The sequence below is a fragment of the Sphingobacterium sp. 1.A.5 genome, assembly GCF_002734235.1.
GTDB classification, from domain to species: Bacteria; Bacteroidota; Bacteroidia; order Sphingobacteriales; family Sphingobacteriaceae; genus Sphingobacterium; species Sphingobacterium daejeonense.
This window is the reverse complement of sequence record NZ_PEBA01000003.1, coordinates 115344-161465: the sequence shown is the minus strand read 5'-3', so window position 1 is coordinate 161465 and position 46122 is coordinate 115344. Positions and strand designations below refer to the sequence as shown.

The following is a 46122-nucleotide window of genomic DNA, read 5'->3' as shown; positions in this document are numbered from 1 at the left end:
GGTCAGATGAAAAGCAACAACAGGTTTACCCGGTTCACAATGAAAGGTCTGGAGAAGGTCGCTGTGGAATTCGGTTTGATGGCCATTGCCCATAACCTCAGAAAATGGGCAAAAAAGTGGAAAGACAAAGCTTTTATCGGTAAACCAGGTGGCAAAAACTCCCTGTTTGCGATAAATCAAGCCATCAACATGCTGAAAAGTACAAAACATCGACTTGCAGCCTAATATTGCTCATGAAATTATAATGGAGCTCCAGAAAGCTATAAAACAGAAGAAGGTGCCTTTTTAGACACCTTCTTTTGTTTTTCTAAACGTCTTATTTCGTAACCGACATAATCATGTCCGTTGAAACTTTTTGTCCTTCTACTTCCATATCCATTTTAATGGTTGCAGACTTTGTAAAGAATGTTACCGGATCGACGATGTAATTAGCGTTGAAATTTCCGATTTTGGCATCACCTTCGCCTTTCATTTCACCGATAGATTCAATTTGGTATCCTTCGTCTGTTTTTCCCACGAATTTGTTGTTCGCAACGGTTTTAATACCTTTTGCTTCAACTTCAGATGGCCATGTATCTCCAGGTTTCACTGCTTTTTCTGGGTACGATGCAGTCATTCCCATGTTGTCCAAAGCATTATCCATACCCTCAATACCTTCGCTGCTGATCAGTTTCCCTTTATCAGAAGTAACCATAATCATCTTCTTGCCCAGCATTTTTTCAAACTGTGCTCCTAACATTGCGCTAGTAGGATCATCAGAAGGAGTCTCCGAGTCATAGCTCATGGTCATCATCCCTGCATCCATATCAACTTTTACGGCATCCATTATACTTTCGAATGTATAATTTGTCCCTTCAAGTTTAGTCGGAGTGACAGTTGACTTAATAGCCATGTCCATGATCATACTTTGTTGGCCTTCAATGTCCATTTTCATGGTTACTGAAGATTTATAAGCTTCATTTAGGGGTAATTTCATTTTAAAGTCTACCTCCTGTGCCTTTATAGAAAGTGCTGCGGAAGACAGAAGGAATAGTACTAATAATTTTTTCATATTCTATGATTTATGTTAACTAAAAATACAAATTATTTGCACAAAAAAAACCTCAGTACATTTTTACTGAGGTTTTTATTAAAATATTTTAATTCTTACTTTTTCAAATAAGAAACTTCTTTCACGGCTTTAACCACTTTCGCAATGCTTGGTAAAGAAGCTTCTACCAAAGTAGGAGCATAACCAAGAGGAACGTCAGCAGATGTAACACGCACAATAGGTGCATCTAAATAATCAAATGCATTCTTTTGAACGTTGAAAGTAATCTCAGAAGATATTGAAGCCAAAGGCCAAGCTTCTTCAACGATTACTAAGCGGTTAGTTTTCTTAACAGACTCGATGATAGTAGGGAAATCGATAGGGCGTACCGAACGTAAATCGATCAACTCAACGCTTACACCTTCTTTTTCTAATTCTTCGATTGCAGGAAGTACCACACGAGGGATCATTTTACCAAATGAAACAACTGTTACCGCAGTACCTTCTTTAACGACATTAGCTTTTCCGATAGGAAGGTAGTATTCTTCTTCAGGAACTTCACCTTTGTCACCATACATTACCTCAGACTCCATGAAAATAACTGGATCTGGATCGATGATAGCAGATTTCAACAATCCTTTGGCATCGTAAGGGTTTGAAGGAACAACAACTTTCAATCCTGGCGTATTAGCGAACCAGTTTTCAAAGTTCTGAGAGTGTTGAGCACCTAATTGACCAGCATTACCTGTAGGACCTCTGAATACAATCGGACAAGAAAATTGACCACCACTCATTTGGCGGATTTTCGCTGCCGCATTGATAATTTGGTCAATCGCAACTAAAGAGAAGTTGAATGTCATGAATTCAATGATTGGTTTCAATCCGTTCATTGCTGCACCAACACCGATACCTGCAAATCCAAGCTCTGCGATTGGGGTGTCAATAACACGTTTTGCACCAAATTCATCAAGCATACCTTGACTTACTTTGTACGCACCATTATATTCAGCGACTTCCTCGCCCATTAAAAAGATTGTTTCGTCTTTGCGCATCTCTTCGTTCATTGCTTCGCGAAGCGCTTCTCTGAATTGTATTTCTCTCATCAGTATTACAGATAGTGAATTTTGTTTAGATAGGCAAAAATACTATTATTTATTGAATTTCCGCAGGAGGTTTGTACTATTTTCGATGTAAAAGGGTCTACACAATCGATTTACAAAGCAGGTTAGGAGCTCTGTAGCACAGTAACAAAGCTCTGTAACCATGTATTGATCTCTTTTAATGCCAATGGAATGTTCCAGTTCTCCGTGTTTCTACGCTCTACTAAGTTGGAAATAGTCCTCACTTGGATACAGGGAATCCTCAATTTGTTGGCCACATAAAAAAATGCCGCTCCTTCCATGCTCTCCAATAAGCCTAATCCATATTCATTTTTGATCTTTTTGATGCTATCTTCAGACCCATGAGCCTTATTTACCGTAATGCCATCGATGTATGGGATATCATAAAATTCTGCCGGAAGGGATAGCTGGGGTAATATTTCCACAAAAACCGAATTTCCAAAACCTAAGCTATCAATTGGGATAAAATCTTGATCATTCTCTGCTCCAAATTCATGTATACGGTCGGTTTTAATTCTATGAATTGATCCTAGATGATGATATGGATTAAAGGTACCTGCGATGCCAACGTTTATTAATAAATCATAAGAATTATTGGAGAGGTGTTGACCCATGGAAAAGGCGGTTGCCACCATGCCAACACCGGTGACCAAATAGTCTGTATTTGTTTCGATTAACGTGGGAATGGAAGCGGATATTTCAAGTTCTGTAGCAGCAACAACGAGAGTTTTCATATATGTACCTCAAAATACTAAATTACGTTAATTTACTTTATCTTTGTCATTATGATTTATATTACACGCCGCGAACGCTTTAATGCCGCCCACAAGCTCTATCGTGAAGATTGGTCAGCTGAGGAAAATGAGCGAATCTTTGGTAATTGCTCCAATCCAAATTGGCACGGTCATAACTATGACTTGTTTGTGACTGTTAAAGGTCATATCAATCCAGAAACGGGTTTCCTTATCGACTTGAAAGTAATGAAAGACATTATCATTAGAGAAGTAATCGATAAGCTAGACCATAAAAATGTGAACCTTGATGTGGATTTTATGAAAGATAAAATGGCCTCAACGGAAGTGATCGCCGTTGAAATCTTCAACATTTTGAAACCTTTGTTCGAAAAGGAAAATGTAATCCTACATGTGGTTAGACTTCATGAAACCGAAAACAATTATGTCGAATATTTCGGCGAATAATTCACCAATAACAAATTAGAATGAGCAAATTTCAACAATTTGAAGAAGAAGAACAGGACGGTTATTTGAAGATCGACCAATACAACGAGAAGAATGTTGAACGAATTGCAGAACATTATAAAGATATTCTACAAGCATTGGGAGAAGATCCAAACCGTGAGGGTTTGATTAAAACTCCTGAACGTGTTGCCAAAGCTTTACAATTCTTAACTCATGGATATGACGTTGACCCAGCGGCAGTTCTTCGTGGAGCAATGTTTGAAGAGGAATACAGCCAAATGGTAGTTGTCAAGGACATTGAAGTATATTCAATGTGTGAACACCACATGCTACCTTTCTTCGGTAAGGCACATATTGCTTATATCCCTAATGGGCATATAGTCGGTCTTAGCAAGATCCCTCGTGTTGTAGATATTTTCGCAAGAAGACTTCAGGTTCAAGAGCGCTTGACCAATGAAATTCGCGACTGTATTCAGGATACTCTAAAACCAGCGGGTGTTGCGGTTGTTATCGAATGTAAACACATGTGTATGGCAATGCGCGGAGTACAAAAACAAAACTCCGTAACAACGACTTCAGCATTTACAGGCGCCTTCCAAAACGACGTTACCCGTTCTGAATTTTTAAGATTAATAACAGCCTCTTTAGACTAGAGGTTTTGTATAATTTTTGAGGCCCATATTTTTCGAAAATATGGGCCATTTTTGTGGCATAAATTTCAAGATAGACTCTGATTACCAAAGTTTAAATTGGTCAGTTTTATGACGTAATTTAAATTAAAAGAAAAAATATTGGCTTTTTGCAGGACGCTTGAATCACCTTTAAACGCTGTTTTACCTTCTTCCTGTTACTTATTAAGATATTGATTTGCAACAGTTTATAAAAAATTCTTTGGTAAGTTTGATGGCTAATATTTATCTTTGCGCAGTATGTTTGAAGAGTCTAATCCACTAAACAGCTATCTGGAAGATACTACGGACCAAGAAAATCCGTTACTAAAAAAGGTCAATAGAGAGACCTATCTGAAGGAGACCATGCCGCACATGTTATCGGGGCATTACCAAGGAAGAGTACTGGCTATGTTGAGCAAGATGGTACATCCGAGGTTGGCTTTAGAGATTGGTACTTTTACAGGATATGCGACCCTGTGTTTAGCAGAAGGTTTGGAGGACAATGGAGCCTTGCATACCATTGATATCAACGAGGAACAGCAAGAACGAGTTCAGTCATATTTTGATGAATCTCCTTATGCTAGTCAAATCAAATATCATATTGGAGATGCGGCGGAAGTTATTCCAACCATAGAAGGGGAATTCGATTTGGTGTTTATAGATGCCGATAAGAAACGAAACCTTTACTACTTCAACACATTGATCGATCGAGTAAGACCAGGTGGTCTGATTTTAATTGACAATGTCTTGTGGAAAGGGAAGGTTTTCAATGAAAATCCTGACAAACAAACACAGCAAGTAATAGAATTAAATCAAACCTTGGCAGAGGATAAAAGAGTTGAAAAACTTATTCTGCCGATTAGAGATGGGCTTTTTGTGCTACGCAAAAAGTAGTGTTAAACTAAAACAAGTTTTATGCTAAATTATTGTAGAAAGATTTTAGTAGTATGTATACTTACTACTCTTTCAACTTTAGGGCTTCAAGCTCAAGATTATACGACCAGATCGTACATTGAGAAACATAGCCCAGCAGCTCAAACGCTAATGCGTGAAACAGGAGTTCCGGCTTCTGTAATCCTAGCAGTAGCAATTCATGAAAGTGCCTACGGCAACAGCAGAATTGCACGCTATTTGAATAATCACTTTGGAATCAAAGGGAAGAACAACAGCAAAAAAATCCGCTCCGCATACAAAGGATACGGTTCAGTTTTGGATTCTTACCGCGATTTTGTTGGTCTTTTGCAAAGAAGAAAAGCTACAAAGCCATTATTCAACAAACACGATTCTGAAGATTACAAAGGATGGGTTAAAGGAATAGCTAATTCTGGTTATTCTGAAACTGGAGATTGGTCGAGAAAGGTAATCTCTACAATCGACAGATATGACCTAGAAAAGTACGACGAAAAAACGAATCTTAACTAAGCTCATTTGTCAAGTAGATGAAGAAGTTTTTACTGGCCAGTTTAATATTGGCCTTATTTTTTGTTTCCTGTGGTTCAAAAAGATCTACAGTTCTCAAACACCCTAATGGTAGCCGAGGAGGCACCGTTAACAGCCCTAATTCATCTAGCAACAAAGGAACATCCACTAGTGGGCTGGCTTACATCGATCGATACAAGGGAATTGCCATTGAGGAAATGAACAAATATGGTATTCCTGCGAGTATTAAGTTAGCACAGGCCATTTTGGAATCGGGCAACGGAAACAGCTACCTAGCTACCCAAGCCAACAACCATTTTGGGATTAAATGTGGAGGATCGTGGAACGGCAAATCTGTCAATCGCCCTGATGACACAGCAAATGATTGTTTCCGAGTTTATTCCGATCCGGAGCAATCTTTCCGAGATCACTCTCAATTTCTTCTCCGCAAGCGTTACGAAGGCTTGTTTACCCTCAAAAAAGACGACTACAAAGGTTGGGCAAGAGGCTTAAAAGCTGCAGGCTATGCAACTAACCCTCGGTACCCAGACCTTCTTATCGACCTAATAGAGCGTTATAACCTCCAACAATATGACCAAGCAGAAGCTCCAGTGGAGGCAATCGCTAGGGTTGAAAAAGTAGAAGAGGTGATCGAAGAAAAAGAAGTTGTAGAGCCACCTGCTCCAGTTGAAGAAATCAAAAAGCCGGTAGCCATGCAAATCTATGAGGTGAAAGCAACTGATACCATGTACTCAATTGCTCGACAATATAATGTTACAGTAAATGACATCAAGTCTTGGAACGGCTTGTCAACGGATGCTGTAACGGTCGGACAGCTTCTTGTCGTATCAAAATAGTTACAAGAGACGTTAAAATTGTTAAATATTAGCAAGATATCCTTCTAAGACGTAGTTTTATAAGAGTGAAAATCCTTGTTTGTATTTTATTAATCTTTTGTTCGTTATCGCCGGTTCTGTTGTATGCACAACAAAGCTTGGAAGGTATCGTATATGATAAAGACACAAAGCGTAGGCTGGGGGAAGTCCAGGTTAGAAATCTAAATACTCAGAAATATATTTATAACGATGCTCGCGGAGAGTTTAAGACTGCAGTAAAAGCAGGTGATATCCTTGTTTTTAAAAAGACAGGTTATTTTTCTGATACCATAACCTATAACAATCAATCTGCCATCATCGTGAATCTGAAGGAAAATGTTTCGGCGATAGAAACCGTGACTGTAATAGGTCGAAAGAACCCTGACGATGTTTTAAATGAGATAAAACGAGATTATGGCAAGGCTTTTGAGTTATCACAACCCGGTGATATTTTCTCCGTGGGAATGACAGGGGCTGGATTAAATATCAATTCGCTATACAATATGGTCAGTAAGGAGGGTAAGAACGCCAGAAGGTTTACCCAATTTATTGGAAAGCTGCATGAAGAAAACATCATTGATTTTTACTTTACGCCGGAATTAGTGCGCAGTTTGGTGGGTTTGGAAGGTGAAGAACTAAAGGTATTTATGCAGTTATTTAGGCCTACATATGAGTTTGTCACGACATCTAACTATTACGAAATGGTAAAATATATAAAAAGTAAATATGAAGTATTTAAACTACACCCAAATTTACGACCTTTGCGAGAATTGCCAGACATAAAGTTGGATGTTAAAAAAGAAAATTAATATGAATATAAAACTTTACCTATTACCTGTTTTCATTTTTATTTTCGGAATCGTATCGGTTCAGGGTCAAGATTTACGTGAATTGCGCGTAAAACCAGATAGTACTATTTCTGAACAGAACGAAGGCGAAGCCCTTTCCATCAAAAACATTAACGTGCCTATTCCAAAGTTAGACCTTCAGGTCAACTATTGGAAGCATTGGACCAAAGTAGGGATCAATTTCAACCAAGCAGCATTCAGCGATAACTGGAAACTGGGTGGTTTGAACTCCTACGCTATAGGCGGTATAATCTGGCATAAATCAGAATTCAATAGAAACAACTTTAACTTCACAACAGAACTAGACCTGAAATACGGTAAAGTGAAAAATGAAGGGCAGTTGGCAAAACCTAATAATGACCGTATTTTCTGGGATAACAAGTTAGCTTATAAGTTGACGAAATCATGGGCGGTCTACTTGTCGTTGACATACGAAACGCAGTTTGACAATGCCTATAACTATGGCAAAGACACCGAGGGCAATGAAATCATCACCGGTTTGAAATCTTCTTTTATGGCTCCTGGATATTTCACAGAGTCATTCGGTTTGGAGTACAAGCCTGATGAAACGTTTTCACTAAGGTTTGGTACGGGTACTGCCAGACAGACCTTGATCTTGGACAACCGTTTGAAGCCACGTAATGCCGCAGATTATTTTGCTGAATTCGGTGAATTCCCTGATGAAAAGGATTATACAAAAGGAACAGGACCGATATTTGGTATTGAAGAAGGTAAAACATTTAAAAATGAGCTGGCTTTTCAGTTGACAGCAAACTTGGACAGAAATCTTTCGAAGAACTTGAATTTGAAGTCACGTTATAACTTATTCGCAGACTACGAAGATCTTTCAGATCCAAAACATCGTTTGGATGCTACATTGACTGCAAAAGTAACTTCATTGATCAATGTGCAATTAGGCGGTGTAATCCTTTACGATTCTGCCCTTGATGGCGCCGTTCAGTGGAACCAAATGCTTTCAATGGGTCTGCTACTTAATTTACCAAAATAGATTAGATGAGAAAAATTTCAGAGCGACTGATTGTTGCAGTGTGTGGGGTGTTGTTTTTGGTTGGTTGTTCAACCGCCAAGAAGTCGAAGGTATTACAATCAAATACATCTGTTATTACTCCTTCAGTAATTGTTGAAAATTCCGCACCAAAACTAGATACACTAAATAAAACTCCTGCTGTTGTTGAGCAAGCAAAAGTTGCTCCTCCATTAGCGGGTGCAAACCAAACTCCAGAGCAAATTGCATGGAATATGTTCTTGCAGGGCACCAGTAAGCAATATGATTATGCCAGTGCCATGCATTACGATGTGAGAAAACCCTCATTCGTCATGATTCATCATACGTCTCAGGCTAATTTAGCACAGACAATCCGTACATTCCAGCTACCGCACACCAAGGTCAGCAGCCATTATGTTATTGGTCGCGACGGTAGGGTGGTGCAGATGCTGAACGATTATTTGAGAGGATGGCATGCCGGAAGAGGTAAATGGGGGTCCATTACAGACATGAACTCGGTTTCGATTGGAATTGAGCTTGACAATAATGGCAAAGAACCATTTCCTGACGCTCAAATAAACTCCTTATTAGTTCTTTTGGACACCTTGAAGACCAAATACAGCATCCCTCAGAAAAACTTCATTGGGCACGCTGATTTCGCGCCAGGAAGAAAGGATGACCCTAATGTGTTCTTCCCTTGGCAACTGTTGGCAGAAAGAGGATTCGGAATATGGTACAATCCCAATTATTTAGTCGCACCTCCAATGAATTTTAATCCTATTGATGCATTGAAGCTAATGGGATATGATATGACCAATCAGGAAGCAGCCATAAAATCATTCAAACGGAAGTATATTAAATCAGACCTTACGGGGATACTGACAGAAAAAGATAAAGCTGTTTTGTATGACCTCTATCGAAAATATTATTAAAAAAATAAGGGAGCCGTTTAGAAAGAAAATCTAAACGGTTTTTATTTGAGTGTTATTTTTGCCCAAAAAGTATTGCAGGATAAAACCAATCAGGATCAATAAAGCACAGCCTATTAGATTCAGCCATAAAAAAGCAACTATGTCCATTCGCCAGATACCGATCACGATTACCTCAGTGATTACCGCAGACCAGAATACCGCCTTTCCGCCAATACTTTTGACGTAAAATGCAACCAGGAAGATTCCAAGTATAGTGCCATAGAACAAAGAACCCAATATATTCACAGCTTCGAGTAAGTTACCAAGTTGACTTGAATAGAGTGCTATTCCGATGGTGAAGATACCCCAGCAGAAAGTTGATATGCGAGAGACTTTCAAATAATGGGAGTCGGCGGCTCCTTTTTTGACAAACCTCTTATAGATATCGATAACCGTTGTCGATGAAAGTGAATTTATAGCGCTTGCAGTCGCTCCCATGGACGCCAAGAATATAATTGCAATCAATAGGCCAATTAAGCCTTTTGGGAACGTATCGGTTACGAAACGTAGAAAGATATAGTTGTTGTCGTTTGTGTCGGCATTCGGGTCGTTCTTCTCAATTAATTCGACCAGTTCTGTGCGAAGTTTTTGATCGTTCTCATTGAACTTTAAGAGCTCTGCTCTTGCTTGATCAATTTTATCTTCTTCTTTGGTCTTAAGGGCATCGGTCAGTTGGTTGATATAAACCGTCTTTTGTTGACTGATTTCTTCGTGACGCTGCTTGATGTTTTCGTATTCCTGTTTGTGGTTACTGTTTTCAAGCTGTTCAATCACCTGTTCATTAAAGAATAGGGGCGGGGTATGGTATTGATAGTACGCAAAGACCAATATACCTATCAATAAAATACAGAACTGCATAGGCACTTTCAAAAGGCCATTCATCAACAGGCCTAATCTACTTTCTTTAACAGAAGAACCGGTCAGATATCTTCCGACCTGACTTTGGTCTGTTCCAAAATAGGATAGTTGCAGGAAGAAACCACCGATGAGCCCAGTCCAGACTGTATATTGATTGTTAAGGTCTAGTTTAAAGTCGATGGCATTGGCTTTTCCGGATTTTCCGGCAATGTGCAACGCTTCTTTAAACCCAATATCTTGGGGCAATAAATGCACAACCAAAACTCCCGCCAATAACAGTCCGCCGAAAATAATTGACATCTGCAACAGCTGAGTGTATGATACCGCTTTGGTGCCACCATAGACAGTATAGATCACCACTAAAGAACCTATTCCTATGGTCGTCAGGGTTAGGTCTATTTTCAATATGGTGGAGAGGATGATTGCTGGAGCAAAAATGGTAATCCCCGTTGATATCCCCCTTTGAAGTAAAAACAAGGCTGCAGTCAATACGCGCGTCTTGACATCAAACCTCTTTTCGAGGAACTCATAAGCAGTATAGACCTTGAGTTTATGAAAAATGGGGACAAAGGTGATACAGAGGACAATCATGGCCAATGGCAATCCAAAGTAAAATTGAGCGAAGCTCATTCCGGAAGTATAGGCTAAACCAGGTGCTGAAAGAAAGGTAATGGCGCTGGCTTGAGTTGCCATTACAGAAAGTCCTACTGTGTACCAAGGTAAAGATCGGTCACTAAGGATATAGCCGTCAATTGTTTTGACGTTCTTGCTTTTGTAAAGTCCATACGCCACTATGGAAAGCAAGGTAAGGATGAGTACTATCCAATCGATACTACTCATCCAAAATATTTAGTAAAAATATACATTAGAACTATGCAAACGACTAACCAGAGAACAACTATCCAATAGAATTGTCTCCAGCTTCGTACGAATGGCGGTAGTCCTTTATCTGTCATGCGTTTTGTTTGGTAATAAAATTGAGATGAAGATGATTGCGAAAATTAATCCACCAACCAGTCCACCTGCAAATCCTAAAAATGTTTCTTTGGCAACCCATCCAGTCAGAGCACCTAGAATAGTACCTACTAATAAGATAATGCCTTTTACGTTGATTTCTTTTGAGTTTTCGATTTGATTTTCCATTATATTTCTTAGTTTTTTTCGTTCTTAGCGAGCAAATTTACAAATAATCTAGTAGCTCCGGGTACACCTGCTGGCAATTGTCTGAAAAATGCCAATGGCGCATAAACGAATTTCCCTTTTCCATAGTTTGCAACCAACAAAGAACCTTTGTTTTGTTCTTCATCCTTGTCCGCAAAGCTCAATGGCGTGCGGTATTCTGGAGCTATATTGGTCGCAAAATATAAACCTCTTTCTTGAACCCAACCCTCGAAATCCTTCTCTGTTATCTTGTTCGGATAATTCAGGACCGGATCTGACGGATCGGTGAAAGTAACTTCGGCATCCTCCTCGGTTACTCTATCTCTATTGATTTCAAATGGGTAAGGACCTAGTTTGTCCGTACTCATTCTAGAATTTACATTGTACTGCGCTAAGACTGTACCCCCTTGTTCCACATAATTGAACAAAATAGGTAACCATTGATTCGCATTTGGGCTAACGTTATAAGCCCTTATTCCGATAATGATTGCGTCGTATTGATTTAAGTTAGTGCTAGCAAGCAAATTGCTGTTCAACAGGTCCACTTGCACGCCAATGTTTTCCAAAGCCGTAGGTATTAAATCTCCGGCACCATGAATATAACCAATTTTTTTCAAAGGATTGTTAATTTCCAAAGCTTTAACTTTTAAATTAACCGGAGGGAACCATGTTATATCCGGAATATGTTGGTAACCTATCTTTTTAAAACCATGGACAGGGTTGCCATTGATCAAAGGTTCAACATCACTGCTTTCTGTATTTTTGGGATTTGATATTTCAAAGCTCTTTAAAATAGATTGGCCTGCGGGTATCTCAAATTCTATTTTATTCGGTGAAATCTGTAAACCATCACTTTGGTTGAAGGTCAGTTCTCCGGTTTGGATGTTATCACTGTTATTTTTTATCGTTAGACTGATTGTTTTCTTATCTCCCGTTTTCAGTAAAGCCTGACTTGAACTGATCGATGCGGTAAGTGCCGGTGAAACAGAGATGGGTTGATAAACTTCACCATCTACTGGGTCAACAAATCTGTATTCAACCGGCTTTTCTATTTCCAGTTGTAACCCATCAACCGTTAAAACAAACTTTGTACTCGGGTTGTCCGTGTTTTCTGGATAACCAAAATTCTTTTCTTCGATATCAAATTTACCTAATGAATTAGGTTTTTCAAGCCAATATGGTTGGGTCCAATGATCAGCAGATTTTTGTCTTTGATATTTTTTAGTTTCATTGCCCGGTATCGACTCATTGATTGATTTGCCATCGATTGAAATCAATTTGACATCAGATTCTGAAGCTCTTTTAATCATTTCATTCGTAACATTAAAAGACTGTCCTATTACATAATTTGGCTGTGAAGCTATAGATTCAACAACAATACCAGCGCAAGAAATAATAATGTCTTCTAGATCTTTGAGCTTTTGGTCTCTATAAACACTTGGTTTTAGAGCTTTGATCAATTCATGGAGTTCGACCAGTTCTTTTATGGAGTTTTCAGGATGGTTGATATTGTATTTCTTTTGGATATCCTGAATTTTCTGTTCTATATTTTTTGTCGGCTCACCCAACCTCTCCCATGTGGTGTTTACCCCTTCGAAAAGGTCTTGGGTAGCCTTTTCACCTGCCACATGATCAAAGAATTCGGTTGTCTGGCCGCGATTTGCTGCAGCACCAAAACCTTGACTTTTATGCTGTGATCTGCTCATGGCTGATACTTCACCATAGGAATAGCCCATTAACGGGTTATAATCGCTTAATACAACCTTTAATTGATCATCTGAGGTGTTGTTCATCCCTCCAAAGTTTGCGGTGTTCCATACAATCCTTTTGGCTTTCCAAGGCTTCAATTCTTTTAGCTGTTCTGGATATTTGTTAGGATCAGCAGCAGCTTCATAAGCTTCTTTTGCTAGAATTGCGGATGCTTGGTGATGTCCGTGGCCACCACGACGATCCGGCGGAAAGCGATTGATAATCACATCCGGTTGCAATTTCCTGATCAGGTAAACGGCTTCGCGAAGGATATCATCCTTTTTCCAGAACGTAAAGGTTTCATCGTGGGTTTTTGAAAAACCAAAGTCATACGCAGCACTGAAGAATTGTTCGCCTTTGTCGATTGCTCGTGCCGCCAACAGTTCTTGTGTTCTGATCAACCCCAATTCAATTCCCTGCTCTGTACCCAAAAGGTTTTGACCACCATCACCTCTGGTTAAGGAGAGATATGCTGTCCTATATTTTCTGTCATTTGCCAAGTAGGCAATCAGTCTGGTGTTTTCATCATCTGGATGAGCGGCAAAATAAAGTGCCGTACCCAAGGTGCCCAGTTTATCAATTTTGAGCTTTATGTTGGACGATGAATTACTTTGCTGTGCAGTTGCAGCAGAAAGAAAAGTTAGGAGTAGGATTAGGAGGCCTAAGAATCTTTGAATCATACTTAAATGTAATAAGATTAGCTTAAAAAAATAAAAGGAATCAAAATAATTTGATTCCTTTTACCAACAATTAAAAATCTTTGACTTGAATCTAAGGATATTATCCTTTGGTTCTTTTTAGCAGGATGATGCGCTTTTTTTGGTCTAACCTTTAATGAATATAAAAGTAATATAAATAAGGCTCTTTGGACGAGCCAATTAAAAAAAACTTTTCCACAAAAACAGAGTTATACACAGGTTTTTGTGGAAAAGAATATCAGTCAATTGAATGACTATATGAGTTGTTTATGTGAATTACTTGTCAATAGAACCCAAAACACGCTTCATAAAGGTGTTTAGGGCTTCTTTTTGTGGCATTCCCTCTTGAACTAATTTGTTTACTTCAATTGCGCCATACATATTGGAGATTAATTCACCAATAACATCCAACTCTTCGTCTTTAAGTTGAGATACTTCAGTCAACGACTCCAATGTTTCGATTGTTTCCAAAACAAAGTCAGCATCGTTTTCTGCGATAAACTCTGTAAGATGTTTAATTATTGGTAACTTCATTTAATAGATCTGTTAATCCCTCGATTTTATTTGTTTGTACTTGATTCACCAGTTTTCCGCCTTTGAAAGCAGCGAAAGTAGGCAAGTTGTTTACATTAGCTAATTTTCTTGACTCAGGGAATTTCTCTGCATCAACGATCACGAATTTTACATTTTCGTTCTCACCAGCTAATTTTTTGAATTTAGGCTTCATAATGCGGCAGTTACCACACCAAGAAGCAGCATATTGAACCATCACAGTATCATTGCTGTTGATGACCTCTTGTAAGTTGTCTGAGCTTAATTCTTCTAACATGATTTCCTTGTTTTTTAGGGTAGAATAAAAAAGAGGAGGATTATCCTCCTCTTCTGTTAGGGGGAATATTAATTTTGTGATAAGTATGAAGCAACGCCATCACGTGTAGCGTTCATCGCTTCTTTACCTTCTTCCCAGTTTGCTGGGCATACTTCTCCGTGTTTTTGAACGTGCGTATAAGCATCGATCAAACGGATAAATTCTTTTACGTTACGGCCTAATGGCATATCATTTACTGATTCGTGGAATACTTTACCAGTTTCGTCGATCAAGTAAGTAGCACGGTAAGAAACAGCTGAACCTTCAACTAAAGTTCCGTATTCTGGGTGCTCAATTTCTTTCAATTCTAAGATTCCTAATACGCTAGATAAGTTTCTGTTCGTATCAGCAATGATAGGGTATTCAACACCTTCGATACCACCGTTGTCTTTTGCAGTGTTCAACCATGCAAAGTGAACCTCCGCTGAATCACATGATGCACCAATAACGATTGTGTTTCTTTTCTCAAACTCAGCAACAGCCTCTTGAAAAGCATGTAACTCCGTAGGACATACAAAAGTGAAGTCTTTAGGGTACCAGAATAACAAGATCTTCTTGTTCTCTTGTTGTGCTTTTTCAAACAAATTCAATGTGAAGTTGTCGCCTAAATAGTCAATAGCATCTACTGTAATGTTCGGGAAATTTTTACCTGTAAAACTCATATTATTTTTCTTTTCTTTTTTGTGACACAAAGATACGACTTTTAACGCCCTTTTATTATCGAAATTACTTATTAACTATCGGTTTTATCTATTTAAAATCACTATCATTTATAAATATGATTTATATCACAAAATTGCTTTTGTTTGAAAATCAATTAGTTCTAATATTAACCTGATTTTTACCATTAATAATGCTCAATCCAATGCCATTCTGCTCACCAATTAATTATGCGAAGCTCTAGATTGCAAAATATTTTCGGCCACAGTGAAAATAAATTTGTTCAAACTGCATAAAATAATAATTTTGCAGCTCGGCCCTGTAGTTCAACGGATAGAATAGATGTTTCCTAAACATTTGATAGCAGTTCGATTCTGCTCGGGGCTACAAAAGGAGACATCTTATAGATTGTCTCCTTTTCTGTTAAAAACCTTGTCAATTTTTTTAACTATCAAGCCTAAATCAATTCTACAGAAGATAATTGGCAACTGATGGATGGAGCCTTGCAACTTCTCCATCTTATTTTATGTTCTTAATTCAATTATCAAATAAATCGACCATAAAAAAACCGCGCCTGATCTAGCGCGGTTTCTTATGATTACTTTGTGACTTTCATTACGCCATTCATAATTCTCCAATGCCCGGGGAATGTACAGGCAAATGGATAATCGCCTGCTTCATCTGGCACTTTGATGTTTAGTTCTACTGTTTCTCCAGGATCCACCAAAGGTGTACTGAACAGTACATCCGATGTTGTTGGTATATATTGCAGATCGATAGCATTCGGTTGTTGTGCTAATTCGTCTGCTGCTTTACCAACACGATCTAAACTTCCTTGTTTTAGAATCAACAAGTTGTGCTGCATATGGTCATTGTTTTCAAAAACAATCTTTAATGTAGATCCAGCTTTGGCGGTAAAATTAGTAATGTCATATTCCATTTTTCCCACCAAGGTCTTAATTCTGATTTCTTTGTCAGCAATAGGCGATTCCGTTGTTGAGATATTGGCTTTATTCATGGCTACTAGGCGTCCATCCTCCAATGTTCCGGTGAAATTAAAATTATTCGTAAAATCTCCGGGGCTGTCAGAATTGACTTCATCTGATTTATCCGATGGACTAGATTTTCCGAAAAGAATAGGTCCGTTTGGTTTTGCATTGAAAAGGCCGCTGGTGACTCCCTCAGCTTCGGGTTTACCATTTACATATAAGATCATTTTACCATCAGAGAGGAGGGAAGTCCTAACATTAAAGTCCGAACCAAAATCTTTATCCGACGAGATAACGGTTTTTCGCCCCATTTGATTAACTCTAAAATGAAGTTTCCCATCTTTTATGTATACGATATATCCATTTGATTTATCGCCGTAGGACACCAATACGCCTTCCAGGGCTTTATTATCTTTTTTCTTAACTTTTGCTGAGAAGTGCAGCTCTTGGCCTGCTAAGTCTGAAATCTGATTTGGTGCAATTATCCCCGCATTCGCATTCGCATTAGAAAAAACAGACATGTTATTCCCCAACAAAATTCGTTCTGCCAATGACCCGTTTACATTCGTTAGGTCGAGATCACCGAGCTTCTTTTTGAATTCCTCAGCAAATGCTTTTTGATGAATTGCTCCTGCGATCTGCAAACTATGGAACAGCCATTTATCTTTTTCGTTTTCAGGTTGTTGGACAGCTTCAAAAATTGCTTTTCCAACTTGTGGGCTAGGACTAGCGTCTGCCAATGCCAATATGGTTGCCAATCGGACACGCAAATCTTTGTCCTTGATCACTCCTGATGAAAGTATCTTTTGAATATTTTCTGGAGTTTTCGGCAATGCTTGTATTGCCGCTTTTCTAACACCAGGTGCAGGATGTTTCAAGGCATCCAATACAACGGGTGTGCTAGTTTTATCTTCACCAGACAACAAACCTAAACCGTGTAAGGTCCAAATGGCGTGAATAGCACCTCCATTTACATTTACTTGGTCAACTGATTCATCATTGATTAAACTGTGCAGGTTCTTTGCTACGGATTTGTCTTTAGACTCGACCAATAATCGCTGTGCAGTTAAGCGCCAAAACATATTGTCACTTTCCAAAGCCTCAACGAGATTACTTGGTTTCTTTCCATCCAATTTATAGTGTTTTTGTTTATCGGCATCTTCATAAACAAGGCGGTAAATTCTACCTTTCTTATTGTCTCTTAAAGGATCTATGTAGGCATTACCCTCTCCATTTTCGAATCCATCAGGAGTTGGGTTGTGCTGGATGATGAAATTATACCAATCCAAAAACCAAAGTGCTCCGTCGGGACCCACTTTCGCCTCCACAGGACCAAACCAATTGTCTGAACTGGCAACGACATTCCAACCGTCTCCTTTTTCCTTAAAGCCAGATCCAGATTGCTCCAAAATATGGCGATGGATCAATCTGCCCGTAGGCTCGGCGATAAATGCAACACGGTTCCAATATTCTTTAGGAAATGCCCTAGCGGTATATAGATTGTGTCCTGTTGCTGCGGTGAACCCACCGAAAACATCTACTTGACGCAATTCCTTTGTTAACTCATGTATTTTATAATGACCATCAATTTTTTCAATCCCTCTTTCATTCAGGTTAGCTTTTTGATAGTAGCGTTGAGGTATCGCCAAGAAATTACTGTGTTCATTGTTGGCTGTGGAGATAAAAACATCAGCGTCTTCCGAGAAGCCCAATCCCCAGGTATTATTGGTTGTATTTCCCAGGAATTCAAAGTTTTTGACTGATGGATCAAAATTAAAAGCTCCAGAGCCAAATTTGAAATTTTTACCAGCTATGGAGCCTTCAAATCCCGAATAGCCTACAGTACCCCAAATTTTATTGTCAATACCATATTTTAAGTTAGAAGGACCAGCATGAGTATCAAAAGTTCCCCATCCATCCATAATAACCTTGCGGACATCCGCTTTATCATCTCCATCAGTATCTTTTAGAAATAAGAAATGCGGTGCCTGTGCGACGATAACACCACCATCTGAAAACACCAATGAAGTAGGAAGATTCAGCCCCTCAGCAAAGACGGTGAATTTATCAGCCTTTCCATCATTATTAGTGTCCTCACATATGGTAATCCGGTCACCACCTTTTCCTTTATCGCTTTTTACGGTATTAGGGTAGTCAATGGTCTCGATGATCCAGAGTCTTCCTTTTTCATCCCAATCCATGGAAATGGGCTTCTTAATATCGGGTTCACTAGCAAAAAGTTCCAATCGAAAACCAACCGGAATCTGAACCAATGTTTGTGACTCTTCAGGACTTAAAGGATGCTGGTAACGCGGAGGAGGGTCGCGACGCTCGTAATTTGGCATCCTTGCTTCCTCATATTTAGGTTTTGCGATTACATATTTCTTCATTCTGTCCACAGCCTTTTCACCAACAGCCCACAGAATCCCATTCTTTACCAGTTTGATAAATCCAGGATTGCGGAATGTTCTTTCATCATGTCCAAATGCGGTGTAGAAAACCCTTCCTTTTCCGTAATCCTTCACCCAAGTATAAGGTTCTCTATGCGAGTTTTCCACCCGTTCCATCAGGACATCTATGTCATCCGCAAAAAGATCGTGGACATAGGTTTCATCCCATTCTGTTACAAAGGGGGTAAGACCTTGCATAGAAGGATGTTCGGGCTTGATGATTTCAGCACCAAATGAACCCCCTTCATGGCTTTTGAATTGTCCTCCAATTAGTTTTACGACCTCATCAGAATTTCGAAAACAGAAAGATGCCGAATGAATAGGGATAAATCCTTTGCCAGAAGCAACGTAATCCAACAATGCCTTAGCTTGAGATTCGCTGATGGTATCATGGTTTGCATAGAGAATCAGGCCATCAAACTTGTGCAGGTCTGAGCGTTTTAGATCTTCGGGATCATTTGAATAGGTAATGTTTATTCCATCTTCAAAATACTCCTTGGATAAAATATCTGCTAGCAACTCGGAGTCATGGTGTTTGCTATCGTGTCCTAAAAAGAACAATTCTAGTCTTCTGGGCTTGTTGTCTTCGTTGCATCCCCAAATCGAGAGGGCCACAAATAACAACAGCAACAAATTAAATATCCTATTCATCTTTATTTAATAATTGTTTTCTTCAAATTCGAAAGGTTTATTCGGCTTCCCAGGTGAATGATGGCAGATAAATAATCTCACCACCTTTCAGGGCAGATTCGTGTGCCAAAATACCTACACAGGTTATGTTCGCAGATTGCCTTGCATTAGGGAACGGCTGCCTGCCATTCTTCAGCGCATCGATGAATTCATGAACCAAATGCGGATGAGAGCCACCATGCCCAGCACCTTGGCTAAAGGATAAGTGCTGATTTTCTTCTTCATCATACACACCGCCAGTAGTAAAATGCTGTATAGGTTCAGGAAGTAAATGTGCATAATCTGGACATTCAACTTCTTCAGGAATTTCTGGCTCTGGTCTTTTGGCAACATGCAACACCAATGGCTTTCCTTCAATCAATGGCCATTCAACAGCCTTTTTGAAGCCATAAACTTCAAAACTTTCCCTGTATTGTCTTGCCGTGTCAAACAATGACCGATAGACATGTGCACTTAAGTCAGAATTCTTAAACTTTATATGCGCTGTTTCTACAGCAAATGGTGAATTATAATGACCTATTAGATCTTCTCTAATGGTTCCTGAGCCGAAGCATGACACATATTCTGCCTCGCTTCTTGTCAATCCTAACACTGGTCCTACACAATGTGTAGCATAATGCATAGGAGGTAAGCCTGGCCAATAATTTGGCCATCCATCCATATCTTGCTGATGGCTGGCTTTTAGAAACTGAATCTTGCCTAGATCTCCCTTTTCATACAGTTCTTTCATAAACAAAAATTCCCGAGCATATACCACTGTTTCCATCATCATGTAGGTCAGGCCAGTTTCTTCAACCGCTTCCACAATCTGCCGGCATTCCTCTACCGTTGTTGCCATTGGGACTGTACAAGCAACATGTTTGCCTGCCCTTAGAGCCTTTATGGATTGCTCAGCATGATTGGGTATAGGCGTATTGATGTGAACAGCATCGATCTGCTCATCTTTTAACATCTCATCGTAATCTGTGTATCTCTTCTCCACGCCAAAGGCATCGCCAATCTCATTAAGTTTTTCTTCATTGCGCTGACAAATGGCATACATATTCGCATCAGGATGCTGCTGATAAATAGGAATAAACTCTGCTCCAAAGCCTAATCCAACTATTGCTACATTAATTTTTTCTTTGCTATCCATAAATTATCAGTTTTCTATATTATTTTCTGTGGTCCAATTTTTCAAAAAGGTATACCCATCGCGCGCAAAAGTGTCTTGATCTTCTGCCAGCTTGTGCCAAATGCATACTGCTCCTGCTAATTCTTTATTCTCTGGAGTAAAGCTCTCAATGGAAACAACACCTTTATAGTCTATTGCTTCCAGGGCATTGCGATACTCATTCCAGCTTGCATTTCCAGAACCGGGTGTCCCCCGATAATTCTCAGAGACCTGAACGTGCAATAGCTTGTCCCCGGCTTTACGAATTGCTAAGCCAGGATCGCGTTCCTCAATATTCATGTGAAACATATCCAGGCATATCTTTGCTGCAGGATGGTTGATGTCTTCAATCATCTGGAGCACGTCATCAACATTGTTGACTAGGTCAGATTCAAATCGGTTAAGAGGTTCCAGTGCTATTTCCAGCCCCATGGAAGAGGCAATTTCACATACAGTCCTAAGGTTTTCAACGGCTCGGGACCATTCTACTTCTCGCTCTTCCTTGGGTATCATCCTTGCCTTTCCAACGGCCGAGTACATGGGGCCAGCGAAAAACGCAGAACCCAATTCCCTTGCTATTTTTAAACATTCTTCGATATAAATGAGGGAGTTTCTTTGCAGTTCGGGATCATCACTCGTCAGGTCTCTACTAGTTCCGAAAGCACCACAGACAATAACGCTTAGACCATTTTTCTCTAATTCAGCTCGAATTTTGTCAGTATCAATCAATTGGGGGTCCTCAACTGCGATCTCAACAGCATCATATCCTAAATCCGCAATTTTTTTGAATAAGGCCGGTGCCTCCTCCGTATTGAAAGGAGAAGTCCATACCCAAGTACTTACACCCAATTTTACATCTAATGCCATAGTTTATAATGTGTTTCGGTCGATTTAAATTGATGTTAAGGAAATCCTTATCCTCTAAATTACGCCAATTAAAGATTTCAGTATACCTATGAATAATCCAAAACTGACTGTATTTTGTCAAAATAGTCGGGTAAGGCCTTCATCTTTGGAAAACAATCGCACATTTATCCTATTATTTCTTGGTAATTGCTCAGTGAACACTTAAATTTAAGCAACCAAAATCTACCATTCCTTAGAGGAAAGAATATATAAACCGAGCATGGATATAAATTTCAAGAAGCCAGCAGTTCAGAAAACCAGAATTCCTGCGTCTCGTATTTTTGCGATCAGGAAGCTTAGTGAGAATCACTTTGATCCCACATGGCACGCACATTCTGAATATCAACTTTTTCTAGTATTGGAAGGGTCGGGGACCAAGTTTATCGGCAATACCATGAAGTCCTTTGGTAAAGGGGATCTGACCTTTATTGGACCCAATATTCCTCATCTTTGGCGAAGTGAAGACTATTATTTTGATCCGCAGTCTGATAAAAGGAGCAAAGGGTTGGTTATTTATCTCAATGGCTCAGCATTGGAAAAGTTCATTGAGAAGGAGGAGTTCACTCAGCTAAAGATCCTATTGGGAAAAGTAAGGCATGGGATGGAGATTCATGGAGAAACTGCAACAGAAACCATTGATTTGATGCATGGGCTATTGCATTTGCACGGAATGGAAAGCGTTATCCAACTGTTGAAGATTTTAGGAGTACTTGCCAAGAGCAATGAATACAACTTACTTCATTATGGAGAGATCCTTGATGAACCTAAGGAAGTTGAAACTAACCGCATAAACATTGTTTACAATTATGCTTTTACCAATTTCAAGAAAAAAATCACCTTAGATGAAGTTGCGGCATTATTGAGCATGACTTCTACTTCCTTTAGCCGATATTTTACGGCAAAAACCAGCAAGACATTTTCTTATTTCATTGCAGAACTCCGAATCAGCCATGCTTGCAAACTACTCTCAAACTCCGAGACCATGAGTGTGTCCCAGATCTGTTATGACTCAGGATTTAATACCCTATCCAATTTTAACAAACAATTCAAGACATTTGTCGGAGTAACTCCAAAAGAATATAGACAGAAGTTCCTGACGCTTTAATAAGTGCCACAATTCCCAAGTTCCACGTGAAGCTAAAAATGGATTTTTCATAGTAAAAGATAGCTGTGATTATTAGGTTAATTTACTTAATTTTTTGTTTACCTTAATATCCAATAATCGAGTTATGGAATTGTCTCAGAAAATAGCGCTTCTCCGAAAACAAAAAGGATTGACACAAGAGCAATTGGCAGAACGTGCAGGTGTTACTGTACGGACAATCCAAAGGATAGAAAGTGGTGAAACAATCCCAAGAGCATATACACTTCAGAATCTAGCCAAATCATTAGAGGTTGAGTTTGAAGAATTCATGGCTGTTCAAAATCAGGACATGATAACTCAAACCCTAACAGACCAAACCTCGTATGATGAGAATAAAACTTTTCTGAAGATTTTATATTTATCATCTTTTTCATTTCTTTTTATTCCGTTGATCCATTTTTTGATCCCAATTTTTGTCTATAAGACTTCAAAAATCAAAGACCAAAATACACTTCGAAGAGGACGCAAAATTATTATTGAACAAGTTTTTTGGGTAATATCTCTATCCCTGATTATGCTGCTTACTGTAGCGTATAATTTTACAGTTGTTCGATACCTTCCAGGAGGGAGTCTTATACACTATTTGTGGCCATTAATAATTATGTATTTCTTGAATACTATTTTTATAATTCGAGGTATTTTAAAGCTTAAGAATAAAATGAGCGAGTCAAATTTATCGCTTCCTACAGCCATATAACAGAGAAAGACGTGTAAATGTCGGGTCTATGCCGGCAATATTCCAATGTTTCTTAAATAGTTTTGGTGGCATATATAAATCTTAAGAAATGGATACACTCATCAAAAACCACCTGTTATTATTCATCAGTTTTTGTTCTTGCTTTTTTTCCAATGAAATACTTTTGGCACAGTCCCATACTTCAGGTTCAATTGTCTTTTCATCTGAAAACATAGCAATGGATTTTATTTGGAATGGCGATTCAATAAATTCAGAATGGGAAGAAAAGGCCTCTTTACTTATTCCGGTTTACTTGGACAATTGCCCTCGAAAATTTTATATGCAATTTGATACGGGATCACCCTATTCCATGCTGTATAATGGAAAAATAAAGGCCATCAAGGATAAATATCCTAAGAGTTTCTCTAACGAAATATTACAGAACCAGGTGTCCGATTTTGATCTCTATATAAATAAAATTCACATATCATACGTTCAAATCAACAGTAAGAATTATGGAGACTCAACAATTAATTGGAACAATGAACAAAAGATTGAGATTATTGGTACCATCGGAACGGATTTTATAGATGGGAAAGTTGTTGTCATTGATTATCCAAACAAAAGAATTGAGTTACTGCAATCTGCTCCTGAAAAATTTAAGCTGCAACATTCCTTTATTTACTCAAATAGAAACATATTATTGCCTTCAATCATCAATGAAAGAGAAACCTTGTTGTTCTTTGATACGGGCTCCAGTATGTTCGAGTTATTAACCAGCAAAGAAATTGCAGAAGACCTTGCTGGACCCAATTCAAAACCCATCCTATTTTCAGTAAACTCTTGGGGAAAGAAAATGATAGCCCATTCCTATCCATCCAATCAAAAAATTGAAATAGCCAGCAGAAAAATCAATGTTAATAGAGCAACTTATATAGAAGGGGCTACCGATTCTCAAGTCCAGCAAATGTTGAAGATGGGAATAGGAGGAATGACCGGAAATAAGCTTTTTTCTGATTATATTTTAATCTTGGATACCAAACTTAAGATGTTTGGAATAGCAATTCCTTAATTAATCATCAATACCAACTAAGAGGTCGAATGGCGGTCCTGAAATATATATTTAATTTCAAGTAATAATTCAAGGATGATTTCGACAGACTATTTTTGAAACATTTGATGATTAAATTTTTCTGGAAAAATCGATGATAGTTCAAAGGCGATATTATGGAATTCGAAATTGTCATTTTTTATCCTTCCATTGCTTTCCACTAATACATATCTTGGAATTCCATTGAATTTAAACAATTCGCGTAGAGACAAATAATCATCGGAAGAAATTCTGTAAGAGTTTTTCATGAAGTTTTTTTCACTATATTCTTTAAAGAATTTTTCTCCCGTACTGGATATATCCGTGATATATATAAATTCGAGATCAGGGTTGTCTTTGAGTTTTTGTCTAAGGGCGAGGGAGCTTTCAATTCCCGCTCTGCAGGGGCCACACCATTCCGCCCAGAAATCCACAACCAATATTTTTCCCTTATGTGGCTCTATCAATTTTTTAAAAACGCCTGCAGCTGCCGTATTCGGAAGATCATAACCTGCTTTTTGATGCTCTATCAATGCATCTAATCGATCTATTTCTTCCTTGAAAAATGGTATTTTGAAGGATCTTACAACATAAGGTATTTCATTTTTGACAGCAGAATTGTTTTTTAGCATCACCATCTTAGAACTGATGTTCCTCATTTTGGCAATATCAAATACTAAAGGATGTTTGTTCTCTCCAAAATTTATATTTGCTAATGAATCGATGGCTTGGAAATAGTCTTTCCTGTTATAAAATTCTGTTTTTACATAAAGGTCAGAATATTCAAATCGGTTGATAAAAGTTGAAAACTCCCCAGAAATTATCAAATCAGGATCATTGAGGTCTATTTTGTTTACAAAGTCATAATAGGAACTCTCAAGCGGAATTTTGAGTATTTGATTTGTTGTGTCTTGCTTCCTGTAATAGTTTCTATCTGAAGCATAGTCAAACAGGTAATTGGCGAAACTTAAGTCTAGATTGTTTAGTAGAAGTTTTTTGGCTTTAGCGGAAATTTTCCTTTCAGTCCATATACTATCCATTTTATTCCTTTGTTCGTCCCATATGGAAATCTGTAATTTTTTAAAGTCACTTGGAGGAACTGTTTTTTGATATTCATTAAGTTTTCTATAATCCGGAGAAGAGCCAGGATTTCTATCCAGTTCTTCATTTAAAGATTTGAATATCCCAACATATTCTACCGCATAAGGAGGCTTATCATTGTTGTTATTACGATCCTGTGTTGTAAGCAGATTCCAATCTATTATCACTCCGAGTGTGGCTCCAGGTTCTGTATAATATCGAACGATATATTTATTGAGACTCAGGTAGCTCATAAATGGATGAATTGCTTCTAAATCTGCTTCAAACCGTCCATCTTCATGCACTTTAATGGTGGTTGGTAAATTCTCCCTGGTCAATATATTTTCATGATAAATAATCCCGGAAGAAAATCCTAAGTTTTTGTTGTAACCCTTGATATACCCAACTATCCGAACACTATCTGTTTTAAATATATTATCAATTGAATATTCAGTTATCTGCGTTTTCTTTGATTTACTTATTTCTTTGTTTATCCAATTCATGATTGAATCAGGAACTTCTTGTTTTGGAGTTCTTACCTCATACGAGGATAAGGTAAAACAAAATAATACAGTAATGAAGCTAATTAGGACTGCCTTCATAATTTGAACTATTGGTTAATTAAAGATATTAAATTTTCATCAAATTATTGTAGCTTAAATAAAAGGTAATTAACCTCGTTATTGTACTCTCATAATACCATGCATAATCTGCCAATGCCCCGGGAAAGTACATACAAATGGATAGTCTCCTTTAGCCTTTGGGGCAGTGACTTTGATTTGATAACTTTGTCCTGCTTGTACCAATGGCGTTGCGAAAAGCACTTCCGGAATATTTGGAATAAAACTTTTCTCATAGGCATCTGGTTCTACGGACATGGCGTCTGCTGCTTTCCCAACTTTTTCGCGACTGCCAGGTTTTGCAAATACTACATTGTGAGGCATCTGGTCATTGTTGTCAAATTCCAAAATCATCTCTTCGCCAGCCTTCACTTCAAGTACCTCTATATCAAATGCCATTTTCCCAGGAAGAGTCTTCAGGATATGTGTAGCCTTCAATTTTTCTTTTTGAGGTTCCTTGTTTTCTGGTTTAGGTTCATCCTTCGGCTTGTCATCAGCAAGGAGCTCTTTGTTTTCATCCATAAAGCGCTGAACCGCAACAGCAGATTTCATTTTTTCAAACTCTTCAGCAGTCAGTTTTGGTTCCGAATATTTTCCCGCCGTAGGATCTTCAGCAACAAAACCGATATATAATGATTCCCGTTTTGTCGCAACAGAGTTCAATAAAAGGTTTGCTTTTTTAGGGTCATTTGCCAAGAATTGCTTGTCATTGCTAAACATTTCTACCCATACTGGGCGCAAATGCCGGAAAGACTCATTCAGAGAATAATTGATGTAATCATCAGTTGGCATTTCGCTAGCTGCTAACAAAGCATTGACAGATTTTGAATCCTTAAAATGACTCAATGCAATGATTGCCTCCAGCCTAACCCTTGGAGATTGGTCCGCAGACATCTTGATAATTTTATCAAGTGAATTGGGAATTTTCTCAGCCCAATAGTACAATACCCGAGTTGCTGCAGATTTTACGCCTGGGCTATTACTTTTCAGCAACTCATCCAATAACTTTTCATTGGGTTTGTTAAACTGTTGATAGATCCATAGACCTTCCATCTTATGTTGGTCCAGCATCGGGTCTTTTTTATCCAGTCCAGCAATCCATTTATCCACTGCCGGCAAGACATCGCTTGCCTTGTATTCTCTGAGCGCTCTCCTCGTTCTGTACCTTGCGCGGTCTTCTGTTAGCTTTAATTGATCCAACATTTCAGGTATGCTCATTTTTGTTAAATCCACAGGTTTTAGCGTTGGCTTGCTTTTATGTTTTATCCGCCAGATTCTACCTTTTGTGTGGTCACGTTTTTCATCCCTAAAGTTCTGCTCGCCATGTTGAATGATAGGATTATACCAATCCACCACATACAAAGCTCCGTCAGGTCCGAATTGCAAGGCTACAGGTCTAAAATTGGGATCAGTAGATTGCAATAGGGATTGCGTTTCAGTGCCTACAATTCCACTACCTTGTTCTGCAATTTTGTGCTGCCGGATTCCTTGAAAGCCGATAAAGGTATTGAACAATACGTTTCCTTGCAGGCTGTCAGGGAATGCCCGGCTCGATATAATCTCCAGGCCACATGTCTTAGGTTTTGCTGCTGCGGTCAGGAAGTCTTTCATCTCCAGATGTTTCTTGGGGTAGTCGATAGCGACGGTCAGTGGGGGGGCAAAATAATTTAAACCGGTAGATACATCTGCTATCAATTGGGTTCCATCTCTCATAAATACATCGCCCCAAGGATTTGCAAATAAATAGGAGATATGTTGGTCAAATTTCCTTGATTTGGGTTCGTAACGCCATACCATGCCATAATCACCACGACGTGGACCATAAGGGGTTTCGACCTGCGTATGCAGAAATGTACCCATGTTCATATATAAAGCTCCATCTGGACCCCAAGTATAAGTGTTGAGGGTATGGTGCGAATCCTCGGTTCCGAATCCTGATAGTAATACTTCCTTATAGTCAGCTTTTCCATCGCCATTGGTATCCTTCAAAAAAACAAAATCTGGAGCTTGAGTTACATAAACACCACCATCTCCGATTTCAAAACCCAATGGAAGGTAAAGGCTGTCAGCAAATACCGTATGTTTATCGGCTTTTCCGTCGCCATCGGTATCTTCTAAAATTAAGATCTTGTCGTTTGGAGGATTGCCAGGGGTATAATTGGGGTATGAAGGCATGGTAGCGACCCAAAGCCGACCTTGAGAATCAAAGGTTGCCGAAACTGGATTGGCCATTGGAAAGTCTTTCTCGGATGCGAACAGCTCGATTTCAAAACCCTCGGGCAGAATAAATTGGGACTTCGCCAATTCCAGATCCTCTTCGGTTGTGGCTTTTATGTTTTCTTGTGGAATTTCCGCTTTACCGGCATTTATGATCTTTTGAGCAGCAAGAGGATAAATCTGTGCTCCCTTCTGTGCTCCAGCCCATACTAAGCTGTCCAATTGTTCTACCAACTGGTCTATTTTGGCAAGTTCATTAGGCAATGCCTGACCGCCTGCCCATTCTCGCCTGCGGCCATAGATATATTCCCCGTTTTGAGATTTGTATCGATAGAAGAAATGTTTGTTTTTTGTGCTGATCAATGACCTCAAGCTTTCCGCCTGTGGTAATTCGGACAGGCTTTTTATGGGGAAATCCAATGCTTTGGCCATCAGTTCACTGACCAATTTATATCCATCATCATTCAAATGTATTCCGTCCGAGGTAAGTGGCGATTTGGCATCATCCATTTCAGCTTTGGTAACAGCAAATAGGTTAATAAATGGAATACCCATTGATTTTGCTACTTTGCCCATTTCCTCTGAATATATTTTCAGTGATTTATTGTGTTCCTTAGGATCGGGCAATTCATCTCCTAGTTTTTCATGGGCTATTGGGGAAACCAAAATTATCTGTGGCGTTTTATTGAGGCCACCTTTCAGGTCTTGAAGACTTTTTATAAAAGTTTCCAGTTCGGTTTTGAAAGTTGCTAAGCTATCAACACCTTTAAAGGACTCATTCATACCAAAACATGCGAAAATAACATCAGCTTTATGAGCTTGGAGGTGTTCCTGAAGTGTTCCAAAATTGAGTGGTCTAGGTCGCAGGTTGACCTCGTCTGCATCCCAGCCTAAATTACGAACGTGTAGTTTGTGGTCCGGAAAGCTTGCCTGCAGCAGGGTTTCAAAATAGTTGTTCCGTTGCATTCTTTCGGCAAACGAGTTTCCAACAATGGCAATACTACTGCTCGGCTCAGGTTTAAATGGGACTATTTCAATTTTCTCCTGGCAGGAAATCAGGATAAATAAGGCAAAAAATATACTCAGGATAGGATATCTTTTCATAGGAAACCGATTTTATCGAGGTTAGGGCGAATTTATAATTGTTACTTAAAGGAAATAAAAATATAATGCTTTCGCATCCTGTACCTGCCTGTTCGATTCTGAGTAATAAGGAATTGAGATTTTCGCAATGTTAATAAATAATTAAGTTTTCATTTTATGAGGTAAATTATGGGAAACCGTAAGATATTTCATTTGCTGTTTCTTTAATTTGCGCGTTCAAACATCAATTTATGAGATTTATGACTAGCCGGCTAATTTGCCTAGTACTCTTATGTACAGTATTTTTTTATTCTTGCAGCAAGAAAGAGGATTTAGAAAACGGGAAAGACTCTAAAGTTGCGCTTAAAGGTGCAGTTGAAAAAGGTCCATTTGTTAGAGGTTCAGTAGTGACTATTTATGAGTTATCTGAAGATTTAACACCAACAGGAAAATCATTCAAATCAGAAATCGTAGATGACATAGGATCATTTAGTTTGGAAGGCGTGGTTCTCAGCTCAAACTTTGTTCAATTATCTGTAAATGGATTTTATTTTAATGAAATTTCTGGAGATTTATCGAACTCGCCTATTACATTGAATGCTTTAGCAGATATCAGTTCAAACAATACTGTTAATGTAAATATCCTAAGCCATCTTGAAGAAAAACGTGTAAAGAGTCTGATAAAAAAGGAAAAACTAAAATTTGCTGATGCTAAAGTGAAAGCTGTAAAGGAAATATACAGTGCTTTTTATGCTAAAGCATCGAGCAATAATCTGAGTGAAGAGATTTCATTGACCAAGAACAATGAACACTCCAATATTCTATTGGGTATTTCAGCAGGACTTCTTCAAATGGCATCTTCCGATGATGCTAAACTCACCGAGATATTAAGTACTATTTCAACAGACCTAGAGACCGATGGGGAAGTAAGTCAATCCTTAGCTTCCACCATTAAATCCGGCTTGGAATCTTTTGACTCAAGACAAGTCTCAGATAATATGAAAAAGAGATATGCTGATTTGGACCTAACTATTGGCGACTTTGATATTAAGAAAAATTTTACAGCTGATATTCAGGAAATAGATCCAAATCATGCATTAACGCCAGACCAGATCTATTCAAACGAAGGGGTAATTAATGATATGATCACTTCTTTAAAGCTAAGTTCTTTAAAACTGAATGAAAGTTTTATTTTATCAGAAGGGTTGTATATCAATACGATAGAATCAAAATCATATAATGAGTTTTCTTATAAACCAATCAGTTCTTCCAACTCCAAATTAGGAACTTCCTTTACTGAATTATTCAAGATTATTGTTAATTGTTTTCGTTTTGAAGAGGCCTTGGGAATGATAAAAAATGAAAGTTTAAAAAAGTTTCAAGGGCATGGATACTTATATGTTGCATTAAGTTATTGGCAATTTATGAATTATTGGGGTGACCCTATCTACTTTGAAAAAGTACCAACTGAAATGGACGTATCAAAAGGCAGAACAAATAAAAGCGAAGCTTCTAATAAAATCCTATCCAAACTAGCAGGGATTATAAAACATCTAGAAACCTCATTTCCTAATGATGCAGCGTTAGGAAGAATGATTGCCGCGAGAATAGCTATGGACAACAAAGATTATACACTGGCTAATGCGTACCTCAATCAAATAATTGACAGTAAAAAATTCGCTTTAGCAAGCAAATCTAATATCCATAGTTCTAATTCAGAGAGTATTTTTGGTGTCGATTACAATTTGTCACCAGAATTAAAACCCAATAATAGCGGTAACCCATATCTGAAAGGGAATTACAGAAGTATAGCTAGATACTCAGAAGTTATTTTACTAGCGGCAGAAGCAAACTTAAAGCTGAACAATAAAACAAAGGCCATCCAGCTTTTAAATGAAGTTCGTAAGAGAAATGGTAAGGCTGAATTATCGACCTCTGAATCGAATATCTTGAAAAATCTTCATACAGAATTTAAAGAAGAGATGAAAAATGAAGGCGTTTATTTTGCATTCTTAAAGCGAAACGATCTTGCGGAATCTGAATTAGGCATTAAAGCTTATCAAAAATTATTTCCGATTCCCCAGTATCAATTATCTATTATGCCAAATATGGCGCAAAACCCAGGCTATTAACCAACAAGCATATTTTACTGAAGCACTTGATTTTCTTAATCAGGTGCTTTTTTTATTTCATTCTTGATTAGCACGAAGCGTACCATATATTGCCATTAAAGTAGATGGTAAAACCAATTGAAGGGTCTTACTAAAATTCTGGAGAAGACAGAGGAGAATGAAAATATAATCTTTCTCATCGTCTAGATATTTCCTTTCCTTCGGTATTAAAGTCGATATAAAGGTCTTTTCGATCTCCCTTTACGGAGCTATACCAATAGCTCCTTTCAATTCCGTGAAAATCCATATGGGTAAAGTATACATGATCTGAAGCAACACCACCTTCCATATTTTTTGCTTCTTTTATCATTTCTTCATGAATATCATGGGCTAGTGAAAACTTAATTTTGTCCATTGGATACAGGAAGCTTTCCATAGGGATGTTTCCCGTGATTTTCACCGGAGTTGGTTCTTGCCATTTGCCATATCTGTATGTATATTCATCGACCTCATCAGGTTTGTCAGGATTCTGCATTTGGATAATAATCATTCCATCCATATGGTCATATAAGAAAAAGCTTTTGTAGAGCATGATTTTCTTTCCTCTGAACAAAGGTAAATTGACTAATTCCTGTTGTATTTGGTCAAGCTTCTCTTTGGATTTAAATAAGCTTTCTGATTCCTTTTGACCGGTCTCTACCGTGCTACTATGCGAAGATGAACTCGAAGAAGAACTATAAGTTGTACTGGAGGACGAACTAGACACCAACTGCTCACGAGGCTTGTCTTTCTGTTCAGGTTTTGGATTTATTGTTTCTTCATAGCTTTGTTTTATTTGTTGGCATGAAAAAAGAAAAAATATGAGTGTCAAAAGTGAAATACTAGCTTTTCTCATAAGTTATTGGTTGGGTTCAATTATTTGAGGATTTTCAGGGTGATATAGAATTCTGATGCTGTTACCTCGGTTTAGGCTAATCAGATCCATCTGATTATAAATTCTTTTAAAATCTGCCTTTATTGTTTTTCCCTTATCTTCAAATTCTACTACGACCAAGATTTGTGGTTGGTCATTTATGGAGGTTCCAGTAGCAACAGATGAAACAATCTTTGCCTCAGTTGATTTTCCATGCAGCAACAGCCACTCTGTATTGGAGGGTTTGATAAAAATCTTCCTGATAAATATCAATATGCCGACATAGAGGAGTCCAAATAAAGGTGCTAGAATATAAGGGTGTTCAAATGATAAATAGCGCCATCCATAACCGTTACTTTCATATAAATATCCATAGGTCAACAGACCTATTGGCACTATGATCATCACCAATAAAACAAATAAAATAAGGTTGAGGATAGGTTTGTTGAATCCGATTTTTCCTGTTTCTAAAGTAATTGAGGGGTTCTTTGATTCTTCGTCGACCAATAAGGTAACGGGTTTCCCTACATCAAATCGATGTTCCTCCGGCTTACTGTCTGATAAATTCAATTCAAAATTGACCATTGATCCGGACAGATTCTTAAATTCTAAAACTAAATGTACTGACTCATAGTCCTTGTTTCTTTCAAAAATATGGCTTTCTATCACGGTAGCCTTGATCCTTTTGCCTTGACTACGCAATCCCATTAATTTTTTCCTTTTCCTAAGCAGGTTGAACAAGAAGTTATTTGCGAAAAGGAAGATCAAAATGAGCCACAAAAACAAACCCAACCCTAAATAAAAGAAGGCAGTATTGGCACTCTTATCATAATTAAATTTCCAATCACCTTGTTGGCTATGAATAAGGATGGGTAGTCCAAATCCCATTAGGAGAGCGAATATGGTCCAAAAACCTATCCCTGAAATGATGTTTCCAGGCCGAATAGTTGAGCGCTTTGATAAATCATTCATTATGAATACAATATAGAAATAAATTAATAATAATTATAAATTATCTCTTCTCAGTTGTAGAGATATTGTTCTAAAATTTTCGTATTCTTACTTTCTCAAAACTATTATGCTGGTTCATGGATCTTTCGTCTGATTACATTATTTCGAATACAGATTTCAGTAATTTAACATTATTTGAACTGCTCAAGCATGTGGATAATGCAAGCTTCATTGACCATAAAGATTTTAAGGACATTTACGCTTTATCACTAGAATTAAATTCTGGAGTCTTCACAAAAAACGATCAAGATCAAGAATTCCCTACGGTTGTTGTAAGTCAAATCAGAGGTCATATTGTAACAAGCTGTACTTGTGGAAATGTTGGCAATAAAATGTGCGAGCATCAAGGTATAGTTTGCTATGCAATTCTGGAGAATAATGATTTCCGTTTGTTCTTTGATGAGAAGGTAAGGAATAAAGCCTTGCTTCAGATAGCTAAATCTTACGGACTAGAAGATGAACCATATTTGGATAACTTTTTTATTATCAGTTTTGAGGAAGGAGAGTTGAAAATTTCTCCTTCGGTTGTAGGTTTATTAAAGACTGATAATCTTTCTGTCAATAGTTTTCCGATTATTCCAATACGTAAATCTAGATTGGCAATCCTTTCTGAGCAGCATAGAAGACGGATATTGGTTATTTCGAAACATCGCTATTATAACCAATTGAACGTTTTGTTGATGGAAGCTGAGCGCACGAAATCAGGAAAGATTAAGAACCCGATAGATGCGGTTGACACGCAACCTCTGATTTGGAATAGTAATGACCCCAAAGAATTAAAGTTTTATTCAGCGGTCCATTACTTCCAGAATAAATATTCCGATGACAGTTTGGATCTCGATTTAGATGCACTGAAATTAATTATCAATAATCCGTTGTCCTTGGATATTTTCTTCCATGACCGGTCCATTTCAGAAACCATTTCTTCCAAATCCTTGAAACCAATTACGTTGGATGTGCTAAAGGCGGAAGTTCAGTTGACCGTATTCAAGAAATCTCCATTTTATGAAATTACAGGTGAGTTGATTTGGAATGAGACTTCTCTCCACTTTAAACAACTTCAAATTAAGAACGAGTATTTTCTGTTGCACAAAAATGGTCTTTACCTCATTGGTAATCCAGATTTGCTTCGGGTCATAAAGTTCTTTAAGTCCAACAATGAAATTATTGTTCTCCACGAATCCAAATACGACGAATTCTTCAGGAATTTCCTGGAACCTTTGGAGCAATTGGTAAAAATCAATTATTCATTTATTCGTCAAGCGACGCCATCTCAACTTAAAGATAAAAACTATGAGCTGTCACGTCTTATCTATTTACAGCAGGAGGGCAGCTATGTTTCAATCACTCCAGTGATGAAATATGGCGATATTGAAGTTCCTGTTTATTTTCGCAAACAGATCTTCGACACAGACCCAAACGGCAATGTATTTAGTGTTGAGAGGAACCATGATGCTGAAGAACGGCTGACCGCCTCTATTTTGGACAAGCACCCTGAATTCCTGGAGCAGTTGGAAGAAAAAGTGTACTTCTATTTGCACAAAGACAAGTTCTTGGATGAAGGTTGGTTCATTGAAACTTTCGAGCAATGGCGAGAGGAAGATATTGCAATCTTGGGTTTCAATGATATAGAAAAAAATAAGATAAACCCACATAGAGCAAAAATCTCTATTGAAGTGATATCGGGTATTGACTGGTTCAATGCTAAGTTAAAAGTGGGATTCGACCAACAAACTGCAACATTAAGGCAGATTCATCGAGCTATCCGAAATAAGAGCAAATTCGTCGCATTGGACGATGGCACCTTTGGAATCTTGCCTGAAGAATGGATCACGAAAATTGGGAGTTACTTTAAGATTGGTGATATGGATGAAGAAATGATTACCATTCCCAAGGTAAATTATTCTGAAGTGGAGGATCTTTTTGAGAAGGACATATTGAGCGATGAAGTTCAACAGGAGATCGATCTCCTGAAGGAGGAGTTTTCTGCGGGTTATCAAATTCCGAAAGTAAAAGTTCCTAAAAGTTTGAATGCTGAATTAAGAACATATCAGCATGAAGGATTAAATTGGTTATGCTTTTTGGATAAGCACAATTTCGGCGGCTGCTTGGCAGATGACATGGGTCTTGGAAAGACTCTTCAAATCATTGCTTTTATACTTTCTCAGCGAGAAAAATATCCAAATCAAACCAATTTGATTGTGATGCCTACTTCAATCATGTTTAATTGGGAAGAGGAGATTCAAAAATTTGCGCCTTCCATAAAGATCTGGAAACATTATGGCTCAGATCGAAATAAGCATACCGACGGTTTTGAGGATTATGAGGTCATTTTAACAACCTACGGGATAATGCTATCTGATATTCGTTTTTTAAAGAAATTCAGGTTCAATTATATATTTCTGGATGAATCTCAGGCCATTAAAAACCCGAACTCAGAGCGTTATAAAGCAGCCCGTCTATTGAATGCAAGAAACAGAATTGTGCTGACTGGAACGCCGGTTGAGAACAATACTTTCGACCTCTATGGGCAGTTATCATTTGCCAGTCCAGGCTTATTGGGCAGCAAGCAGTTCTTTAAGGATACCTATGCGCTTCCGATTGACAAGTTTGATTATAGCAAAAGGGCAAATGGATTACAGGAGAAGATAAAACCATTTGTTCTTCGAAGGACCAAGAAGCAGGTGGCCACGGAGCTTCCTGAGAAAACGGAAATGGTGATTTACTGTGAGATGAATGCTGAACAACGGAGGATTTATGAGACCTACGAAACCGAGATCCGCGAATTCATTTCTGCGAAGGACGAGGATGAGATTCAAAAGAACAGTATGCATGTTCTGACGGGATTGACCAAGCTGAGGCAGATCTGCAATTCTCCGGTGCTACTCAAGGAAGGACATGCTGCAGAAAACGCTGTAAAAATCGAAGTTATCCTTGAGCAGATCGAGAATAAATCCAAGGAGCACAAAATCTTGATTTTCTCTCAGTTTGTAGGGATGTTGGACCTTATCAAAGCTGAATTGGAAAACCGGGAAATTCCTTTTGAATACCTAACAGGGCAGAGCAAGGATAGGGGCGAGAAAGTTCATAATTTCCAATCTAATGATGATGTTCGTGTTTTCTTGATCAGCTTGAAGGCTGGTGGGGTCGGGCTAAATCTTACAGAAGCCGATTATGTGTATCTTATTGACCCATGGTGGAATCCTGCAGCCGAAAACCAGGCTATAGATAGAGCATACCGTATAGGTCAGAACAAGCATGTGGTCGCTGTACGGATGATTTGTTCCGATACTATCGAAGAAAAGATTATGAAGTTGCAGATGAAGAAAAGAAAATTGGCTCAAGATCTAATCCAAACGGATGCTTCATTTTTTGGGAGCCTTTCCAAAGACGACCTTCTTGAAATTTTATAGGCTTTTCTTCCATTTTAGGTATTTCTGACGCATACAGCTACCGCAGGGTCTATATCCAAGATCAATTGCCTCTTGCTCTGACTCAAAGAAAACCCTGTTTTCCTTTTTCATCCTTTTTCCGGACTTGCAATGAAGAGTGCCATAAATCTTGAGTTTGCTGTTGGCGCCAAACCTTACCTTCTGATTTTTTATCAATGCTTGAAGTTCCCTGTCAGATATTTGTGTATGTTGAATCATTTTAACTCAATGCATCATGGAATATAATGCCCAAGGTATGTCTTATCCCGGACTTTACCTCACTTACTCCATGTTTCATGTTTACACGGTAATAGCCTTTTGTTCCTTTTTCTGGTTTAAAGCTAGTTGTAAAGATCAGGGCATCTCCACGTTTGTGCCCCAGGACAATCGCTTTGGACTGTGCCCTTGGTATCTGTTGGGTCAAGACAAACTCACCGCCTGAATAATCCTCATCAGGATCGTTCAGGAACAAGACCATTTGGATCGGAAAGAATACATCTCCATAAAGATCTTGGTGGAGGGTATTGAATCCCCCTTCTGTATACCTCAAGATCAAAGGCGTTGCTTTGAGCTGATCGTTGTCATGGCATTGCTTCAACAATTCGGAATGTTCCATGGGAAACATCTTGTCAATTTTCAATGCTCTAAACCAGGTGTTTGCGATCGGTGATAGATGTCGGTAAACCTCGGTGCGGATCTCATGGATCAACAAGGGCAGGGGATAATTGAAATATTTGTATTCACCCAATCCAAAACGGTACCGTGCCATCACCACCGTTTTTCGGTAAATATCTTTTTGGTCATATAACTCAATCAATTGCTTGCACTCTTCCTCTGTGATCAGATGCTCAATTACAGCATATCCAGACCGATGCATATCCTCTGTGATGGAATGCCAATCTAACTCCTCAATTCTTGCCTTGATTTCTTCCATGTTACAATCATTTATTATCTAAGCACTAAGTTCCCCATTATATAACCTTTAAAAAATCCGTTTGTTGCTGAATTTTATTTTTCCCACCGTATTTGTGTACGAACAAATTGCCTTAAAACCCTTTAACATTTCCTTAAAATTCAATAACTTAGGCTACACGTTAATGTGAACTAAACTTATTGCCTGTTATCCTACTTATGAAATATATTTTGCTGATATGCTTTTTGGTATGCCTTGGTATACAGAGCTATGCCCAATTGGTCATCCGTATCGATGAAGACAAAGATTACATCCAACTTCTTGAAAACAGACTTAGAGATAGCAAGACCGACAGTGCTAAATCCATCACAGCATTGAGGCTTTCTTATTTCTATAAGAAATATCAAAAAATGGATCTTTCCAAACAGCGTCTTGACCAAGGAGTAGCATTGGCTAAGGGTGATAGAATGATGGAAGGTATCGCAAAATATTTTGAGTCTTATTCTGTTCTTGGTACTGAGGATTTGGCCGCAACAGATGCTAGGTTAATGAGCAGTGATAGTTTGCTTAAAGATATTCATGATCCTGAGGCTAAAAAATACCAAAGCGGTGTGTGGATCATTAGAGGTTTAATTAAACAGCTCCAAGGCAATGAAAAGGAAGGTATGAAAGCTTATATCAACCATGCATTGCCCTTGGCCAAAGAATCTAAGGATAAGTTCAGTGAGGGCAATGCGAATAAGTTCGTAGCGATCAGTTTACTGAATGCTAACGAACGGGTGAAAGCTAATGAATACCTAAAAAAAGCATTGCAGCTATTTCAAGAAGCTCCAAGCGAAAGCGATTTGACCAAACTCGAAGGTATTTTGGAAGTAAATATTATCCTTGCCGAAAACAACCTCCATTTAAATGAGCTCAATGTTGCCAGAAAGCATCTGGATGCATCTTATGATGTACTAAAAAACTATCCAAACTCCAATGTTTTCCTATTCTACTATTATCCGGAAGGAGTGTATTATGAGAAGATGGGCAAATATCAAGATGCTATCCATAGTTTTGACAAAGCTATCGCTTTTCAGAGTGGTCGCACGGAGAACTTTTATATCAATCGCGCTAAGTTTGCCAAATTCACCACTTTAAAAAAAATAGGAAAGAACAACGATGCCGTTGCGGTAATGCAAGACCTGCTGAAAAGTAGCACCCTTTTGCCCAATGACCGCAATAATTATTCAAATCTACTTGCTCAGACCTATGCCAAAGTCGGGAATATGAAGGAAGCTTATAATTGGTCTCAAAAGTATATTCAAGTTAGCGACAGTCTGCATTCCGCAGGTTTCAAGAAAGACCTTTTGGACTTGGAGAATAAATATAGGTCTGCAGAAAAAGAAAAACAAATCACTCAATTACGTGCTGAAAAGCAAGCGGCTGAACTAACTCAAAAAAACCAGAGATTATGGGTTTGGTTATTGGCTGTTGGTGCTGCGGTATTTCTCTTGGCATTCTTATACCTCAACAATATTCTTAAAAATCAAAGGAGAACCAATGAATTTCGGTTAAAGGAAATGGACCAAGAGCGTGAACTTCAAGTTACCAAAGCATTCCTTGAAGGAGAAGATAAAGAACGGCAGCGGATTGCTCAAGATCTTCACGATGGGTTAGGAGGAGCATTGTCTGGTATAAAGATGAAACTATCGGGTGTACAATCTAATTTTCAGTCTGCTGAAATCGAAAATTCCGTACAACAATTGGATCGTTCGATTGTTGAATTGCGCCGAATAGCGCATAATATGATGCCATCGAACCTCCTAAGAAGTGGATTGGAAGTGGCATTGAAAGACCTATGTTCTGCCCTTTCCAATCACCATACCCAAATCGAATTGCAGACGGATGGTTTGAACCAAAATCTCAACCAACATTATCAAGTGAATATCTATCGTATTGTGCAAGAGCTGTTGAGCAATTCATTGAAACATGCCGATGCGGACTATATTCTTGTACAGGTTATTCAAAATGAAGGACAGGTTTTGATTACCGTGGAAGACAATGGAAAAGGATTTGATCTTGACCAGGCGAAAGCTTCCAACGGAATGGGATTGAGCAATATCAGGAACAGGGTCAATATTATGAAAGGCAACTTGGACTATGATGTTATGCCTGGAGAAGGGACAATTGTCAATATTGAATTGGCGGTTTAGAGAACCTTCCAAACAGCCTGATTTTTATGTATTGAATGGGGATATGGTCAGTTCGATGCGTTCAGAAGATCATTTTGTGAACAATGTCTTGGTTCCTATGGCAGAGGTGAGCGGTTCCTCGGTTCCTATTGTTTATTCGCGAGGTAACCATGAGACTTGGAGCAATCACGCCAGGCAGATTACAGACTACCTATTGGATCAGGAGCACCCGTTTCTTTATGGGTTCAGGAAGGGACCGGCATATATCTTGGTTTTGGATTCTGGGGAGTCGCGCAAGGATTCGGATCCTGTGAACTGGGGCTTGACAGAGTTTGACGAATACAGAAAAGAGCAAGGAGAATGGTTAAAGCGTGAAGTTGAGAAACCAGAATTCAAAGAGGCTAAATATAAGATTGTGATTACCCATATTCCGGCCTTTTATTCCAAAAACCCCGTTCATGCTGCAGACCATTATTTCAGTTTATGGGGTGACACTTTGAATAAATCAGGTATTTCCTTAATGATTTGTGGGCATACCCATACTCCAGGGATTCACCCGGCACAACCTGGGAAGATTGAGTTTCCAGTGGTTATCAGGGGAGGTCCAAAACAGGACAAAAGAACCATGATCAGTGTGATCGCAGATGAAAGCAAATTGCAGCTGAAACTGATCCATGAATCAGGGAAGTTATTGGGAGAGCTGACCGTTTAGATATAAACTTTTGTTCCTTTTAAGGCCTTCACAATTTCATCTAATTCAGCTTTTGGGATTTGATTTGTTGAGATTCTGAGCCTCTTGAGCCAAGTCATTTCTTTAATGCTTTCTGGGAGGCTTTTGATCAGGTTGTTGTCAAGATCAAGATCCTTAAGTGATTTCCATTCCTTAATATTTTCTGGTATTTCCATTTTTGTTTGGCAACTCCAAAGGTGCAGTTTTTGGAGGTGCGGAAGATCGGGGATACTATTGAAAAGATTCTCAACATTTATCGGTGCGGAAAAATTGGAGTTCAACAAAAATTCTCTCAATTTTCCTAATTTTTTTATGGCGTTTGGAATGGTCTTAATCTGGTTTATTCCCAGGTCCAAAATCCTTAGTTCAGTTAGTTCAAATAGTTCCTCTGGAAGTTCTTTGATTCCATTTGAATTTAGTTTCAACACTTTTAAGGATTTTAACTTATTGATGGATTTGGGGATTTTTTTCATTCCAGAATTCGATAGGTCCAGACTTTCCAGGGCATGACATTTGGACAAAGTATCTATTAATTCTTCGAATTTAATATCTACGGATTCCTTGACAAACCAAGGCTGAAAAAGTGTTAGGGACTTTAGTTTTGGAAGCTTAGATATTTCATCTGGAATATTTTTGATTAGAGGAGAAATCAAGGTTAATTCCTCCAGTTCGGGAAGTTCAAAAAAATCGGGTGGGAAGCCATTTATTTTTTCATTGATTTCCAAAACCTTTAAACTTTTCAAGGATGCTATAGCCTTTGGGAGCGGATTTTTCATTGGGGAATCAATGGATAATACTTCTAGGTTCTTAGCTTTAGCTAAAGACTCGGGAAGGTCTTCCGTATCATTGAATGCTAGTTTCAGGACCTTTAAGTTAGGAAGCTCAATTAGCCAATCTGGGATTTCGTAAATATAGTTTTCCTCAAGATTGATTTCTTCCAACAACTTACATTCTTTCAAAATCTCTGGGACATCCTCAATACCTTCTTTATTGTACTTAAATTTTTGGATGCTATCCTTTTGTTCTGCGATTTTCTTTAAAAACTTTTTATCCATAATATTATCTTGAATTCAACCCAAACCTAGGGCAAAGCCTTTACCGAATTTAATCAATGTAATTACATTATTTAATAGCTGTAGATAAAATGTAGAGAGATAAAAAAGGTGTTAGATCTCTTAAATTATGATATGTAGATAGTTGTTTGGTTTATTCTGCAATGCAATCGATTGATTTAGGTGTTTTTTAGGTTTTTTTTAGAAAATACAGCAATTATATATGTGTTATTACCGATATTTTTTGGTGTTGAATCTCAATAAATCTCATTTTGGGTTTCAATTTTGATGTTGAATGTCGATTTTTTAAGCCTTTAATCTTTTAAGATAAAAATATGACCGATATGGATAACGTTTTACCTTAACATATTAAGAAATTATTAAGATTGTATAAATTTTTCTGACGAAAACTATGAAAAATTAATATGTTTGCAGCCGAATAACATAAATTCGACCTAATACTTTAACATCAATGACAAACAAAGCTGCTTTTATCAAGTATTTGATTTTAGCTGCGACCTTGGGGAGTGGAAGTTATAGTTTTGCCAATGCAAACACAGTTCATTCATTCTGGTTGCAGTCCAAACTTGAGGGAACAATCAGTGATTCTAATGGTCCAATCGCGGGCGCCTCGATCACTGTTAAGGGGACGGGTATTTCTACATTTTCAGATGAGAACGGACATTTTAGTCTTTCAGATGTAAAGAGTGGATCTACTTTAGTAATTAGTTATATGGGCTACCAATCTGAGGAAGTCGTAATAACGAATCAAACAAATTTAAACATCACATTAGAACAGACGAGTTCGGATTTAGACGAGGTTGTGGTTGTAGCATATGGTACGGCTAAGAAATCGACTTTTACGGGTTCTGCATCGGTTGTAAAATCTGACCAAATTGAGAAGATTTCGGGTTCAGGTTTTGCTGAGGCATTACAAGGTGCTAGTGCTGGTGTCAATGTAACAAACAACGAAGGTAACCCAGGTGGAAATACAAGAATTCAGATTCGTGGTATTTCTTCGATGACTGGAGCCTCCAATCCTTTGATCGTTGTGGATGGTATGCCATACGATGGTCAATTGAATTCCATTTCACCAAGCGATATTGAGTCGATTACAGTATTGAAAGATGCTGCGGCGTCTTCACTATATGGTTCTCGTGCTGCAAATGGTGTTTTGATGGTAACCACGAAAAAGGGTAAATCAGCAAAACCACAGATTAATTTCCGCTCGAGCTGGGGTACTGCAGACAATGCAGTTGTAAACCCTGTAAAAGCAAATCCTTCTGAGCAATTATTGAATACTTGGGAAGGTATGTATAATGACCAATTCTACAAATATGGCTTGAGCAAGCAAGCTGCTGGAGATTGGGCTTCTGCAAACCTATTGGGCAAGCTATTGAAGGCTGTAAAAACAACAGATGGCCAGAATTCTTACGTTTCTCCATTCCAACATATCAATGAGGCTTATGTCTTGCATGATGGTGAAGGAAATGCAAGGATTAACCCCAATCTAAAAATGATCTGGGATGAGAGCGACTACGATTTTTACGGCGCTGTGTTCTCCAGAAAACTTAGACAAGATTACGGTGTTGACCTAAGTGGAACAGCAAACGAAGGAAAAACAAATTACTTCTTGTCTGCAGGTTACCTGGATGACAACGGATATGCAAGTAGACAATATTTCAAACGTCATAATTTCAGAGCTAATGTAACGTCTCAAATTACTGATTGGTTACAGGTTGGCGGAAACTTATCTTACTCAGGTTCAAAACAAAACTTATCGGGTGCATCCAGAGCATTGATCTTCACGAATTCATTGCAATCACCTTGGTTGAGAAATGTAGACAATACGGACTGGGTTTATTCTCAAAAAACCGGCGAACGCATGTTTGACTATGGATCATACACCAACAATTTCTTTGGTATCCAAGCCTTGAACAATGGCGGTGACTATTGGGATAATCCTAATGATGAGTCTTTCAACAATAATATGAGGAATATGATTTCCTCAAGATTCTTTGCTGAGGTTCAACTTCCATATAATTTTAAGTTCAAAACATCATTGGGCATTGACAACAATATCTATAAGTTCTTCGGCTATGGATCGGCTATTCATGATGCATCGCAACAAGCGCCTTATGGAATTACGGTAACTACCAATGGTGGTAATGCTACAAGATCAAACGGTGCAACAAAATCAGTTACGTTCAACAATATCTTGACTTGGGAGCAAAGCTTTGGAAAGCATAATCTATCTGCTTTAGCAGGTCAGGAAGCTTACTCATTGGATGATTATTTCGATACGGGTTATGGAGAGGGTATCATGCAAATGGGCCAATTTGAATTGGGTTCTACCTCAAGAAACTGGAGCAATGACTCTTATAGAAACCGCTATAATTTGTTGTCTTATTTAGGAAAAGTTGATTACAACTACGATGGCAAATACTTCGTTTCCGGATCGGTTCGTCGTGATGGTTCATCAAGGTTCAGTCCTGAAAGCCGTTGGGGTAACTTCTTCTCGGGAGGTCTATCATGGAGAATCAGCCAAGAGGATTTCATGAAGGATGTTAGCTGGATTAACAATTTAGCTTTACGTGCTAGTTATGGTACCACAGGTAATGATAAGTTGTTTATGCGTAATTCGAACGGTACTACAGGTGGGGAGATCCTTTATGGTTACCAAGGAGTTTATGCTTCAGATGATTTATATACAGTTGCTGGTTTGAAGCCTTCTTCGGTTCCTACGCCAAACTTGATTTGGGAAAAGAACCAACAGTACAATGTTGGATTGGATTTCAGTTTGTTCAACAGATTGAATGGTACAATCGAATATTACCAACGCAATGCGATCGACTTATTGTTCTACAAAGAATTCCCGTTATCGGGACAAGTTGGAGCTGCTATCGGAGAGAATACTAACCTTGGGGACTTAACAAACAGAGGTTTCGAATTTACATTGTCAGCTGATGTGATCCGTAAAGAGAACTTCAACTGGAAAGCTGATTTCAATATTTCGACTTTGAAGAATGAGATCACTTATTTACCTGGAGGAGCTTTCACTTATGAGAACCGTACTGCGGGTTATAAGATGGAAGAAGGAAAATCATTGTTTGAGTTTTACATGGTTAAGAATGCTGGTGTAAATGCTGAGACTGGTAATATGCAATATTACATCAAGGGAGACAATGATAATTGGGAAGTTACTGAGGATTATAGCTTGGTAACTACTGATGACTACCAATATATTGGATCTGCATTGCCAAAAGCATTTGGTGCTTTGACAAACAGTTTCAACTATAAAGGTTTGGATCTATCCTTTATGTTATACTATTCACTTGGTGGAAAAATGTATGACTATGCTTACATCGAGCGTACAGCATTGCGTGGTGGTGTAGGTGTTGTTCAGGACTTGGTTGGAGACAGATGGAAAAACCCGGGAGACAATGCCTTGTTGCCAAAATGGTCTAATGATGATTATTCAAGCACAAGAAAAGCTTCTGATTTCTATGTTTTCGACAATGACTATTTGAGATTAAGAAATGTGACTTTAGGATATAACTTGCCTAAATCATTGTTAGAGAAATTGACCTTATCTAATGTTAGAATATTTGTTTCAGGAGACAACTTATTGACATTTGGTTCTGCGAAGAACAGGTATTCAGATCCGGAGACTGGTCTATCGGGTAACAACTACAACGGTAATGCCGATACGGACAATGGAATCCAAGGGTCTAGAAGAGTTTATACTGGCGGTTTACAAGTTTCATTTTAATTAGCGTCATGAAAAAGATATTTAAGAAAATTCAAATATTAGGGCTTGCCGCAGCACTAGGATTAAATAGCGGATGTAGTGACTTTTTGGAGACGAGCTCGTCCGTTGACACTTCGGATGAATTGGTTATTTCCAATACGGCAGGTTTAGTGAAAGTTTTAACTTCAGCCTACAATCAGTTGTTTTTTAATCCTCAGGGAGCAGATCGCGTTTATGCAGGATTAACTGGTCTTCAGATGTATGTTGATTTAGGTGGTGCTGATATCTTATGCCATACGAATATGGGTGGAAATCAACTTTCCACTTATCGTTATGAGCCTACCAAGACTCAGGCAAACGGGCAATCTGACGCTATTTGGTCGATGATGTACAAAATCATCAACCAAGTAAACATTATCATCGACAATGCTGAAAATGCGCAAGGTGAGCAAGCGACTAAAGATGCATTATTAGGTCAGGCAAAAGCAATTAGAGGAATCTGTTATTTTCATTTGATTCAGAATTATCAACAGACTTATGCTATTGCAAAGACAAAACCTGGTGTAATTCTAAGATTGAGTTCAGAAGATGAGAAAAGTCTTCCTCGCTCAACGGTACAACAGACTTATGACCAAATTGTAAAGGATTTGACAGATGCAAAATCTTTGTTGGGTTCCTATTCTCGCGAAGGAAAGTGGTTTATCAATGAGGATGTTGTAACTGGTCATTTGGCTCGTGTTTATTTGGTTATGAACGATTGGTCAAAGGCTTTATCATCAGCTTCTGAGGTTTACAATAAATATC

At 38.4% G+C, this 46122-nt stretch carries 37 protein-coding genes and 1 tRNA gene (1 of these 38 cut by a window edge); 19 read left to right on the top strand and 19 right to left on the bottom strand.

Going from position 1 to position 46122, the window contains the following annotated elements; all coding sequences use genetic code 11:
• Positions 1–225, top strand: a 225-nt coding sequence (locus CRT24_RS21375) for a transposase (RefSeq protein ID WP_218962568.1), incomplete at its 5' end; no start/stop codon positions are given.
• 91 nt (positions 226–316) lie between these two features.
• Here CRT24_RS21375 and CRT24_RS03255 read toward each other — a convergent pair.
• The 3 genes from CRT24_RS03255 to mqnB all read right to left on the bottom strand — a co-directional run bounded on the left by CRT24_RS03255 (position 317) and on the right by mqnB (position 2885).
• Positions 317–1051, bottom strand: coding sequence for a DUF6263 family protein (locus CRT24_RS03255; protein WP_099369809.1), 735 nt, complete (start codon positions 1049–1051; stop codon positions 317–319).
• Positions 1052–1146: 95 nt separating this feature from the next.
• On the bottom strand, positions 1147–2133 hold the full coding sequence (locus CRT24_RS03250) for a pyruvate dehydrogenase complex E1 component subunit beta (protein WP_099369808.1): 987 nt from the start codon (positions 2131–2133) through the stop codon (positions 1147–1149).
• A 122-nt stretch (positions 2134–2255) separates the two neighbouring features.
• Positions 2256–2885: a futalosine hydrolase gene (mqnB, locus tag CRT24_RS03245; RefSeq protein ID WP_099369807.1), complete on the bottom strand. Its 630-nt coding sequence runs from the start codon at positions 2883–2885 to the stop codon at positions 2256–2258.
• A gap of 51 nt (positions 2886–2936) precedes the next feature.
• Between mqnB and CRT24_RS03240 the strand changes: the two genes are divergently transcribed.
• From CRT24_RS03240 to CRT24_RS03205, 8 genes are all read left to right on the top strand, one after another.
• Positions 2937–3350 (top strand): 6-carboxytetrahydropterin synthase, encoded by a 414-nt coding sequence (locus tag CRT24_RS03240; RefSeq protein ID WP_099369806.1) that lies wholly within the window; start codon positions 2937–2939, stop codon positions 3348–3350.
• Positions 3351–3370: 20 nt separating this feature from the next.
• The gene (folE, locus tag CRT24_RS03235) at positions 3371–4003 is read left to right on the top strand and encodes a GTP cyclohydrolase I FolE (protein WP_099369805.1); all 633 of its coding nucleotides are present in this window, start codon (positions 3371–3373) and stop codon (positions 4001–4003) included.
• A 276-nt stretch (positions 4004–4279) separates the two neighbouring features.
• The gene (locus CRT24_RS03230; RefSeq protein WP_099369804.1) at positions 4280–4915 is read left to right on the top strand and encodes an O-methyltransferase; all 636 of its coding nucleotides are present in this window, start codon (positions 4280–4282) and stop codon (positions 4913–4915) included.
• Positions 4916–4936: 21 nt separating this feature from the next.
• The gene (locus tag CRT24_RS03225; protein ID WP_099369803.1) at positions 4937–5443 is read left to right on the top strand and encodes a glucosaminidase domain-containing protein; all 507 of its coding nucleotides are present in this window, start codon (positions 4937–4939) and stop codon (positions 5441–5443) included.
• A 17-nt stretch (positions 5444–5460) separates the two neighbouring features.
• On the top strand, positions 5461–6297 hold the full coding sequence (locus CRT24_RS03220; protein ID WP_099369802.1) for a glucosaminidase domain-containing protein: 837 nt from the start codon (positions 5461–5463) through the stop codon (positions 6295–6297).
• A 119-nt stretch (positions 6298–6416) separates the two neighbouring features.
• Positions 6417–7124: a hypothetical protein gene (locus tag CRT24_RS03215; protein ID WP_099369801.1), complete on the top strand. Its 708-nt coding sequence runs from the start codon at positions 6417–6419 to the stop codon at positions 7122–7124.
• 1 nt (position 7125) lies between these two features.
• On the top strand, positions 7126–8172 hold the full coding sequence (locus CRT24_RS03210; protein ID WP_099369816.1) for a DUF3078 domain-containing protein: 1047 nt from the start codon (positions 7126–7128) through the stop codon (positions 8170–8172).
• A 5-nt stretch (positions 8173–8177) separates the two neighbouring features.
• Positions 8178–9101, top strand: a complete 924-nt coding sequence (locus CRT24_RS03205) for an N-acetylmuramoyl-L-alanine amidase (RefSeq protein ID WP_257213959.1) — start codon at positions 8178–8180, stop codon at positions 9099–9101.
• A 30-nt stretch (positions 9102–9131) separates the two neighbouring features.
• On the opposite strand, the gene CRT24_RS03200 is transcribed toward CRT24_RS03205, so the two are convergent.
• The 6 genes from CRT24_RS03200 to CRT24_RS03175 form a co-directional block, all read right to left on the bottom strand.
• On the bottom strand, positions 9132–10838 hold the full coding sequence (locus tag CRT24_RS03200) for a sodium:solute symporter (protein ID WP_099369800.1): 1707 nt from the start codon (positions 10836–10838) through the stop codon (positions 9132–9134).
• A 105-nt stretch (positions 10839–10943) separates the two neighbouring features.
• Entirely contained in the window at positions 10944–11141 is a 198-nt protein-coding gene (locus tag CRT24_RS03195) for a hypothetical protein (RefSeq protein ID WP_099369799.1), read from the bottom strand.
• 8 nt (positions 11142–11149) lie between these two features.
• Positions 11150–13588, bottom strand: a complete 2439-nt coding sequence (locus CRT24_RS03190) for a PIG-L family deacetylase (RefSeq protein ID WP_099369798.1) — start codon at positions 13586–13588, stop codon at positions 11150–11152.
• A gap of 294 nt (positions 13589–13882) precedes the next feature.
• Positions 13883–14140, bottom strand: a complete 258-nt coding sequence (locus tag CRT24_RS03185) for a hypothetical protein (protein ID WP_099369797.1) — start codon at positions 14138–14140, stop codon at positions 13883–13885.
• Positions 14121–14435, bottom strand: a complete 315-nt coding sequence (locus tag CRT24_RS03180; protein WP_099369796.1) for a co-chaperone YbbN — start codon at positions 14433–14435, stop codon at positions 14121–14123. The genes CRT24_RS03185 and CRT24_RS03180 overlap by 20 nt, the downstream gene beginning before the upstream one ends.
• Positions 14436–14503: 68 nt before the next feature.
• A complete protein-coding gene (locus CRT24_RS03175) occupies positions 14504–15136 on the bottom strand; it encodes a peroxiredoxin (RefSeq protein WP_099369795.1) in 633 nt (210 codons plus the stop codon).
• 313 nt (positions 15137–15449) lie between these two features.
• Between CRT24_RS03175 and CRT24_RS03170 the strand changes: the two genes are divergently transcribed.
• Positions 15450–15521 (top strand) — tRNA-Arg (locus CRT24_RS03170).
• Positions 15522–15732: 211 nt separating this feature from the next.
• On the opposite strand, the gene CRT24_RS03165 is transcribed toward CRT24_RS03170, so the two are convergent.
• From CRT24_RS03165 to CRT24_RS03155, 3 genes are read right to left on the bottom strand one after another with little or no spacing between them, the layout of a single operon-like run.
• Positions 15733–19224 carry a PVC-type heme-binding CxxCH protein gene (locus tag CRT24_RS03165; protein WP_218962567.1) on the bottom strand — a complete coding sequence of 1164 codons (3492 nt, stop codon included), beginning with the start codon at positions 19222–19224 and terminating at the stop codon, positions 15733–15735.
• A gap of 37 nt (positions 19225–19261) precedes the next feature.
• Positions 19262–20398 (bottom strand): Gfo/Idh/MocA family protein, encoded by a 1137-nt coding sequence (locus CRT24_RS03160; RefSeq protein WP_099369793.1) that lies wholly within the window; start codon positions 20396–20398, stop codon positions 19262–19264.
• Positions 20399–20404: 6 nt separating this feature from the next.
• Complete coding sequence (locus CRT24_RS03155) at positions 20405–21283, bottom strand: sugar phosphate isomerase/epimerase (protein ID WP_099369792.1); 879 nt, start codon at positions 21281–21283, stop codon at positions 20405–20407.
• 259 nt (positions 21284–21542) lie between these two features.
• Between CRT24_RS03155 and CRT24_RS03150 the strand changes: the two genes are divergently transcribed.
• The 3 genes from CRT24_RS03150 to CRT24_RS03140 all read left to right on the top strand — a co-directional run bounded on the left by CRT24_RS03150 (position 21543) and on the right by CRT24_RS03140 (position 24214).
• Complete coding sequence (locus CRT24_RS03150) at positions 21543–22427, top strand: AraC family transcriptional regulator (RefSeq protein WP_099369791.1); 885 nt, start codon at positions 21543–21545, stop codon at positions 22425–22427.
• Between the two features lie 124 nt (positions 22428–22551).
• Complete coding sequence (locus tag CRT24_RS03145; protein WP_099369790.1) at positions 22552–23163, top strand: helix-turn-helix domain-containing protein; 612 nt, start codon at positions 22552–22554, stop codon at positions 23161–23163.
• Between the two features lie 88 nt (positions 23164–23251).
• A complete protein-coding gene (locus CRT24_RS03140) occupies positions 23252–24214 on the top strand; it encodes a hypothetical protein (RefSeq protein ID WP_144034497.1) in 963 nt (320 codons plus the stop codon).
• 89 nt (positions 24215–24303) lie between these two features.
• Here CRT24_RS03140 and CRT24_RS03135 read toward each other — a convergent pair whose 3' ends face one another.
• Together CRT24_RS03135 and CRT24_RS03130 are read right to left on the bottom strand one after the other, a co-directional pair.
• Positions 24304–25914, bottom strand: coding sequence for a TlpA disulfide reductase family protein (locus CRT24_RS03135; protein ID WP_099369788.1), 1611 nt, complete (start codon positions 25912–25914; stop codon positions 24304–24306).
• 78 nt (positions 25915–25992) lie between these two features.
• Positions 25993–29253 carry a PVC-type heme-binding CxxCH protein gene (locus tag CRT24_RS03130; RefSeq protein WP_099369787.1) on the bottom strand — a complete coding sequence of 1087 codons (3261 nt, stop codon included), beginning with the start codon at positions 29251–29253 and terminating at the stop codon, positions 25993–25995.
• Positions 29254–29492: 239 nt separating this feature from the next.
• Here CRT24_RS03130 and CRT24_RS03125 point away from each other — a divergent pair, with 239 nt between their 5' ends.
• Positions 29493–31364 (top strand): RagB/SusD family nutrient uptake outer membrane protein, encoded by a 1872-nt coding sequence (locus CRT24_RS03125; RefSeq protein ID WP_180269052.1) that lies wholly within the window; start codon positions 29493–29495, stop codon positions 31362–31364.
• Positions 31365–31539: 175 nt separating this feature from the next.
• On the opposite strand, the gene CRT24_RS03120 is transcribed toward CRT24_RS03125, so the two are convergent.
• Together CRT24_RS03120 and CRT24_RS03115 are read right to left on the bottom strand one after the other, a co-directional pair.
• Positions 31540–32238 (bottom strand): hypothetical protein, encoded by a 699-nt coding sequence (locus CRT24_RS03120; RefSeq protein WP_099369785.1) that lies wholly within the window; start codon positions 32236–32238, stop codon positions 31540–31542.
• Between the two features lie 3 nt (positions 32239–32241).
• The gene (locus tag CRT24_RS03115; RefSeq protein ID WP_099369784.1) at positions 32242–33228 is read right to left on the bottom strand and encodes a hypothetical protein; all 987 of its coding nucleotides are present in this window, start codon (positions 33226–33228) and stop codon (positions 32242–32244) included.
• 116 nt (positions 33229–33344) lie between these two features.
• Between CRT24_RS03115 and CRT24_RS03110 the strand changes: the two genes are divergently transcribed.
• A complete protein-coding gene (locus CRT24_RS03110; protein ID WP_099369783.1) occupies positions 33345–36680 on the top strand; it encodes a DEAD/DEAH box helicase in 3336 nt (1111 codons plus the stop codon).
• On the opposite strand, the gene CRT24_RS03105 is transcribed toward CRT24_RS03110, so the two are convergent.
• The gene (locus CRT24_RS03105) at positions 36675–36917 is read right to left on the bottom strand and encodes an Ada metal-binding domain-containing protein (RefSeq protein ID WP_099369782.1); all 243 of its coding nucleotides are present in this window, start codon (positions 36915–36917) and stop codon (positions 36675–36677) included. The two genes, CRT24_RS03110 and CRT24_RS03105, sit on opposite strands and share 6 nt — an antisense overlap.
• A 1-nt stretch (position 36918) precedes the next feature.
• Positions 36919–37632, bottom strand: a complete 714-nt coding sequence (locus CRT24_RS03100; protein WP_099369781.1) for a 2OG-Fe(II) oxygenase — start codon at positions 37630–37632, stop codon at positions 36919–36921.
• Positions 37633–37829: 197 nt separating this feature from the next.
• Between CRT24_RS03100 and CRT24_RS03095 the strand changes: the two genes are divergently transcribed.
• Both CRT24_RS03095 and CRT24_RS03090 read left to right on the top strand, forming a co-directional pair.
• Positions 37830–39806, top strand: a complete 1977-nt coding sequence (locus CRT24_RS03095; protein WP_099369780.1) for an ATP-binding protein — start codon at positions 37830–37832, stop codon at positions 39804–39806.
• Positions 39790–40497 (top strand): metallophosphoesterase, encoded by a 708-nt coding sequence (locus tag CRT24_RS03090; RefSeq protein ID WP_180269051.1) that lies wholly within the window; start codon positions 39790–39792, stop codon positions 40495–40497. Before CRT24_RS03095 ends, CRT24_RS03090 begins: the two co-directional genes overlap by 17 nt.
• Here CRT24_RS03090 and CRT24_RS03085 read toward each other — a convergent pair.
• Positions 40494–41570: a leucine-rich repeat domain-containing protein gene (locus CRT24_RS03085; protein ID WP_099369778.1), complete on the bottom strand. Its 1077-nt coding sequence runs from the start codon at positions 41568–41570 to the stop codon at positions 40494–40496. The genes CRT24_RS03090 and CRT24_RS03085 overlap by 4 nt on opposite strands.
• 469 nt (positions 41571–42039) lie before the next feature.
• On the opposite strand from CRT24_RS03085, the gene CRT24_RS03080 reads away from it, so the two are divergent.
• Positions 42040–45339, top strand: coding sequence for a TonB-dependent receptor (locus CRT24_RS03080; protein ID WP_099369777.1), 3300 nt, complete (start codon positions 42040–42042; stop codon positions 45337–45339).
• 8 nt (positions 45340–45347) lie between these two features.
• Positions 45348–46122 carry the beginning of a RagB/SusD family nutrient uptake outer membrane protein gene (locus CRT24_RS03075; protein WP_099369776.1) on the top strand. 818 nt of this gene lie beyond the right edge of the window, so only the first 775 of its 1593 coding nucleotides appear in the window; the start codon lies at positions 45348–45350; its stop codon lies off the right edge, out of view.

Bases quoted from the DNA above. Each gene is read 5' to 3' on its own strand.
- CRT24_RS03255 (WP_099369809.1), bottom strand. From the start codon at position 1,051: ATGAAAAAATTATTAGTACTATTCCTTCTGTCTTCCGCAGCACTTTCT.
- CRT24_RS03250 (WP_099369808.1), bottom strand. From the start codon at position 2,133: ATGAGAGAAATACAATTCAGAGAAGCGCTTCGCGAAGCAATGAACGAA.
- mqnB (WP_099369807.1), bottom strand. From the start codon at position 2,885: ATGAAAACTCTCGTTGTTGCTGCTACAGAACTTGAAATATCCGCTTCC.
- CRT24_RS03240 (WP_099369806.1), top strand. From the start codon at position 2,937: ATGATTTATATTACACGCCGCGAACGCTTTAATGCCGCCCACAAGCTC.
- folE (WP_099369805.1), top strand. From the start codon at position 3,371: ATGAGCAAATTTCAACAATTTGAAGAAGAAGAACAGGACGGTTATTTG.
- CRT24_RS03230 (WP_099369804.1), top strand. From the start codon at position 4,280: ATGTTTGAAGAGTCTAATCCACTAAACAGCTATCTGGAAGATACTACG.
- CRT24_RS03225 (WP_099369803.1), top strand. From the start codon at position 4,937: ATGCTAAATTATTGTAGAAAGATTTTAGTAGTATGTATACTTACTACT.
- CRT24_RS03220 (WP_099369802.1), top strand. From the start codon at position 5,461: ATGAAGAAGTTTTTACTGGCCAGTTTAATATTGGCCTTATTTTTTGTT.
- CRT24_RS03210 (WP_099369816.1), top strand. From the start codon at position 7,126: ATGAATATAAAACTTTACCTATTACCTGTTTTCATTTTTATTTTCGGA.
- CRT24_RS03205 (WP_257213959.1), top strand. From the start codon at position 8,178: ATGAGAAAAATTTCAGAGCGACTGATTGTTGCAGTGTGTGGGGTGTTG.
- CRT24_RS03200 (WP_099369800.1), bottom strand. From the start codon at position 10,838: ATGAGTAGTATCGATTGGATAGTACTCATCCTTACCTTGCTTTCCATA.
- CRT24_RS03195 (WP_099369799.1), bottom strand. From the start codon at position 11,141: ATGGAAAATCAAATCGAAAACTCAAAAGAAATCAACGTAAAAGGCATT.
- CRT24_RS03190 (WP_099369798.1), bottom strand. From the start codon at position 13,588: ATGATTCAAAGATTCTTAGGCCTCCTAATCCTACTCCTAACTTTTCTT.
- CRT24_RS03185 (WP_099369797.1), bottom strand. From the start codon at position 14,140: ATGAAGTTACCAATAATTAAACATCTTACAGAGTTTATCGCAGAAAAC.
- CRT24_RS03180 (WP_099369796.1), bottom strand. From the start codon at position 14,435: ATGTTAGAAGAATTAAGCTCAGACAACTTACAAGAGGTCATCAACAGC.
- CRT24_RS03175 (WP_099369795.1), bottom strand. From the start codon at position 15,136: ATGAGTTTTACAGGTAAAAATTTCCCGAACATTACAGTAGATGCTATT.
- CRT24_RS03165 (WP_218962567.1), bottom strand. From the start codon at position 19,224: ATGAATAGGATATTTAATTTGTTGCTGTTGTTATTTGTGGCCCTCTCG.
- CRT24_RS03160 (WP_099369793.1), bottom strand. From the start codon at position 20,398: ATGGATAGCAAAGAAAAAATTAATGTAGCAATAGTTGGATTAGGCTTT.
- CRT24_RS03155 (WP_099369792.1), bottom strand. From the start codon at position 21,283: ATGGCATTAGATGTAAAATTGGGTGTAAGTACTTGGGTATGGACTTCT.
- CRT24_RS03150 (WP_099369791.1), top strand. From the start codon at position 21,543: ATGGATATAAATTTCAAGAAGCCAGCAGTTCAGAAAACCAGAATTCCT.
- CRT24_RS03145 (WP_099369790.1), top strand. From the start codon at position 22,552: ATGGAATTGTCTCAGAAAATAGCGCTTCTCCGAAAACAAAAAGGATTG.
- CRT24_RS03140 (WP_144034497.1), top strand. From the start codon at position 23,252: ATGGATACACTCATCAAAAACCACCTGTTATTATTCATCAGTTTTTGT.
- CRT24_RS03135 (WP_099369788.1), bottom strand. From the start codon at position 25,914: ATGAAGGCAGTCCTAATTAGCTTCATTACTGTATTATTTTGTTTTACC.
- CRT24_RS03130 (WP_099369787.1), bottom strand. From the start codon at position 29,253: ATGAAAAGATATCCTATCCTGAGTATATTTTTTGCCTTATTTATCCTG.
- CRT24_RS03125 (WP_180269052.1), top strand. From the start codon at position 29,493: ATGACTAGCCGGCTAATTTGCCTAGTACTCTTATGTACAGTATTTTTT.
- CRT24_RS03120 (WP_099369785.1), bottom strand. From the start codon at position 32,238: ATGAGAAAAGCTAGTATTTCACTTTTGACACTCATATTTTTTCTTTTT.
- CRT24_RS03115 (WP_099369784.1), bottom strand. From the start codon at position 33,228: ATGAATGATTTATCAAAGCGCTCAACTATTCGGCCTGGAAACATCATT.
- CRT24_RS03110 (WP_099369783.1), top strand. From the start codon at position 33,345: ATGGATCTTTCGTCTGATTACATTATTTCGAATACAGATTTCAGTAAT.
- CRT24_RS03105 (WP_099369782.1), bottom strand. From the start codon at position 36,917: ATGATTCAACATACACAAATATCTGACAGGGAACTTCAAGCATTGATA.
- CRT24_RS03100 (WP_099369781.1), bottom strand. From the start codon at position 37,632: ATGGAAGAAATCAAGGCAAGAATTGAGGAGTTAGATTGGCATTCCATC.
- CRT24_RS03095 (WP_099369780.1), top strand. From the start codon at position 37,830: ATGAAATATATTTTGCTGATATGCTTTTTGGTATGCCTTGGTATACAG.
- CRT24_RS03085 (WP_099369778.1), bottom strand. From the start codon at position 41,570: ATGGATAAAAAGTTTTTAAAGAAAATCGCAGAACAAAAGGATAGCATC.
- CRT24_RS03080 (WP_099369777.1), top strand. From the start codon at position 42,040: ATGACAAACAAAGCTGCTTTTATCAAGTATTTGATTTTAGCTGCGACC.